Raw genomic sequence first — 41,324 nt, forward strand, 5'->3', positions numbered from 1 at the left:
GAAATTAAAAACCTAGAAAATGGCGCTGAATACATCAACCACAAAATCCGTGATCTGCGCCGCGAAATCAAACACAAAACCCCGACCAATGAAGAGTTTTTGGTGTTGGTTTGCTTGGAGCTGTACGATGAAGTCCAAAGCCTAAAAGCCCAAATCGCTGATGCTGACGATGAAAAAGCCAAAGTAGCCGCCATGATAGAAAAAATCAATCAACAAGCAGGCTCAATGCTTTGAATTCAACACATAAAAAACGGTAGCCTTTATGCTACCGTTTTTTATGCAAACTTAAAAGTTTTTATTCCGTGACACTTGGTAAATGTTCTTCTGGATGAGCATCGGCATAAGCGCTCAGATGTTCGTCATTACAAAAAAACCGTTCGTTATGCTGCTTTTCATTCAATAAAATACCGCGATAGGTCGCCAGCTCATGCCCACAGTGGTGGCAATGTCGCAGGCTTGTATCATCGCCTTCTTTGGGGAAGAATGCTTTGGGCGGCTTAGGATACATGAATTTAAAAAACAGCCACATCACCACGCCGATGATCACGATATTTAAAATAAAAGCAAACATAAACTCTCAATTCACCACAAATTTTTAGAAACCTAAGATTACTATACCACAAAGTTTGGGGGTTTATGCTATACTATTTGCAGGTTTGTCAGTATTTTGATAAGCCAGAATTTTTGGCGTATTTGCCACTTTTACAAAATTTGTTGATGAAATTTGCGACGACAGTGAAGTCATTGCATTTTTTATGACATCAATTTAAAAGCACTTGGCATGATGCACCAGTGCTCAAAAATTTAAGGATAGTACAAATGTCAAAAGCTAAAACCGATGCCGTCAACGGCACACAAACCAGTTTTCATACCGCAGATGCCACGACAGGTCAAATTACTTTTGCGATCATTCAGACCAATTTTTGGGTGGGGGATATCGCAGGTAATGTCAAAAAAATGCACGCCTTAACCCTAGATGCCAAAGCTCGCGGTGCGGATATCGTCATCTTTCCTGAGCTTGCTTTGGTGGGTTATCCGCCTGAAGATTTGCTTTTACGCCCAACCTTAGGTGAGCGCGTCCGTGAAGCGATGGCAAAACTTGCCGAAATCGAAGGCATTGTGGTGATTTTGGGTTATCCGCACATTGATCATCATGGCACATTCAATTCAGCCGCCATCTTGCAAGGTGGCAGCCAAAAAGGCTTTTATCATAAGCAGCGCCTACCAAACTACGGCATCTTTGATGAACGTCGCTATTTCCAGAAAGGTCGCAATCAAGTCTTGTTTGATTATAAAGGCGCGACGATTGGTCTTTTGATTTGTGAAGATATTTGGCATGATGAACCCATTCAAGCGCTGAAACAAGAAGGCGCTGATTTGGTGGTGGTGATCAATGCTTCGCCATTTGAAATCGGTAAGCAAACCGCCCGAAAAGCGCTTTTAACCAAACAGTCTTCCGCCCATAATCTGCCCATCATTTATGTAAACACCGTCGGCGCCCAAGATGACATCGTCTTTGATGGCGGTTCTTTGATCATGCAATCAGACGGCAGCGTCGCACATGAAGGCGTCAGATTCTTAAATCAGCTGATGATGGCGCAGTTTGATACCCAGACTAAGACTTTTGATACACAAACCAAAGCGCCGCTTGTGCTGTCTGAAGAATCTGAGATGTATCAAGCGCTTGTGGTGGGTCTGCGCGATTATGTCAATCGCTCAGGCTTTAAAGGGGTGATTGTTGGCTTATCAGGCGGTATTGATAGCGCGCTCACGCTTTGTATTGCTGTCGATGCTTTGGGTTCTGATCGGGTGTATGCAGTGATGATGCCCTATGAATACACCGCTCAAATCAGCCTAGAAGATGCCGAAGCCCAAGCCGCTCGCTTAAATGTTTCTTATACCGTTTGCCCGATCCATGATGCCGTGGCAGGCTTACGCTCAGCCTTAGCGCCACTGCTTGCCAATAGCGAGCCTGATGTGACCGAAGAAAACTTACAAGCGCGCGCCCGTGGCACCATCTTGATGGCGCTGTCTAATAAGTTTGGGCATATGGTCATCTCAACAGGCAATAAATCTGAAAATGCCGTCGGCTACTCAACGCTTTACGGCGATATGGTTGGCGGATTTGATGTCTTAAAAGATGTCTACAAAACCGATGTCTATCGCTTGGCAAATTATCGCAATCGCTTAGAAGACAATCCAGTGATCCCTGAGCGCGTCATCACCCGTGCCCCGAGTGCTGAGCTGCGTCCTGACCAAAAAGACCAAGACAGCTTGGGCGATTATGAGACGCTTGATAATATCCTAAGAATGTATATTGATGAAGATTTGGGCTATAAAGCCATTGTGGCGGCAGGTTTTGAGCCCCAAACGGTCGAAAAAATCTTAGGCATGGTGGATCGCTCTGAATATAAGCGCCGCCAAGGCGCCATCGGTACCAAGATCACCAAAAAATCATTTGGTCGCGAACGCCGATACCCACTGGTCAATGGTTGGTCAATCAAAGGCTAATCAGCACTTTTAAAACGCTCACACCAGTGGGCGTTTTTTAATGGCGCTACATTTACTGATACGCTCGCTCACCAAAAATCGCCGTCCCAACACGCACCATCGTCGATCCATGCGCCACAGCTTCTGCCATATCACCACTCATGCCCATGCTGATGCTATCCCAATGGGGCAGATCAAAGCGAGCCGCCATCGCATCGAATAATGCTTTTGTGCGAGCAAAAGCATCTACTCCTTGCTTACTTGGGATTACCATTAGCCCCCGTAAATTCAGATTTTCATAATGCATGACCTGCTCAATCAAGGCAGGTACTTCCTCAGGCTGACAGCCGGATTTGCTGTTTTCATCATCAATATTGACTTGAATCAAGACATTAAGCGGCTTCATGCCTGCGCGCTGCTCATTGAGACGCTTGGCGATGACCTCGCGCTCCAAGGTGTGCACCCAGTCAAAATACTTGGCAATGTCTCGCGTTTTATTTCTTTGGATGCTGCCAATATAGTGCCATGTGATCGGCAAATCAGACAGCGCCGTGATTTTGCCAAGCGCTTCTTGCAGATAATTTTCACCAAAATCTTCTTGACCTGCACGGTACAGCGCCTCAATCATCGAAGCAGGCTTTGTCTTTGACACCGCAAGCAGCGCTGCCAAGCGGTGTTCGTCGTTTGTTTCGGCAGCCTTGGCATTAGCCACAGCTAGCGCATCACTCACTGCTTGATAATTAGCTAATAATTGCGCTTCATCAAAATCGGTCACGGTCTGCATAATCTACCCTTTATCATATGGCTGTATTTCATCAAATTATTGTAACACTAAGAAGATCACTTGTGAAATCCGCCTGAATTTGATTTAATGTGGCAAATATTTGGAGTCAACATCCCCATGCTCAATCTTAAAGACCTGTTGGTTTTTGCACACAATCAAGGCGCATCAGATTTGCATTTGTCTGCGCATCAGCCCATCATGATGCGCATCGATGGCGAGCTGATGCCGATGAGCCTTGCGCCCATCGATGCAGACGGCGTCATACAGATGCTCAGATCTGTGATGGATGAGACAGATTACGATCACTGGCAACAACATCTTGAGCATGATTTTGTGATTGACCTTGATGGCGTCGCTCGCTTTCGGGTGAATGCGTTTTTTCAGACACATGGTGCTGGCGCCGTTTTTCGGGTGATCCAAGCCAAAGTGCCCACACTTAGGCAGTTAATTGACGATGATCGAATTTATGACAGCCTGCGACAAATCACGACACTGCGCGCAGGCTTAGTGCTTGTAACGGGTGCGACAGGCTCAGGCAAATCAACCACACTTGCCAGCTTGATCGATCACATCAATCAGCACAGCAAGGCGCACATTTTGACCATCGAAGATCCCATTGAGTATGAGCATCAGTCAAAATTATCATTGATCAATCAAAGGCAGATTGGTAAAGATACCATCAGTTTTCATCGCGCGCTGCGCTCGGCATTGCGTGAAGATCCTGATGTCATTTTGGTCGGTGAGCTGCGCGATCTTGAGACCATCAGACTGGCTCTGACTGCCGCTGAGACAGGGCATTTGGTATTTGCCACCTTACACACCCTAAGTGCACCAAAAAGCATTGATCGGATCATTGATGTGTTTGATGCTGCTGAAAAGCACATGATTCGCACGATGCTCGCTGACTCACTTCAAGCAGTGATCGCCCAAAGACTACTGCCAGCACAAGGTGGCGGTCGTGTGGCAGCGTTTGAGATTCTCACTCACACGCCTGCGGTCGCCAATCTTATTCGCGAAAATAAAATCTCGCAGCTGCCCTCTGTCATCCAGACCAGCTCAGCCCAGGGCATGATCAGTCTTGTTCATCATCTATCACGCCTGGTCACATCTGGCAAGATCAGCGCAGATACCGCCAATCATCACACCCAAGAGCGGCTATTTTAAGCCTTGATTTAAAAAATGCCCAATATCATCTATTGGGCATTTTGAATCGCACCGCATACGGAGCTTGGCTTATTTATTTTCGCTGTTTGATTTTAGGCACTCTGGACTGTCACAGACGCCATACAGCACCAAAGAATGACCTGACAGCTTAAAGTTGTGCGCCTGTGCCACTTTGAACTGCTCTTCTTCGATGATCGAATTATGAAATTCAACAATTTTGCCACACACATCACAAACCAAATGATCGTGATGCTCATCTTGGACAATTTCAAACACCGATAAATTATTTTCAAAATTATGGCGCTCAACAATGCCTGCTTGCTCAAACTGAGTCAGCACACGGTACACCGTCGCCAAGCCCACATCTTCGCCCTGCTCAGCCAAAGCGCGGTACACATCTTCGGCACTCATGTGGTGATGCTCTGCGCTCTCAAGCAGCTCCAAAATCTTAATGCGCGGCAGCGTGACTTTTAAGCCTGCTTTACGCAAATCTTTATTGGTAAAAGCCATAGTTTATTGATCCTAAAATTATTATAGATAGCTGATAATTTACCATAAAATTGAAAAGCTTGCACCCCAAAATCACAAATACGCGCCAAAAGTCAATGATTGAGTTATCCAATCATCAAAAGCAGTCATAACCACAAAAACTTAGCCAAACACCAAAAGATACTTGCATAATGCCAAGTCTTTGGTTTAATATGGTCACACTCCATCACTATATGGGAATAATAATGAAAAAGATGACGTTAAAAGCAGCAAGTTTAGGCTTGGTTGCGATGCTTGCTTTGACTGGCTGTAATGCCTTTCGGGTCTATACGATCGATCTACCCCAAGGCACGCCACTGTCTGCCGCTCAAGCAAGCCAAGTGCAAGTGGGCATGAATGCCAACCAAGTGCTGTATTTGCTTGGTTCACCCGCTCTGCGTGATACTTTGGCGCCCAATCGCTGGGATTATATTTACGACTACACCGCGGGCACCGATGGTAAGCGCAACAAAAAACCAGACATCAAAGATGCATCGCAGTATTTGAGCATCTACTTTAATAGCCAAGGCATCGTCACACGCATCGAGGGTCGTGACAGTCTGCCTGCCAATCGCCATTAGTCGCAATAGCCCAAGTCTAGGCGAATTGATAAAGCCGCTTAACAATGTATAAGCGGCTTTTTTGTATTTAAATAATCAATCAAAAATCAGACGGATTTATTGAGTTTTTGTTTAATAAAACTAAAAATAACTGGCAAGATACTAAAAATAATAATGCCAAAAATCACATAGGTAAAATTGTCTTTGACGACAGGCTGATTCCCAAAAAAATAGCCCAGCATCACAAATGAGGTAATCCACAAAAATCCGCCAATGATGTTATAGCTTAAAAAATAACGATAATCCATGCTGCCCGCCCCTGCCACAAATGGCGCAAATGTGCGAGCAAAAGGAATAAAGCGCGCAAAAATAATCGTCTTTCCACCATGAGTGGCAAAAAACTTTTGTGTATTAATCAGGTGCTGATGATTGATCCAGCGCGAATTTGTAACAAACACCTTAGGTCCGATATATTTACCAATATGGTAATTGAGCGTATCGCCCAGCACCGCCGCCAAAAATAGCAGCGCAATCAATAAAGCAGGATTGAGCGCACCTGTAAAAGCCGCCAAAGCACCTGCAGCGAACAGCAGACTGTCTCCAGGCAAAAACGGCATCACCACAAATCCAGTTTCAACAAAAATGATCAAAAACAAGATGCCATAAATCCACATCCCATAATCTTGTAAAAACACCGCCAAATGCTGATCGATATTCAAAATAAAATCCACCAGCTGCATGATCACATCCATAGCCACCCACTTTTTGCCAAATAAATAGCCCCTATGTTATCAGAAATTGATCCCAACCAGGGAGATTTTTGTGTCACTAAGACATTTTTCATTGAGATAGTGATCGTCATAGCCAAAATTGCACTCATCTTACAAGCCATAGGTGCAACATGAATATGATTTCATATTATGATAAAATAATGAAAAATTTTTAACCAATGGCTTTTGATATGCTAGAAATTCGCCACCTACAGATGATGAGCGCCCTTAAGCGCCACGGCTCACTTGCCACCACTGCCGATGAGATGAACCTCACTGCATCCGCCATCAGTCATCAGCTTAAAGAGCTTGAAAATTATTATGACATCACGCTCGTCAATCGGCGCACCCGCCCTGTCAGCTTCACACCTGCAGGGTTGATTGTTTTGGAATTGGCTGACAGTATTTTGCCCCAAGTGGCACGCACCAAATCAGATATTAAAAGGCTGGCGCATGGTCAAGCAGGTAGGCTGCGTCTAGCAAGTGAATGCCATAGCTGCTTTGATTGGCTGATGCCCATCTTGAATGTCTATCGCAGTAGATACAGCGATGTGGAGCTTGATTTTACGACAGGTTTCGATCCTGAGCCACATCATATGCTGGTGGAAGGCGAGATTGATTTATTGATCACCTCCAGTGACCTGCCCATTGATGGCATCAGCTATTTGCCACTGTTTACTTATGAAAGTCGGTTAGTGCTCGCCCCAGCGCATCGCTTGGCAAGCCAAGAGTTTATCAGCGCTTCTGACCTAAGTGATCAGACCCTGATCGCCTACCCTGTCGAAGAAAGTCGCTTGGATGTCATCGCCAAATTCCTTGCGCCCCAAGGTGTGGCACCTGCCAATATTCGCACCACAGAGCTTACCGCCATGTTGATTCAGCTGGTCGCCTCTGAGCGTGGCGTGGCGGCGCTGCCTGATTGGGTGGTAGCAGAATATGAGCGCAAAGGCTGGGTGGTGTCTCGTCCGCTTGGCACAGGTGTGCACTGTCAGCTGTATGCCGCCATTCGTGACAGCGACGCACGATTGGATTTTATGAAGGGATTTTTAGGCTTATTAAAAGACATCAAAAAGCCTTAATCTTAAGTTTTGGCTTGGTATCAGTCCAATCATACCAAACTTAGGATAAATACCAAGCCATCATTATAAGTGCAAATACTTCCGCAATCTCAACGCCTGCACCCAAGGTATCGCCAGTCACCCCGCCGATTCGGCGTACAAATACATAACGCAAGTAGCCAATAATACCGATCAGCCCTACCACCAAACCTGCTGCCAAACCTGCTGGCAGCAGCCCCAAAGTGATCATATAGCTCATAATTACGATCATCAAAATTGTTTTGTTATGATTAATCAAAGGCGAGCCCAAGCCTTGTGGTCGTATATAAGGCGTAGTCAATAACAGCATCAAAATACCAAGCCGCCCAAGCATGGGCACAAACATCAAGCCCATAGGCAGATTGAGCGACAAAAGACTATAAACGCCCGCCCATTTGAGCATGACGATACTAACAATCACCACCACACCCATCGCGCCTGTGTGCACATCTTTCATGATATCAAGCGTGCGCTGTCTGTCGCCCAAGCCCCCCACCCAAGCATCTGCAGTATCCGCCAAGCCGTCCAAATGCAGCCCACCTGTCAGATACACCCAAGCCGCCACGATCAGCGCACTTAAGAGCATGAGTGGCAAGCTTATCCACGTCATACCAAATAAAATCAGCCCAATCAGCAGCCCCACCAAAGGATAAAACAGCAGTGATGCTGCATTTTGCTGATGGCTTGGCATCACAGGCAGCGTGAGTGGCAAAGTTGTTAAAAACTGCAGCGCGATCAGCAGTGGTATCATTAGGCGGATCATATTTTGAGCCTGCCTTGATGGTAGCCAAAGTGGTGCAGCTCGCCCAAGTCAGCAGGCATGGTCAAGATGCTGTCTAATGACAAACCCTGAGCACGGCAATACAGATATTTGATCACGCCGCCATGACTGATCATACACACTTTTTGGTGATGATGCGTTTGGCAAATTTGTTCAATCTTAGCCAAACCTTCATCAATCCGCCGAGCAAACCGATATACCGATTCGCCATTGGGCGGTGTGAAGGCAGTTGGCGTCTGCCACCATATTGATAAGTCATTGGGATATTTTTGGTACAAATCCGCCGTACGCTGCCCTTCCCACTCCCCAAAATCCATCTCTTGGAGCTCATCAAGCACCACCAAACCCAACTTATATTGCAAGGCTTTTATTTTTGCAAAATCAAGGCAGCGAGATAGCGGCGAAGTGATGATCATCTGCCACTGATTGCTCAAAAAATTATCGTCAAAGCTGGCGTGCATCTGCGCCCAGCCTTTTTGGGTCAAGGCATCATCAGTGCGACCCCGCAATACCCCGCTTGTGAGTAGCCGAGTCTCGCCATGGCGTAAAACAGACAAGCTGATCATGAGCGGTCACTGACGCCTGCTTCATCGAAGGTCGACATATCACGATGCACCGTACACGCCAGCTGAATGATCCCAAATGCTGTCATCGCGCCCGTCCCTTCGCCAAGCCTTAGCCCCAGATCAATCAATGGTCGTGCTTCTAAGGCATCAAGCACCAGCTGATTACCGTATTCTGCCGATTTGTGCGAAAATAGCATATAGTCACGGACACCAGGATTAATACGCACAGCGCACAAGGCACAGACCGCAGAGATAAATCCGCCAATGATCACAGGCATTCCTAACTGAGCAGCGCGCAGATATGCCCCCACCATCGCTGCCATCTCAAAGCCTGCCACTGATTGTAGATAGGTCAGCGGCTCATTATGTTGATACAAGTCAATGGCTTGGTCAATGACAGCTCGTTTAAAGTTAAAAGTGGCTTCATCAATACCTGTACCAAGACCGGTTAATTGATCCGCGCGCTCACCCAAAAGCAGCCCCGCCAGAACCGATGATGACGTGGTATTACCAATACCCATCTCGCCTGCAATATAAATATCTGCGCCCAATGCGACCGCCTCTTCGACGCTGTTTTTGCCGATAACGAGTGCACGCTGACAATCATCATCACTCATGGCAGCGCGCTCCAAAAAATTATGCGTACTTGGCGCGATCGGCTGCTGATCGATGCCATGCGCCTCATACGCACCGCCCAAAGTGCCGCAGTCAATGACTCGGCTAATCGCCCCATAATGGCGTGCCATCACACTGATACACGCCCCGCCTTGAGCAAAATTATAAAGCATCTGACGGGTCACAGTCTGCGGATACGCTGACACGCCAAGACTTGCGATGCCATGATCGCCGGCAAACGTACACATATACGGCTTATCGGCAGTTGGGCACACCTTGCCTTGCATACCCGCAAGCTGAATCACCACAGTTTCCATCTCACCCAAAGAACCTGCCGGCTTGGTTAATTTGTCTTGGCGTTTTTGAGCCTGCGTGCGCATATGTTGGTTGATTGGCTTGGTTGGATCAAGATACCACATATTTCCTCGATAAATCAGTCGCTCAAATCAGTGAGCATAATATGTCAAAAAATTCAAATCATCTTAAGTTTCAAAAGCCAAATCAGCCTTTTAAGGTCATCGGTAAACCCGCCACACAAAAAATCACCTGATCTGCTTTTGCCGCTATGGCTTGATGTAAAAATCCAATCTCATCCACAAATCGACGCGTAAGCTTGCCCATTGGAACGACGCCTAAACCTGTTTCATTGCTCACCATGATCACATCGGCTTTTGTTGATGTTAAATGATCTAAAAAGTCATTTTTATATTTATCAAATAATTTATCATCAAGCATTAATAAATTAGACATCCATAGTGTCAAGCAGTCAATCAAAATCACAACCTGATCATCAAAATGCTGTAAGTAATGCGCCAAATCTACAGGTGTCTCGATGGTCTGCCAATGGCTTGGACGGTCGTTTTGATGGCGCAAGATTCTATGGTGCATCTCATCGTCATCAGCTTTGGCGGTCGCCACATATATCACGCGCTTACCAGTTTGTTCAAGCTGTTTGGCAAGCGCTTCAGCGTGGCGAGATTTACCTGATCGAGCACCGCCCAAGACAAGCGTTAGCATGAGTCATTCTCCAAAGTTGGCGACAAAGATATGCGATACAAGGCTGTTAATTGACCTTGCAGCTGATTGGGATCATAGTAGCCCACAGTCAGCGTCTTGACCCTAAAATCGATATCTCGGGTCTGAAGCGGTGTCAGCAGCGGTAATACATCACCGCTACTAAAGCTGCTGCGATAAAACCCCAAAGTAATGTGTGGATGATAGTCACTGGGAGCAATCTCGGGCTTAATGACACTGAGTGCTTGACGGATTTTTAGTAGCGTGTCGGTGGGGTGAATGGCGATGAATAAGCTGTTTAAAAATCCATCAATGCGATCTAGCGTCAATCCAAAAGGCGACAGGTTTAACGCTTGGACAGCTTGGATCTGCGCATCGATTTGTGATGCTGTGCAGTCATCATCATAGTATGGCTCATCCACCAAAAACCCATTAACAAATAGCGTGATATGCCACTGCCTGTGATAGCCTGGAGTTAAAATATCATCAAACAGCCGCTGATATTCTTGGCAACACTGTGACACCAGCTTGTCATCAATTTCGATATACCAAACAACATAACGGCGGCGACCTTTGTGCCATGCTTGATAATCAGCACAGACATCCAAGCCAACCAACTGGGTATCAGCAGGCAGTAGCATATATTCAGACGCTGAGCGTGGTCATATCCCAGCGCGGCACGCAGCGCACCGACAAATCATCGGCTTGACCTTGCTGAAGCCTACAAAAGCCAGCATACGCGATCATTGCGCCATTATCCGTGCACAGCTCAGTTGGAGCGTAGTACACCGATGCATTGATTTTTTGAAGTTCAGATTCTAGCGCCGAGCGTAGCGCCTGATTGGCAGATACACCCCCTGCGATGACCAACTGATCCAAGCCTGTCGTCTTTAATGCTTTAACGCATTTTTTGACCAAAGTATCCACTACCGCAAACTGAAAGCTGGCGGCGATGTCCGCACGGATGCTTGGGTCGCTGTCAGAGCCTGGAGTGTCTTTGATCAAATTATGCGCTGCGGTTTTCATGCCACTGAATGAAAAATCAAGCCCTTTATGCAGCATTGGTCTGGGTAGGTCGTAGGCATGTGGATTACCGCCTTTGGCTAATTTTTCAACATTTGGTCCGCCAGGATAGGGCAAGCTTAGCATTTTAGCGGTTTTATCAAAGCATTCGCCCACCGCATCATCAATGGATTCGCCCAAGATCTGATAATCGCCCACCCCATCAGCGCGCACAAGCATGGTGTGACCGCCTGAGACAAGCAGGCACACAAAAGGAAATCTCGGCGGATGATCACTAGCCAACAGCGGTGCAAGCAGATGCCCTTCCATATGGTGCACCCCGATCGCTGGCACATCAAGTCCATACGCCAGCGTCCGCCCAAACAGCGCTCCCGTCATCAAAGCCCCAATCAGACCAGGTCCTTTGGTATAAGCAACCGCATCAATCTGCGACTGATCAATCCCTGACTGCTCAAGCAGCTGCTGATATAGCGGCACCAGTTTGCGGATATGATCGCGACTCGCCAGCTCTGGCACCACGCCGCCGTAAGTTGCGTGTAGCTCAATTTGACTGTACAGCACTTGTGCAAGCACGCCGCCCTTACCGTCATTCAGCTCGCTGTCATAGATCGCAAGCCCCGTCTCATCACACGAGGTCTCAAGCCCCAATACCTTCATAATTCATTCTCAATTGTCATTATTTTGCTTGCTATTATAGCACAGATCCGCCCAAATATCGGCAGATGCCATCAAGGCAAAGCTTCGCCATCGTTGATAGGTGCCCCTTATTTTCTATCACGCCAAACCTTTGAAAAGCTGCCAAAAAGTGAAAGTATTATTAATGAGTTTATTTTAGGAATATCGTATGATTTTTGGCATTGCTGTCGCCAAATATTAGCTTTTGTGATTGATTTTTATGATTATTTTTTTAATTTATGGAAAATTGCATTTCATCATGATTTGATATTTGAGTTTGTGCCTATAAAGTAGTACATTTGTAGTCTATTAGAAGTGTTTATCAGACCAAATGGCGCGCAAATCGCATTTTAGATATCTGTCTTAAAATATGTGCCCGCCATGAACAACAAGGCTTTGAGCATTTTAACCAAAATATTCTTGTTATTATTTGGGATTGAGCGCTCAAACAAACTTTATGCACAAAACAGCATTTTTATTCAAAATATTAAAATTATCTGATGATCTAATAATTTTTTATGATGAATAGGCTGCTGCAGCCACTTTTGCAAGTAGGCAAAACAAGGAAAGTATGGCATAATACCGCCGATTTTAACCAAACCCGACATTGACAACCAGGAGTCTATATGAGCAAATCTACCATTGTCTATACTCATACCGATGAAGCCCCAGCATTAGCCACCTATTCTTTACTTCCTATCGTTCGTGCTTTTAGCAGTATCGCTGATGTTGATTTTGTGACCAGCGATATTTCTTTGGCGGGTCGTATTTTGGCAAGCTTTCCAGAGTATTTGACCGAAGAACAGCGAATTACTGACGCATTGGCTGAGCTGGCCGAGCTGGTGACCAAGCCTGAAGCCAACATTATCAAACTGCCTAACATTTCAGCCTCTGTGCCTCAGCTGTTAGCAGCCATCCAAGAGCTTCAAGACCAAGGCTATAAGCTACCAGACTACCCAACCAATCCACAGACCGACGAAGAAAAAGACATCCAAAAGCGCTACGACAAAATCAAAGGCAGTGCTGTCAATCCTGTGCTGCGCGAAGGCAACTCTGACCGCCGCGCACCCAAAGCCGTCAAAAACTTTGCCAAAAAATACCCACACAGCATGGGCGCATGGGGCAAGGATAGTAAATCACACGTCGCGACGATGGACGGCGGTGATTTCTTTGCAAATGAGCAATCCAAAACTGTGGCGGACGCCACGACAGTTTCTTTTGTGTTTACAGATGCTCAAGGCAACCAAACTGAGCTGCGCAAACCATTGGCACTAAAAGCAGGTGAAATCATCGACGCCACCATGATGAGTAAAAAAGCCTTGCTTGCATTCTTAGAAGAACAAATCAAAGATGCCAAAGAAAAAGATGTGCTCTTTTCGCTACACATGAAAGCCACCATGATGAAAGTCTCTGACCCCATCATCTTTGGTCATGCGGTGCGTGCATTCTTTGCGCCTGTGTTTGAACAATATGGCGAACAGCTGGCAGCTGCCGGCGTCGATGTCAATAACGGCTTTGGCAATCTGCTAGCCAATCTTGACAAGCTTGATGCCGAAACACGCGCAGGTGTCGAAGAAGCCATTTCACAAGCTTACGCCGCCAATCCAGACATCGCCATGGTAGACAGCGACAAAGGCATCACCAATTTACATGTGCCAAGTGATGTGATTGTCGATGCCTCTATGCCAGCGATGATTCGTAACTCAGGTCGCATGTGGGATAAAAATGGCGACGCCAAAGACACCAAAGCGGTCATTCCTGACAGCAGCTACGCGCATGTATACCAAGCGGTGATTGATTTTTGTCGTGAAAATGGCGCATTTGATCCAACCACGATGGGCAGCGTGCCGAATGTCGGATTGATGGCTCAAAAAGCTGAAGAATACGGCTCGCATGATAAGACTTTTGAAATCCAAAACGATGGTAAAGTGGAAATCATTGACGAAAATGGCAATGTACTTACCTCTCATGCTGTGGAAGCTGGCGATATTTGGCGCGCTTGCCAAACCAAAGACGCCCCTGTCAAAGACTGGGTGGGCTTAGCCGTCAATCGTGCTCGCTTGAGCAGCACGCCTGCGATTTTTTGGCTAGATGAAAAACGCGCACACGATGCTGAACTGATCAAAAAAGTCAATCAATACCTTGGCGATCTAGACACCGAAGGCTTGGACATCCAAATCCTTGCACCTGCCGATGCTTGCTTGGTCAGTCTTAAGCGCATGAAAGAAGGCTTGGATACCATTTCTGTGACAGGTAATGTGCTGCGTGACTATAACACAGACTTATTCCCAATCTTAGAGCTGGGTACTTCTGCCAAGATGCTATCGATTGTACCTTTGATGAATGGCGGCGGCATGTTTGAAACAGGTGCAGGCGGTTCAGCACCAAAACATGTGCAGCAGTTTAATGAAGAAAATCATTTGCGCTGGGACAGCTTGGGCGAGTTCTTGGCACTGGCAGTATCGTTTGAGCATTTGGCGCAGACCACCGACAATGCCAAAGCACAAGTGCTTGCCGAAACGCTTGATCGCGCGACCGAAAAGCTTTTATTAAACGACAAATCGCCAAAGCGCAAAGTCGGCGAGCTAGACAATCGCGGCAGTCATTTTTATCTAGCGATGTATTGGGCGCAAGAATTGGCATCACAAGACAGCGACGCCATGATCGCAGAGAAATTTGCACCTGTGGCAAAAGCCCTGACCGATAATGAAGCAAAAATCCTTGATGAACTGAATCAAGTTCAAGGTCAATCTACTGACATCGGTGGCTATTATGCCCCTGACTTTGATCAGGCTTCAGCGGCAATGCGTCCAAGCCAAACGCTCAATCAAGCACTTGAGCTACTTAAATAAAGACAAGCCTAAAAAAATATCCCAAACCTTTGGGATATTTTTTATTTAGTCTTCCTAAAATAAAAAACCACGCCTATCTTGATAGGCGTGGTTTTTTAGTCATTGATCTAATCAATGAATCCAATCAATTAGTAGCGAGTAATCAATGCGATTGGCTCTTTTTCGCTCATCTGATCACGCGGTACAAACACAACTTCACCACCATTATGATCAACCAATTCAATGATTTCTGCCACCGCATCATCATTCACGCCTTCATCTGAAGCATTCTCAGCGACCAACAAAGTTGCATTTTGTTCATCAATCGTCGCAGGCACGCTATGACCTTGGCGAACCAATAGCATCACGGCATTGCCTTCAACTGCAGAGCGATAGATTTGCTGAAGATCCGTGCGTACCATTTTTTCGTTTCGCGCTTTTTCAAGTTCGCCTTGAGCATTTTCGTAACGAGTTTTGCGCTTATCTTCAACCAATTCTTGAACACCGTCAATGATTTCTTGGGCGCTGCCATCTTTGAGATGTGGCAAGTTATCAACCTTACCCAAAATGATTGATGGATTATCACACACTTGCTCATAAAAACCCAATGTACGCGAATCACCGACCAAAATCACAGGCAGTGGCGATGCGTTATGAATACGCTGCAAGCTCTTATCGACGCGATTCATAAACTCTTTTAAATAGCTGTGATCGTCTGACGATCCTGTGCGATCCGATTTACTGCCTGTTGGTAGCGTAGTGTTTTTGATTGGGAAAGACAGCTCATCTTGATTTTCTTGGCGCGGACTGCTGCCAATGACTTCTTTAACCAACACATTATTGACACCGACAAGCAAGCGGGCGTTTTCGCTAGTCACAACCAGCACATAGTAATTTACCGCTTCTGACAGATCACGCATCAGATCGCGCGTCGCAAATTTATTACCGATGATCACGCGCTCTTTGGCGTCAAAAGGCAGGCGAAGCACTTCGGCGCTAGAATCTGTCGCAAAAATCGCCAACATATCCAAATTATAGTTATGATCAAGCTCATCAGTTTGGGCAGTGATGTTAGCTAAGATGGCATCAGCCGTGCGTTTGTCATATTCTTCCGTGATACGATCTTCAGCAATTTTTAACTGATTTTTTAAAGCGATGGCATCTTGCTCATTTTCAGGATGCGTGCGATGGGTCTTAACAAAGATACTGACCGCAGGATTGGCTTGGGTTTGTCTTAATTGCTTTAGTGTCGTTTTCATGTATTTCTCCTATAAATTTTTCCGTTCATCACTCATCGCTTTATTTGCTGATTAATTCTAAAAACTTAGTTATAAATTTCATAAATTGATATAAGTTCATGAATTAACAGATCAAATTGTGATGTGATGATTTGAGTATAACAACTCTCTCCCAGCCTGCGTAGGCGATTTTGTGCGCTTTTTGCCCTTGATGCGTTATTTTATGTTAGTTTCTTACCCCCATGAAACACTGTGTACCTTAGGGGTGATCAAGGTAAGATATTAGTTAAATTTTTTAAATGATCAAACCACTTAACCATGGCTAAATTTTACTCGTAAAAATCCCCAAAACCAACAGGCTTTGGGGAACTAGCAAGTTTTCGTAATTCATCTTTGAACTTATAAATATTTTTTAATCACATTTGCCATCATCTGAATGTGCAGCGGATCCGTATTTAATGCAGGAATATAGTCATAAGCTCGCCCCCCTGCCTCTAAGAAATTATCCCTATTTTCAACGGCAAGCTCTTCGAGCGTCTCAAGGCAGTCAGCAGAAAATGCTGGACTCATAACCTGCACAGAAAGCCCTGACGCACCCCACTCAGCAAGCAGCTCGTCAGTGTATGGCTTTAGCCATTCTTGGGCACCAAAACGCGACTGGAAACTGATCGCCCATGCATCCATCGGCAAACCTAAGCGATCTGCTAACAAAACTGCCGTGGTTCGACATTGTTCAGGATATGGATCGCCTTTATCTGCATAGGGCTTGGGGATACCATGAAAACTCATCAAAAGCTTATCAGCGCGCCCATGCTCCGCCCAGTAGCGCTCAACAGACTGCGCCAATGCTTCGATATAATCAGGATGATCGTGGTAATCCTTGATAAAGTTTAGGTCAGGTACATTTCTGGTGTTTAATAGTAGCTTGGCAATTTTATCAAAGGCGGCAGCCGTTGAAGTGGCTGAATACTGCGGAAAAAGCGGCAAAATAATGAAAGACTCCACGCCCTGCGACATCAAATCCGTCATCACCGATTTGACAGAAGGATTGCCATAAGTGGTTGCAGGATGGACAGGTATATCAATGCCCTGCTGGGCAAGAAGATCCTGTAGGTCTTTAGCTTGATTTTTGAGTATCACCAATAACGGTGAGCCGCCGTCCATCCACACACTTTGATAGGCGTGGGCGACACGCTTAGGTCTGGTCGTCAGCACAAAGCAATTTAAAATCACCTGCCAAATCACTTTGGGGATTTCGATCACGCGCGTATCGCTCAAAAATTCACGCAAATAACGACGCACCGCGTCAGGCGTTGGGGCATCTGGCGTACCCAAATTAACCAGGAGTATGGCTGTTTTTTTCATAAGGCAAAACAAATTAAGCAAAGTTTGATTTTATCATTTTTTTAATAAAAAATCTCAGCCAAACTTAGGATTTATCATTAACTTTATCAATCATAGCTTTTGGATGTTTTGGTTGGTGCGCTTGTCTGATCGAGTGATGCTGTCTTTGTGATTGAGGTTTTACCAGCTCTATGATGACGCACAAGCTGCCTAATCAGTTGGTTGTTTTGCTCAAATGTCCGACACTTTTTACAAATCATCAAATGTGTCTTAACCGCCAATTTTTCTGAGGCGCTCAATGATTCTTCATATGAGCGGCTAATCAGCTCTGTTGTTTTTTGGCAATTTGCCATAAATTTTATCATAAATTTAAGCACTTTATTAAAATCTTGGAGCAACTAACAGTCTAGCCATTTGATCGACAAACAGGTCTGTAGTCTCAATCTGGCACGATGCATGAGCACATAATAATTCTGACGACTGATGTTTAATTCTTGGCAGATAACCTCTGTGTCAAGCTCAATATACTCTTTCATCAAAAACGCGCGAGCCTGCTCTTTGGGTAAATTATCCAAACACAACTCAAGCACCGCCCAAAAATCATCTTGCTCGACACAATCAGCAGGGTTTTCCAAGGTTTGGCTTAGTGCTTGAATTTGGCTATCAGCGTACCAATGCCCATTGGCATCAAACAAATATTCAAGAAATGAAGCATCATCTTGCTCATCATTTGAAAAGTCGGATAAAGGTATGTATTTTTGGGTTTGGCGAATATGATCACTGATCTTATTTTTTAAGATGGCAAACAGCCAACTTTTTAATGCCGATCTGCCCTGAAAGCTGTCGGCGTATTTTAAAGCATTCATCAAAGCTTCTTGTACCACATCTCGTGCGCACTGCTCATCGCCCAATTGATTATAGGCAAACCGATACATGGGTATATAAAGCTCAGCAATGACATCGTCATCAATTATCGTATTGATATCAGCCATGATTTATCTTTTCTTAATAAAAATCAGACGATAAAACCAATCATCCACGCTCAAATAACGCCCTGCGCCAAACACCAATAACACCAGTAGCATGATCAAATAAGTAACACCAAATTCTACGCCATTATTAAGTATGACAAAATTCCCTGTTTGAGTCAGCCACTCAAAATCACCCTGAGATTGTAAAATTTCATTGGCTTTTGCCAGTCGCTCGCCAGCAGCAAGCGAATTTTGTAAACTTGATTGACCTTCAGGCAGGTAAGAAAACAGCTGAGAGATGTTCGTTGTAGGGTCTGTGGGCGTAATGGCGTACCATCCGTTTTTCAAATGCACCTTAACAATTGCAACCATCATGGTCATTGACAACATCAAGGCAAACCACCGAGTTAACACACCAAATAATAATGCTGCACCGCCGATCAATTCTGCAAAAATCACCAAAATAACCCAAAGGGGCGCAAATGGCAATCCAAGCCCCCATGACACATCCCCAAACCATGAGACCATACTATCAAACTGCGTCAATTTTTGCCAACCTGCCACAATAAAAATAGGTGCTAGATATAAACGCAGCGCCAATAAAACAAAAAAATCAAGCTTCGGCAGCAGCTGAGCGACAGCCAGATATAAATTCATTATCTTATTCATCGTTTAATCTCAATCATGACTTGAGCGTCAAATAAAGTTCGGAATAATTCCTCAGTCTGATCCATCAAATCAGCCTTAAGCCCAAAATAATTCACAATATCGACAATCAAATCAGCTGGGCTTGGATACACCTTATCAGTCTCTTGGATAAAAGTTAATACAATAAAGCTGACGATATTTATCTGCATAAAAGCCGTCTGATAACCCTCATCTAAGGAGCGATATACCAACACAAAGGTATCTTGTGGCTTTGTCGGCAAATACTCACTACCAATTTGATGAACCTCCCAAGAATACTTTAAGACTTGTAAGGTGCTGTTGATAAAAATCTGCCGATTATCCTCTTCCAAAAAAAGCTTCGGCGGGATGTTGGGCAAATTATCAACATATAGCTCTATCCATTCATAGTGAGCAAGCTCTGCAACGCACGGATGAAGATCAAACGCAGTGATAATATCCTCATCCAAATAATCCACAAACTGCTTATTAATTTCACTAAAATACGGGCTGGACATATCGCCTTGCTTTATAAAAGACAATAAAAGCCTATGCCAAACTGGCTCATCAATGATCTTGCGACAAACAGGAAAGCATTGATTGACAAAACCTGCCACTGCACGAAAAATCAAAGTTTGGTAAAGCTCTCCGACGCGCTTTGGGATAGTGTCACAGCTTTCATGGGCTTGCTTGCGAATATAGTCGCCAAAATCTTGTTGGAAATGTTTTAAATTTGGTGCTTTCATACCGATCAAATGGTCTTAGTTTTAGATAAATTTTCCACTTGGGCAGATTGTAGCCAGCGGATATGATTCACTTCGTCTATCAGTTGCTCGAGGCTTGGAAAGTTAAAATCTCGCTCCAGACAAGTTGGAATCATATCAGCAGTTTTTGCGGTACGCTGATAAATCTCATCATAAGTAGATTCAAGCAATGCCCATACTTGATTAACAACACTTTCACCATGCGTGTCAATAATCAATCCATCATGATCAGCATAATGACCAGCGACATGCAAATAACAGACTCTCTCCAAAGGCAGCTGGTGTAGATATTCCTGCGCATCAAAACCAAAATTTTGGCTATTAACAAAAATATTATTAACATCTAAGTGTAGCAAACAGTCAGCTTCTTCAATCACCGCTGTGATAAATTCACAATCGGACATTTCACTTTCTTTTGGGCGATAATAATAAGATGCGTTTTCTAAGCCAATTTGCCGACCAAGAATATCTTGCACTTGACTAATCCTGTCAGCTACCCATGTAACCGCCTCAGATGTGCAAGGCATAGGTAGTAAGTCATACAAATATCCCTTGGAATCGCCACACCACGCCAAATGCTCAGTAAATAACTCAATCTCATGACGCTGCATAAACTGCTTAATATTTTTGACATGCTGAACATCCAGCTGTCTTGTACCGCCTATGGATAACGACAACCCATGGCAGACAAAATCAAAACGCTCACTATAAGAGCGAAGCAAGGCATCAAATCTCCCGCCCATGACACCTTGTGAATTCATCCAATTTTCAGGTGAAACCTCAAAAAAATCAATCTCATGGGATAATGAGTAGCGCCCATCCATCTGCGCCATCATCTCACGTCGAAACCCCATGCCAGCGCCCATCGGCACGACTGACTGACTTTTGACCTGCTTGATCGTTGACATGATTTACACCCATCAATCTTATGTCATACCACTTTACGATGATAAAGCATTGCGTCTTTATCATCGTAAATCTCGGTTTATTTACTTAGAAGCACCACAATTGGCGTTGGCATTTTTATTTGCGCTGGCACCACAGTTGGCACTACCCATTTTCTCAGCGCTTGCGCCACAATTGGCATTGGCGTTTTTGCTTGCTGGGGTGGGAGTGGCGGCGCATTTACCTTCGCCGCATTTACCTTCGGCATCTTTGGTCATCATGCCGCCCATCGGTTTTGTGCTATTTTGATAGCCTTGCTCCATTGATTTTGCTTGCGGCTTGGGCATGGCTTCTGATTTGCAAGCCACCAATCCAGTTGCAAGTAATGTCGCAACAGCCAGCCCAGTAATTTGCTTTGAATTTGACATAACATTCTCCTTTTGAATAAAAACTCAATCATCATCACAGCATCACAAAACCATTTGTGACACCTATTAGACACATCTCAATCCCAAATTCTTACACAAATTTTTAAAAAATTGCGTTATCATTTTCATCCCCTATGAATGCTCATCTAAGCTATAATAAGTGCTTAAAATCATTGATGTGGTCATCTTATGAAATATTTATCAAAAAACGTATCAACCAAAACCCAGCAATCACTCATCGCCTTAATGATCGGGGCGGCGGTATTAACGGCTTGTTCTGAGCCTAATCGCACGGCGCAGCAAAACAGCTCCGAGCCCAGTCAAGCCATTAACACGGATAGCGCCAAAGGCTATCATGTCCATGAAGTGGCTTTGGGTGACATGGTTGTTGGTGAGATGACCGCTCCACAGCGCGGCTTGATTGTCCTGCCCAGCACAAAAGCCGATACCAAATATCCCTTGGTGATCATCAGTCATCTGCGTGCGCCGAATTGCAGTGGTGGTGAGTTTGCTTATCCTTGCCCCGAAGGTCAGACTGAGCTGCGCTTTGACCAAGGCATGCAGTATCTGGCAGAGCATCTGGCAGACTCAGGCTATGCGGTGATTGTGCCTGATTATAGCGTTGTGTTTAGTGGAGATATGGTGACAGAGCCTTATGACCAAGCCGCATTATGGCGTGAAACTATCCAAGCATTCATGACTCACATACAGCAGTCGCCACAAATGAGTAGCTTGGTGGATTTTGAGCGTGTGGGCTTGTTTGCGCATTCTCGCTCAGGCAATATGCTAGATGCTGCCCATGCGCTTTTTGGCGAAAAACTCAAAGGCGTGCTGACCTATGGTCCATCGCCAGATACCTATGATATCGCCGAGATCTCTGCTGCGCCTGTGGATGTGCCTTATCTGTCGATCTTAGGTGATCTTGACAAAGATGTCGATCAAGCCGTCAATCAGTGGATTGGGCACTGGATCAGCACACCACGCCAGACGCCAGCCACCGTTGCCACGGTGCCAGGGTTTGGTCATAACTATATCAACCGTGCGCTCAGCTCAGCAAAGATTGATGAGCGCATCGGCTGTGATGTGCTAGATTGTCCTGATGCCAATGCCCACGAACAGCTGGTGATGCAAACCGCCGCTCAGTGGTTTGATGCCACCTTAAAAGGCGCCAAGACCACTTTACCCATCAAGGCAGCAGACGCACTTCCCACCACATTAGCCGATCATGAAGTCAGCTGGCTTGCCGCCACACCAAAAGCGATCAGCACCGTCAATTTTGATGACTTCAAACCTTTTCAAGGCAGCGAAGTGACGCTCTGTCGCTACGAAGATCCGATGAATCCATTTCAGCCAAAAGATGCCTGCCCACGACCAGAGCTTGGTGTGATAACCACGATGACTTATATCGCACAATTTAGCCAAGCTGCTGCGGACACGGCGGTCAAAGGTGCACAAGGTTTGGCGGTTCATCTGTCGCCATGGGGCAGCCAGACCAAGCCCACCAATGTGACGATAACCCTACATGCTGACGACGGTCAGCAGCTGGCACTGCCCATCGCTGCAGATCATCCTGCCATCAAAAGCCGCTTAACCGAATTTGACAATGGCGTCTATCAGCTATCCACCGTACGCCTGCCCCTACCGGCTGAGTGGCAAAATCACACAATCACCCATCTCACCATCACGACCGACGGGAACAAGATCGAAGTTCGCAGTGTGGATTTTTATTGATACTAAAAATAGCCTGGCATTGAGTCAGGCTTTTATAGGATAAATGTGACAAACGGTGATTGGCATGTCGATGCGATTATCCTAATCCGCGGAATGTGGATGATTTAGAAAATTTATTTATCAAGCATACCTTTTCTGTGGTCAGGGCGTCGGTGAGCGTTTAGAGCGCGTTTATCGGTTTACTGGTTTAAATGCTAAAAAATCATCATCCCTTAGGCTGCTCGATGCCATAATGCTTGTATAGTAGCGACAAAGCTAGCGCCGTGAATGGTGTATCATCCGCATCAATGGCGGTCAGAATATCAGCATCTGCATCAACAGAGAAGGTGACAATTTTTTTAACCAACCTTTCTTCATATTTTTTGATGGCTCGTCTGGTGTATTCTGGGGTAATATTGCTCATGGTTTATTTTTCCTAATTTGACAATTAACTTCCATTATTCTTAAGATAAGAGGATTCTTCCTAACAGACGGTCACCGACCGCAAGAATATTTTTACTGCCATTAATACCTCTATCATGCGGTATGCCATGCTTTGTACAGATCCATTCTCTTATTGCCAAACCTGCTCTCCCTTTCGGATTACCATACCTATCGCCACAGCACGAACAAGTTTGGGCAGTGTATTTCTCAATAGATTTTTAGCAAGTCAAATTATGAATATTTTTGACTATCTGAAAGTTGATAATGCTCTCTGAGCAGTTGGCGCATCAATGCACTAAAAGCAACAGATTGATCATTTTGCACTGCTTGAATTAATGCTTGATCTTTCTCTTTATGAAAAACCACACTTTTTTGTTTGCGCGCTGGTTTCTTTGGTTGGCTCATGATAATATCCTCATTCAAAATTCAATACATTATATAATAAAGAATATGCTATCTACCGTTTACCGTTCTTAATCCAAATATTTTGAATCCATGCCACATGCCGCACAAGCAGCAAAGGCACCGCCACCCCTCCCAACAGAATTAAGCCATCTACGGTCGTTTGCATTGGCACCCTCTAAATCTATCCCATACAATCCAATATTAGCATAAGATTTTTCACAATAAAAGAATTCTTGCATTTTGTTATTTATGCCAATTTGGCGTATAATAAGATGATTTTTGCAGAATTTTTATGATATTTAGGATAAGCCATGACTGTCCAAACCTTTACCCCCGATACTCGTCCTGCACCCAAAAAAGCGGTGCAAGGCGAGAAACTGCGCGGCTATGATAAAGTCGCTCGCATTCCCATCAAAGTTATCCCAAGCGTCGACACTCTCAAAAAACCCGACTGGATTCGCGTGAAGCTCTCAAGTCCTGCCGAAGTTGAGCGCATCAAATCCACGCTACGCAAACAAAAGCTCTACACCGTTTGCGAAGAAGCCGCCTGCCCAAACCTGCCACAGTGCTTTGGTGATGGTACAGCGACTTTTATGATTATGGGTGATATCTGTACTCGTCGCTGCCCGTTTTGTGAAGTGGCGCACGGTCGCCCAAATCCTTTGGATAAAGACGAGCCGCGCCATACTGCCGAGACCATTTTAGGCTTGGGGCTAAAATATGCCGTCATCACTTCGGTGGACAGAGATGACCTCAAAGACGGCGGTGCAGGTCACTTTGTGGAAGTGATCAATGAATCCAAAGCACTAAGCCCCAATTGCTTGATTGAGATTTTGGTGCCTGACTTCCGCGGGCGCGAGCAGGTTGCGCTTGATTTATTGACCGAAACTGCGCCAGATGTATTTAATCATAATATCGAAACCGTGCTGCGTCTTTATAAAGCGTTTCGACCTGGCTCTGACTATCAGCACTCACTGAATCTACTCAAAGACTACAAAGCCCGCCGTCCTGATGTCGCGACCAAATGCGGCTTTATGGTGGGTCTTGGCGAAACCGAAGAAGAAGTGTACGCACTGCTTGACGACCTAAAAGCACATGATGTTGACATCGTCACCATCGGTCAATATCTTGCCCCAAGTAAAAACCATGCCCCCGTGGACAGATATGTGCATCCTGATGAGTTTGCGCGCTACACCGAATACGGTAAGAAATTGGGCTTTTTTAACATCTGGGCAAACCCAATGGTGCGCTCAAGCTACTTTGCCGATCGTCAATATTATGGCGAAGACTGCCCGCCGCCAGCTCGCAGCGCCAAAGCACTTGCCGAAGAAAAACTGGCCAAAGCTCAAAACGGTGAGAAAACTGGCTGTTTTTGATCGCGCTGAGATTATCCCTGTTAAAGTGGCGTATAACATAAAGCTTTACGCCACATATTTTAAGACATATGGCTTGTTGGCGGCTGATCAGTGATGCGCTCACTTGGCAGTTTGACCTTGGCCATGTTTAATTTTTTATCCAAAACCACTACCATGACTCAAACCATCCTTTCATCCAACGGCATCCACCGCCTACACCATACTTTTTTTGTACCAAAAGGTGAGATCAAATCCACCCTGCTTATCGTACATGGCATGACTGAGCATGGCGGCCGATATGCGAGATTTGCCCAATTTTTGGCAGATCATGGCGTACTGGTGGCGACATATGATCAGCTTGGGCATGGTCAGACGGTCAAAGATAAGTATGAGCTTGGGTATTTTGATGACAAGCATCCTGTGCAAGCGCTGTCAAAAGATGTCATCATCATGGCAGATAAGCTCAAAGAGCACGCGCCATCAGTGCCGCATTTTATCATGGGTCATTCGATGGGCTCGTTTATCGTGCGTTCGGTGCTCATTCATCACAGCACGCGATTTGATGGCGTGCTATTGATGGGTACAGCGGATAATTTTGGTCTTTTAAGCCGTACCACTTATGCAGCGCTTAGCCTACTCAACAAACTCTCCCCCAAGCAGGTCAATCAACACGCCGCTGAGCTGATGAATCATGTATTATTAAATCAGCTTCGCTCGCCCATCAGCGCTTCTGCATTTGCTTGGCTGTCTGAAAATCCTGAGGCGATTCAAGCGTTTGAAGCAGATCCCCTGACAGGGTTTGCTTTTACCAATAATGGGCTTATGACCTTATTTGCCTTGATGCAGCGCGCCATGCGCCCTGATTGGTATGTGAATATGACCAAAGATTATCCGATTTTATTGGTCAGTGGCAAAGATGATCCTGTCGGCAATATGGGGCAAGATATCATTCAGCTTCAAGACAAGCTTTTGCGTGCCAATCGTGATGTTAGCGTGCATCTTTACCCCAATATGCGCCACGAGCCACTACATGAAAAAGCAGCACAAAAAGTATTTGCCGACATCTTGGCTTGGATCGAACGCCACTGTAACGCTGATAAAATGTGATGATGTTGGATGACTGATTTTAATGAATAAATTGTTGGCTTGGGCGGTTTTTGCTCTTTAAATATGCTAAAATTATCAAACAATCTATGATGACTTTTTAAGGATTTATTATGTCAAATCTTGCAACGATTATTGAAGCGGCTTTTGAAGACCGTGCAAATTTCACCGCCGAAACTGTGTCGCCAGAAATTCGTGCGGCTGTTGATGAAGCGATTGAAGCTTTGGATAATGGCTCTTTGCGCGTTGCCGAAAAAATTGACGGCGAATGGGTGGTGCATCAATGGCTCAAAAAAGCAGTGCTGCTGTCATTCAAACTCAATGACAATAAGCCCATTGAATCATGCGATTTGCGCTTTTATGATAAGGTGGATACTAAGCATGCCAACTGGAGCGAGGCGCAATTCAAAGCAGCTGGCGTGCGTGTCGTACCGCCTGCGGTTGCGCGCCGTGGCAGCTTCTTGGCAAAAAATGTCGTGCTCATGCCGTCTTATGTCAATATTGGCGCCTTTGTCGATGAAGGAACCATGGTGGATACCTGGGCAACTGTCGGCAGCTGCGCTCAGATCGGCAAAAATGTACACTTGTCAGGCGGCGTTGGTATCGGCGGTGTGCTTGAGCCATTACAAGCCAACCCAACGATCATCGAAGATAACTGCTTTATCGGTGCTCGCTCTGAGATTGTTGAAGGTGTGATCGTTGAAGAAGGCTCGGTCATCTCAATGGGTGTCTATATCGGTCAGTCCACTCGCATCTATGATCGTGAGACAGGCGAGATTCATTATGGTCGCGTGCCAGCAGGCTCGGTGGTAGTACCAGGTAACCTGCCTAGCAAAGATGGCACTCACAGCTTATATGCTGCCATCATCGTCAAAAAAGTAGACGCCCAAACTCGCGCCAAAACCAGCCTAAACGATTTGCTACGCGCTGAATAATACCAGCTTTAGGCAAACCAAATAAAAACGACCGCTCATTGACTTGGCGGTCGTTTTTTATCTAGCATTTTTATGGTGATTGATGATTGACATTTGAGATAAAATTAAGGGTATGGATGATCCAGTGACTAGGTGCGGCTGATCATTTTTAGTGCTTCGCTGACCATCACCATGCCCATCGTCGCTGTCACCACCACAGTGGAGCCAAAGCCGCCACAGTTTAGACCAGTTTGACATGCCTTGGCTATCTTTGGCGGCTCGTCTGAATAGACACATTTTAGACCAAATTTTGCCTTACCGCCTTTTGCGATGCCTTTTTCACGCAATTTTGAGCGCAGCTTGGCAAGCAGCGGATCTTGAGTGGTGTCTTTTAGGTCAGCTACGCGGATCTTTGTCGGATCGATCTTCGCGCCTGCACCGCCAGCGACCACACATTTGATTTTGTTAAATCGGCAATGTAGCGCAATGGCAAGCTTAGCAGACATATCATCCACACAGTCAAGCACGATCACCGTTTTACCTTCAGCTTGCATCTGTGCGACATACTCACGAGTCGGCAGAAGCTCTTTGACATTTTGCGCCGTCAAAAAATCATCCACGCATACCACATCCGCCTTAGGATTGATGCTGCCAATGCGTGCTGCCATCACATCGATTTTAGTCTCGCCAAGCGTTTCGCTCAAAGCAGGCAACTGCCGATTGATGTTACTTTCGACAAGCACATCCATATCAATCAAAACAATACGCCCTATCGCTGTACGCGCCAAACTCTCCGCCGCCCATGATCCGACGCCGCCCACGCCAATCACATACACTTCAGCATCAGCAAATCTATCAAGGCTTTGCTCGCCATACAGCGCACTTACGCCCATAAAGCGGCGCTCATAATCCATCTGTGTCGTATCAGTCATATTTCCAATCCACACGCAGCGCATCACAGCTATTTTTCCAAAGCTGATTTGCTAATACTTGTTTATCATAATTAAATAATTTAGACAGCTCATCTAGCACAAAATGTAAGTGTGCAGGTTCATTTAGCTGTCCCAAATGCTGACAAGGCAGCGGCATCATGTCAGGGCAATCTGTCTCAATCACAAAAGCCCCAACACCATATTCATCAAAAACCGCCTTAACAGATCGGCGCAGTTTTTTGGCATTAGGATTGGTGATCTGCCCTGTAATGCCAAGCTTAAAGCCGCGTTTGACGAAGGCAAGCGCCTCTTGTTCCCCACCGCTAAAGCTGTGAGCGATGCCACCTCTGTCATCAGCAAGATAGTTTTGTTCAGCCAAAATCTTCAAAGCATCGCCATGATTTTTACGGATATGTAATAAAATGGGCAACTCATACGCTTTGGCAAGCTCAATTTGTTCCACAAAAAATCGCTTTTGTTTTTGAAAAATGGCGGGTTCTTTGAGTGTTTTTGGGTAAGTATCCAGCCCAATTTCACCGATCGCAATCGACGAATGAGTTTTAAGATATTCTTCTAAAATATCCAAATCTGTGTCAGACTGCTCATCAATGTATAATGGGTGCAGCCCAAACGCCAAATGCGATCTTGGTGAGTCTGCCAGTTGATTGGTGGCTGTATTTGCCAACACCATGCGCTCAAAATACTGAGCCAAATAGCCAATGATCAATATATGCCGCACGCCTTGCTCATACGCACGACTGGTAAATGCCGCGCGCTGATCATCATACTCAGGCAAATCAAAGTGGGTGTGTGTATCAATCAGAGTTATCATGATGCTTTGGCGAAACTGTCTTATTGGCGGCAGGTTTAGAACTGCGTCTTAGTAAGGCTGTCATCGCAGCGATGACAGTAAGCTTGATCAAAAAATGCTGATGCGACTTTCTCATGATGGTGTCTTGGATTTTTTGGGTTTAACAGGGATAAATGCCTGATCTTCCATATCAGGAATCGCTTGAGGCGCCAAGATATTCAGCTGAGATTCGGAGTGATAAGGCACGAGCGCCGATGGCACCACGGAGCGTGCAGCATCAATGTGCTTGATTGAGTCATCAAAAAAGATGTGCGGCGCAAAGGTTTTTAGGACATTTGTCTTATCAAGACCTCCCAAAAAGAACGCCACATCCACCGTCACACCCCACTCTCTTAGGGTTTTGATGGCGCGCATATCAGCAGGCGCATTACGCGCCGTCACCAGTGCGATGCGAATTGGATTGTGCGGCGCGTCGGTCGATTGGTTGGGTAATTTGGCTTGCAGTTTGGATAATTTGATCAAAAAATCGGCATAAGGACCTTTTTCAATCGGCAAATCTGCCATTTCGTTTTCACGCGCATGAAAAGCATACAGCCCTTCTTGCTTAAAAACCAACTCCCCTGAATCATCAAACAACACCGCATCGCCATCAAACGCTATGCGAAGCTGATCACTGTCAAGCTGATCGACACTGACTGGCGTGGCATCCAAAACCGCACAGGCACAAATTTGACCATCGGTGACCTGCTGAGCATCTTCATGATTTGTCGTCAAAAACAAATCGACATTAAAATCCTTAATATAATTTGCAACCGAATCCCCAGAAATAAACGCTGAGCGAGTAATTCCCAGACCATGCGCACGAATTGAGTTGAGCACTTGAATGCCGATATCTGGTGAGGATTTGGAGACGATCACCACTTCCACATAGGGCGATTCAATGTGATATTCCATCGGTGGCTGATGCTTGTTGAGATTGAGCAAGGCTTCTATCAAAGGATAGCCCGATCCTTTATTTAAGATCTCATTTTCGCGCGCCTGCTGATACGCTTGAAATTTGCGCGCGGCGGTGTCTTTATTTTTTGAGATCAGCTCAGATAATTTGGCTTCATTTTCTGCCAAATCAAATAAAGCCGTCGCCGAAATTGCGACAATCAACGTATTTGAAAAATCGACCGCCATAAATTGCCTTATTGGTTGCAGTTTCTTTGTCATTTTAGCACAGTTTTGCTCAGAATTTGGCGAATGATTACATGTCCTAAGCTAGCAGCTTATCTTGATGACATCGCCATGTTCGATTCTGCTCAAACCATGCATATTAATTGTCGTTTGATGGCTTAACGCAGCATCGCCATTAAGTGCGCAGTAACGCACATTGCCCATGTGCCCACGCGGCTTAGCGTTATCGCCCATGAACTTAATGTAATGACGATGCAGCGCCACGGTCATCGACAGCATGCCATAGTTTAGCTCAAATGATTCTTTGAGCACCAAAGGATCGCTGTCATCTTTGCGATTGTTTTTATTTTTGTCAATGAACACCATCAAGCCAGATTGCCCGAATCTGTCACACGCCTGTGAAGCATTGATAGGGCAGATGATGACATCTTTTTGGTGCAAAGCCGCCTCGATCTTGGCTCGTCGAAGCGCTTCTTGCACATGTCGCCCCACCATTTGAGACTCATATCGGCGCATGAGCGAATCATAGGCTGGCACAGCGATCATACCGATGAGCGCCAAGATACCAAGAACAACCAGCGTCTCAATCAGTGTAAAGCCTTGCTGAGTGTCAAGCCTTTGATTCATTAGCAGCTACAGTAGTATCGCTGTGATCAAACCAAATCTTGCCAGGATTCATGATTCCGCGCGGATCAATGGCTTGTTTAATCGCCTGCATGACACCGATGGCGCTGCCGTGCTCTTTTTGCATATATTTACGCTTACCTTGACCGATACCATGTTCGCCTGTGCAGGTGCCACCCATTTCAATCGCGCGCTCCGCCAAGCGCCCAAGGATTTCTTCAGCCTTTTGCAGCTCTTCTTCATTATTTGTATCAACAAGCAGTAGCACATGAAAATTGCCGTCACCCACATGACCTACAATTGGCGCCAGCATACCTGACTTTTGGATATCAGCTTGGGTTTGTGTCACACACTCCGCCAGTCGGGAAATCGGCACACAGGCATCGGTTGACAGTCCGCGCGCCTCGGGTCTAAGCGCACAGGCAGCATAATAAGCATTATGGCGCGCACGCCACAGTTTTTTGCGCACCGCTTCATCACTGCCCCACTCAAAATCACTGCCGCCAAAATATTCAATGATCTGCTCAAACAAAGCCGCCTGCTCTGCCACGCCCTGCTCGGTACCATGAAATTCTACAAATAAGGTGGCTTTTTCGGGCAAAGTCAATTGAGAATACTGATTGCATGCGCGAATCTGAATCGGATCAAGCATCTCAATACGCGCAATCGGCAAGCACATCTGAATGGTGGCAATGGTCGCCTGACACGCCTGATCAATGCTTGGAAAATGACAAATGCCACTGCCAACCACTTCAGGTTGTCCAAACAGCTTGACCGTCACCTCTGTGACAATGCCCAGCGTTCCTTCTGAACCAACAATCAGACGCGTCAAATCATACCCTGCTGACGACTTTTTGGCACGCGTCCCTGTTTTGATGATTTCACCAGTCGGCAGCACCACTTCCAGCGACAAAACCACATCTTTCATCGTCCCATAGCGAACGGCATTCGTACCCGACGCTCGAGTGGCAACCATACCGCCAATGGTCGCATTCGCCCCTGGATCAAGTGGGAAAAACAATCCCGTCGCACGCAAGTAGTGATTGAGCGCTTCTCGGGTGACCCCTGCTTGCACAGTCGCCGTCAGATCCTCTTCATTGACCGCCACCACTTCATTCATCTGCGACATATCAATACAAAGCCCGCCATACGGTGCGTTTAGCTGACCCTCCAGTGATGAGCCAATACCAAACGCGATGACAGGCATATGATGCTCATAACAAATCTTGACCGCCTCTGCCACATCATACTTATTTTTGGCGGTCAAGACCGCATCAGCAGGCTGATTGATCAGCCAAGTCGTCGTATGCGCGTGCTGCTCACGCGTAGTCATATTGGTTGAAAGCTGATCGCCAAATCGTGCTTTAAGCGCACTCATCGCTTCTGCAAATCTTGTCTGTGTCATTAAATTTATCCCATATTATAAGCGCTTTGTTATCAAACGCTTTTACTGCCATCAAAATTTCAAAACGATTGTACCACATTTCTGATTTTGAGTGAGACTCACGCATTTGGCAGCAGCGAAATTCAAATCACATCAGCTCCCTAAAATAACTTTAACAATTATGACAAACTTGTGAAACTTATATATTTATTAAAATAATATCCTAAAAATTTTCTTAACAAATTTGACGATGAAAATTGTTTATCAAAGTCCCAAAAGTTTTTTTGATTTTGCCAAGCCTTGCCACCAAAAGGCTCAAAAACTTTTCCACACAAGCTGTGGATAACTTTTAAAAATACTCAACATATCGTCCCTAAAAGCGTGTATTTATCACGCCTGCATAAGAATTGATTAAAATTTGAACAATAATAAATCTATATATTTTTATAATAAAAATCAATAACTTATAAATATAAGAGCTTGAATAACAGTTAAATAACTTAAAGTTATATAGATAATTTTTATATTCACTGAGTGGGTTTGGTGTTCCACAATGATCTGACATATTTTGTGGATAAGATTGTGGATAAGTTTTTATCAGGTCAAATTTTGGCTCAAAAACTCTCTTTTTTATCATTGCTTTTTGATTGAAATTTGAGATTAAAAAAGCGATTGGTTCAAACATTGAGTTTTAAAAAATTCATTTAAAATGACACAAATTACTGACAAAATATTTCAGGATAACCCCCTATCAAAAAGGCAGTTATGCTATAATTAACGGTAAATTTAGTGACATGATTGTCAAGTTTGTGAGCATAATCGCAGTGGGCAATCGTATTAATTTTAGGAAATTTCTATGGACGAAAATAAAGAAAAAGCACTCAAGGCCGCCCTGGCTCAGATTGAAAAACAGTTTGGTAAAAACACCATCATGCATTTGGGTGATGAGACCGCTAAGCTTGATGTGGATGTGGTCTCTACTGGCTCGCTTGGGCTTGACATTGCGCTAGGTATCGGTGGCTTGCCAAAAGGTCGAATTATTGAGATTTTTGGACCTGAAAGTTCGGGTAAAACGACGCTGACCTTACAAACCATCGCCGAATGCCAAAAACAAGGCGGCACTTGCGCCTTTATTGACGCTGAGCATGCGCTTGACCCAATTTATGCCAAAAAGCTTGGCGTAAATATTGATGATTTGCTTGTCTCGCAGCCTGACAATGGTGAGCAGGCGCTTGAAATTGCTGACATGCTCGTGCGCTCAGGTGCGATTGATCTGATTGTGGTGGACTCTGTGGCTGCTTTGACGCCAAAAGCTGAAATTGAAGGCGAGATGGGTGACAGTCACATGGGTTTGCAGGCTCGCTTGATGAGTCAAGCACTTCGCAAAATTACCGGCAACGCCAAACGCTCAAATTGTATGGTGATTTTCATCAACCAAATCCGTATGAAAATTGGCGTCATGTTCGGTAGTCCAGAGACGACGACAGGTGGTAACGCCCTGAAATTCTATGCTTCTGTGCGTCTTGATATTCGACGCATTGGCTCTGTCAAAGATGGCGATGAAATTGTCGGCTCAGAAACGCGCGTCAAAGTCATCAAAAACAAGATGGCGCCGCCATTTCGTCAAACCGAGTTCCAAATCATGTACGGCGAGGGCATTAACCGCCTAGGCGAAGTGATTGATTTGGGTGTGGATGTTGGTGCGGTTGGCAAATCAGGCGCTTGGTATAGCTATGGCGACGGTAAAATTGGTCAAGGCAAAGCCAATACTGTCAAATACCTGCAAGAAAATCCTGCCATCGCCAGTGAAATCGAAGCCAAAGTCCGCGAGGTCAAATTAGTCACAGTGGCGCCCATTGAGGGGGCAGATGAGCCTGAAGAACATTTAGAAGACGATAACTTCTAATCCTTCATCATGAAAATCAAGACGTTATCTGAAGTCCTAGCAGAAATGGGCGAATCGCCTGTTTCTGCTGATTCTTATCAAGTTCAAGTGCTTGATGAAACCAACTTTGAGGAACTGACGACCACGCAGCCACCGCGGTTTAACCAATTACCCAAATCCAAAACATTTAAAAAATCTGTTAATTCTCCCAAAAAAACCTCCAAAACCCAGAATGCTTCACCAGATCAAGTCAAGCATTCGCCCATCTCCAAGCGGCAGCACTCTATACCCACGAAGACAGTTAAGAGCGGTTCTGTAGCGCAGTCAAGCTCTCAGTCAAAAAATCCTGCGGTAATTTCTGAAGTGTCGGTATTATTAAACCAAGTTAATGATGGCAAAGACAGCGCCGCAGTGCCGCCAGAGCTTGCCAAGCGACTACAAAATGTCGCCATTGAACCTCTGGCGCAGACTGACAAAGCCACCAATTATCTGCGCTGGCTTGCGTTTTACTACTTATCACGGCGAGAGATGTCACAGCATGAATTACAAAAAAAACTTCTTGCCAAAGGCTGCGAGCCCCAAGCTGTTGAGGATTTGTTGCAGGAATTCGCTCAAAAAGGCTATCAATCAGACGAACGCTTCGCCATGATGCTCGTTCGCGAAAGCATTCGAAAAGGTCGCGGGAAAAACCATATCTTACAAGCTTTAAAATCCGCCAAAGTCACACTGCCCGAGGGCTTTAGCAGCATTGACCAGTTGATACAGCAAGCTGGGGTGGACTCACTGACTGATGATACCATCCTTGCTGATGACGAGTCAGACGCAGTCGATTGGCTGAAGCTGGCTGTCGAGGCGCGAACACGCAAATATGGAGACACCATCCCAACAACGCCCAAAGACAAAGCCAAGCAGCTAAGATTCTTGCAGTACCGAGGGTTTGAGATGTCAGTTAGTTTGGAGGCTTTAAAATACACCTTAGCCGACTTAGATGAGCTGATTGACTAATCATGTCAAGCTTTAAGCCCTAACCTTTATTACATTGGTAATTGATATGATACACCGCTTGGACTGTGTGGGTATTCAGTATATCTGATCAAAACGCTCCCATATCCCAACCTGATTCTTGTGCATGGCTGCCGTTGAGCCAAGCTTTCGCCATGGCATGTTACTACCATGAAAATCACTACCAAGCGATACCGCCAACTCATGTTTGGCGATCGCGCGGCTGACCATCTCAATGCAGCTTAACGGCTCATGATTGGGCAGCTCACAGCCGTCGCCGCCACATTGAGCAAAGTCACTGATGAGTCTTTGAGTGCGTGTCGCAGACAGTTTATATCGCGTTGGATGAGCAAGCACAGCCAGTCCGCCACACTCATGAATGAGCGCCACCGTATCTGCCATATTGATGGTCTGTATGGGCACATAAGCTGGTTTATTATCTGCCAAATATTTATCAAAGGCAGCCTGCACACTGGGCACATACCCCAATTCATACAAAACTTGACCAATGTGTGCACGCCCAACAGCGCGAGCATTACCACCCACCTTGGTCAGCACCTGTTGCCACAAATTCTCAAATAGCGCAGCAGCTTCATCAGGATGATCCATCAAAGAATCAGCAAGTTTTTGGATCATTTGTCGTCCGCGTAGATGTCGGCTGTCTTGTAGTGATTGCAGTGCTTCGTTCATCTTCAGTGAATCTGAAAAATTGAGCGCAACAACATGGATAATTTTATCGATCTCTTGGTGCTTGCCATAGCCACCGGATAAGGTGTGGGTGCAGCTGATTTCCACTCCTCGGATTAGCTCAACTCCGACCATTTTGGCAGCTTCTTTGGCTTCATCAAGCCCCTTGATTGTATCATGATCGGTCAATGCCGCCATCTCAATACCTGCCAAAGCGACTTTTTTAATCAATTCTGTGGGCGTATTAGTACCATCAGAGCAAGTGCTGTGCATGTGCAGGTCTATTTTTTTCATGATCTAAATTTCCGATTCATCACTGACTGGCATTATCAACATTAAAAAAGCCCCACCGCATGGGTAGGACTTTAGTTTTGTGGTGAATTAACTGTTTTTTTGCTGCTCTCTTTGCAAGAAAGTCCCAACACTGATCGGCTTTGGTGCACCTTGACGTGGCGCAGGCGCTTGTTGGCTTTCTTCTGCCAATGCGCTGGTATGCGTTTTTAACGTTTCTTGCTTATTTTCTGGCAGCTTGACTGGTGCTGGCTGATCATTAACCGTCAGACCTGTTGCCACCACGGTCACATGAATCTCATCTTCCATGTCAGGATCTTCAACTAAGCCGTAAAACACATGGGCGTCTTCATCCATCATACCTTCGCCAATAGCAACGATAGACATCACCTCATCCATGCTAACGCCAGAACCAATGATATTAATGATCAAGCCTTGGGCATTGCGTAGATTTAGATCATCGAGTAACGGAGAGCGAATGGCTTTTTCCATCGCTTCAGAAGCACGATTGGTGCCACTAGCACGACCGATACCCATCATCGCATGACCCTTAGCACTCATTGCAGTACGCACGTCTTCAAAGTCGATGTTAATCATGCCAGGGTTTACGATAGTTTCAGTCAAACCGTTTACCGCATGCAATAAGACATCATCTGCTTTTTTAAAGGCATCTACCATGGTCAAATTGCGATATGCTTGAGTCAGCTTATCGTTAGGAATGGTGATAATTGAGTCTACGTGCTGGGTCAATGCATCGATACCATTACGCGCAGCGGCAGCGCGGCGCTTACCCTCAAAGCTAAATGGCGTCGTGACCACTGCAACCGTCAAAATACCCATTTCTTTAGCGATACGAGCAACCACAGGGGCTGCGCCCGTTCCTGTGCCGCCGCCCATACCTGCAGTGATGAACGCCATATTATAGCCCTCAAGCATTGCACGAATTTCATCTTCGTTACTTTCGGCAGCATTACGACCAACTTCAGGATTGGCACCAGCGCCTAGCCCACGAGTCGCATCCGCGCCGATTTGAATTTTATTTGGAGCCGATAATTTATTCAGTGCTTGTAAGTCAGTGTTGGCACAAACAAAAGTAATGCCTGAGACATTTTGACGAACCATATGTTCAACGGCATTGCCGCCGCCGCCGCCAACACCAAAGACAATGATGCGTGCTTGACCATTAGTTTCTGGTTGAAATTCATCAGCCATTCCGTATTTCATAACCTAACTCCAAAAAAAATTGTTTAAATAAAAGTATAGCACCATTGTACGCACAAACAGCACTTTTGGCAAGCTGCGCAAGGCTTGTATCAGTTAATTTCACTAAAAAAGCTAGACATTTTTTGTCTTAAATCTAGATCAATATTTTAGTAAATTGGCTTGCTCTCGTCAGCCCAAAAACTTAAAAAACCCGCTTAATCCAAGCAGTAAATTGTCCAAAAAGCTGACTGACCATACTCACGCGCTCAGTCACCCAAGAATTATCAAGCTCATCGATTTCTTGGGTTTGCTGATCACGGGTGTATTGGGCACTACCCACGAATAAAAGCGCACCGATCGCGGTATGCAGCGTATTATCGGACAGATGTTTATTAAGCAGCTTAATATTATCATCAGATAAGCGCGCAGGATCCAGTTTGACTCTAGGATTATTGGTAATTAACCGCGCTTTCATACCAATATGGTTGCGCGCAAAATCAAGCAGCCCATCCATAGACGAACCACCGCCCGCCAAGACGATGCCGGCATCCAAACTAACCAATAAAGAGGCATCAATCGCATCAATGACTTTGTCAAGCAACTTGCGATAGCGCGCCTCAATCACTTGATTAAGTTCACGTCTGAGCATGGTTTTTTCATGCTTGGTGTGTCGCTTATAAGTCACCACAGCGCCTGGCGAATATTTATTACGATTCAGCGTGCCTTCTTGTCGCTTAAAGCTGTCCGTGTCTGCAAGCGCAATGCCACACTCTTTGGCAATGTCCATGTCGACAGTCACGCCGCCCATATCCAAGCAATGACTATAAATCAACACACCATCTTTATAGATACACACCTTAGTCATGCCCGCACCGATATCAATAAAACAAACTCCTGCTTGTTTTTCATCTTCAGACAAGGCATACTCAGCACCAGCAATCCCATCAAATAGACAAGATTCGACATGCAAATCGTCTTGTTCGACCAAACTGATCATCTGGTTGAGCTGAGTGGTTGGCATATCAATCACATGACTTGCAACACAAATTTTATCCGTCATCAGCCCTTTGGCGTCTTGGACATGATAGTCTTCCAAGAAAATTAATTGGCGATTCATTTGAAATGGCGCGCGGTCTTGACTTGCGATTTGACTAGACATCGCTTGGGTCGCTTGACAAATATGCTCTGGCATCACCATACGGTCAGCCGTATCGATAACGACCTCATGACTCATATTCTGCATACTCATCATAGGAGATGCCATACACAATATAGGTGAAATGATCTGTAAGCCCGCCATATCACTGGCTTCGCGAACAGATTTATGAATTGCTGACAAAAGATGCTCGCGATTATCAACACGACCGCCAAAGAAAGCATCCGTGTGCGCCAAGCCGACAGCCGAAACCTTAAGGTGCTTTTCCAAACCTTTGGTTTCAAAATGCCCGACTGCTGTACAGACAGCTGTAGAGCTAATATGTATTACCGCTTGAAGAGTCACACGATTTCCTTAAACTACCTCGACGCCCAAAGTGAGTATGGGCATAAATCTATCAAAAATATCAAGCTTGATTACGCCAAGCAATTGCAAAGCCGTTTTTATACCTAAGATCCACAGAATCAATGCGTCCAAAATCATTAGCCAACGCACTTTGTAGCTGTATCGCCAAATTGTATAGCTTTTGCTCTGTGTCTTCATGGTCAACCATGATGCGCATGCCATTATTAAATCGAATGATCCAAGTTTGGCGAGGTGTCAAAATCAAGTCCTGAACCCGAACATCCAAAGGCGCATACCAAGTATTGACCCGCTTAAGCTTTTGCATGATCTGCTGAGATTCGGTGTCGCGCCCATGTAGATTAACTAAATTAGGGTTCATAAGCTGACTGTTTTCGGCAGGCTCATACACCACACCGTTGGCATCAAGCAATCTGTCGCTACCAAAGTTGGCAATGGGTCTGCGCGCAGTGACCGACACAACCACACCGTTATTCCAATCGCGCTGCACATTCGCCGATTCCACCCAGGTCAGCTGGGTGATATGTTGGTGAATTTTTACCAAATCTGCACCAAAAAATTGCACTTCACCAATAGGTTCGACAGCCTGCTGAATCGCATTTAACTGCGCTTGGGTCAGCTGATTTGATTCTATGACAATCGGTTTGGCTGTTTCATTATTTAATAAATAGTTGGTCAACAGCCCAAAAATCGCAATCAATACAATGATCATCAATGCAGAATGCCATGGCTTGACAGTGATTTTCTTCATAGAGATTTTAGTCATGAATTACGCCATTGATTATTAAATTTTTATCATCAATAAATTTTTGAATATTCTCTCAAACTGCCTTATATAAGATCAATAACACCAAAATTCGAGGGGCAAAATATTCGCCGATGTGCATGCAGTCAATTTTAGAATAACATTGAGATAAATTAGCATATGTTAGCGCATTTTATCGATAAGTGAAAGTAATAAATTCACAAAATCCCCCAAAAATTTAAGAGTGTTACATATGATTACAGTTTTTTTATAAACAAGTAAATTTAAAAATGATGTACATAAATCAGCAACTCTTCATTGCACATGCCAACAACATCATTATAAGAAAAAATGTTAAAATTCAAACATTTTAATAGTTATGAATGAGTACTATGGAAAACTTGAGTGAGTGGATTTTGGCTGTGATGGACAAACTGGGTCTGATTGGCGTCGGTTTAATGATGTTTTTGGAAAATGTCTTTCCACCCATTCCATCAGAGCTGATTATGCCCGCAGCTGGATTTGCTGCAGCAATGGGTCAGGTGAACCTATTTGCCGTTATTATTGCTGGCACAATTGGTTCAATGATTGGCGCCCTACCTTTGTATTATATTGGCACAAAATTAGACGAAAAGCGCTTGCGACATTTGGCGGATCATTATGGTCAGTATTTTTTGATCACTGCCAATGATGTAAGCAATGCCCAAAAATGGTTCGATCGGCATGGTAAATCTGTCATATTTTTTGGGCGAATGATCCCTGCGATACGTTCACTGATATCCATTCCAGCAGGCATGGCACACATGCCCTTAGTGCCTTTTTTGATATTGACTGGGTTAGGATCTTTGATTTGGAGTGCAATGTTGGCTTATGCTGGCTTTGTATTAGGTGCTAATTATCATAAAGTAGCCAACTATGTTGGTGCCATCAGTCATTATATCGTCATAGGTGCCGGGCTTGTGATTTTATTTATCATTTATAAACGCATCAAAAAAGTTTGGGGCACTCATGCTAAATAAACCTTATCCCTTGCCCAAAATTATTTTCTTTGATATCGATGATACTTTGTATATCAAAGATGAAGGACGTATTCCTCAAAGTATTAAACCTGCTTTGCTCGCCCTAAAAAATCAAGGTGTATTGCTCGCTATTGCCACAGGTCGCAGTCTTGGAATCATGCCGGTAGCAGTACGAGAGCTGATTGATGAAATTGGTATTGACTACTTATTAACTATGAATGGTCAATACAACGAATACGCTGGTCAAAAATTATTCGATTTTCCCTTGAAAAATCAACAAGTCAAAGAGATCTTGGCAGTATTTGAACGTCGTAATATTACTACTGCAATTATGACAAAAACTGACATCTTTTGCTTTAATCAGAGTGAACATTTAAAAACTGCATTAGGCTCATTAGGAATCACACCGATACTAGCCAATAAAGAAGGGTTTGATTTTGATCAGCCCATTTATCAAATCTTAGCATTTTATGAAGAACATGAAGCTCAAAACATCGCGCTGCCACCTAATATTAAAACAACTCGCTGGCATCAGTGCGCTGTAGATGTATTGGATCATCAAAGCTCAAAAGCGCGCTCAATAGCAAAATTATTAAATGAGTTAAATATCTCCAAATCAGAGGCAGCAGCTTTTGGAGACGGTTTAAATGACATAGAGATGTTTAAGTGGGTGGGTACCGCTATTGCTATGGATAATGGACATCCCGATTTAAAACAGCATGCTGATATTATTTGTCCACGCCACGATCAAGACGGCATTGAAAAAATTTTAAAAGCGCTAAAATGGAATTGATCTTCAATGATCTTCAACATCCCCCAAAACCAAAACACTTGCCCAATCAGCAAGTGTTTTAGTTTCCCACTGGTCATTGATACAATTCTTATTCTGCTTTAAACCCCCCCCAAACAAAACCCCC

At 45.0% G+C, this 41,324-nt stretch carries 45 protein-coding genes (1 of these 45 running past the window's edge); 14 read left to right on the top strand and 31 right to left on the bottom strand.

The features are described from left to right. Window positions 1-234, top strand: partial view of a cell division protein ZapA gene (locus B0180_RS01805; RefSeq protein ID WP_078255394.1) — the 3' portion only. Its footprint begins 114 nt before the window's first position; only the last 234 of its 348 coding nucleotides appear in the window; its start codon lies off the left edge, out of view; its stop codon occupies window positions 232-234. Between the two features lie 61 nt (window positions 235-295). On the opposite strand, the gene B0180_RS01810 is transcribed toward B0180_RS01805, so the two are convergent. Continuing rightward, window positions 296-571: a hypothetical protein gene (locus B0180_RS01810; protein ID WP_078255395.1), complete on the bottom strand. Its 276-nt coding sequence runs from the start codon at window positions 569-571 to the stop codon at window positions 296-298. Window positions 572-819: 248 nt separating this feature from the next. Here B0180_RS01810 and B0180_RS01815 point away from each other — a divergent pair, with 248 nt between their 5' ends. Next, the gene (locus B0180_RS01815; RefSeq protein WP_078255396.1) at window positions 820-2,511 is read left to right on the top strand and encodes an NAD+ synthase; all 1,692 of its coding nucleotides are present in this window, start codon (window positions 820-822) and stop codon (window positions 2,509-2,511) included. Window positions 2,512-2,563: 52 nt separating this feature from the next. Here B0180_RS01815 and B0180_RS01820 read toward each other — a convergent pair whose 3' ends face one another. Continuing rightward, window positions 2,564-3,274, bottom strand: coding sequence for a YggS family pyridoxal phosphate-dependent enzyme (locus B0180_RS01820; protein ID WP_078255397.1), 711 nt, complete (start codon window positions 3,272-3,274; stop codon window positions 2,564-2,566). 117 nt (window positions 3,275-3,391) lie between these two features. Here B0180_RS01820 and B0180_RS01825 point away from each other — a divergent pair, with 117 nt between their 5' ends. Continuing rightward, a complete protein-coding gene (locus B0180_RS01825) occupies window positions 3,392-4,438 on the top strand; it encodes a type IV pilus twitching motility protein PilT (protein WP_208609375.1) in 1,047 nt (348 codons plus the stop codon). A gap of 69 nt (window positions 4,439-4,507) precedes the next feature. Here the strand turns inward: B0180_RS01825 and fur are convergent, their stop codons facing one another. Next, window positions 4,508-4,948 (bottom strand): ferric iron uptake transcriptional regulator, encoded by a 441-nt coding sequence (gene fur / locus B0180_RS01830; protein WP_049236655.1) that lies wholly within the window; start codon window positions 4,946-4,948, stop codon window positions 4,508-4,510. 224 nt (window positions 4,949-5,172) lie between these two features. Between fur and B0180_RS01835 the strand changes: the two genes are divergently transcribed. Then, a complete protein-coding gene (locus B0180_RS01835; RefSeq protein WP_078255399.1) occupies window positions 5,173-5,547 on the top strand; it encodes an outer membrane protein assembly factor BamE in 375 nt (124 codons plus the stop codon). Between the two features lie 86 nt (window positions 5,548-5,633). Here the strand turns inward: B0180_RS01835 and B0180_RS01840 are convergent, their stop codons facing one another. Next, the gene (locus B0180_RS01840; protein WP_078255400.1) at window positions 5,634-6,266 is read right to left on the bottom strand and encodes a DedA family protein; all 633 of its coding nucleotides are present in this window, start codon (window positions 6,264-6,266) and stop codon (window positions 5,634-5,636) included. Window positions 6,267-6,487: 221 nt separating this feature from the next. Here B0180_RS01840 and B0180_RS01845 point away from each other — a divergent pair, with 221 nt between their 5' ends. Next, the gene (locus tag B0180_RS01845) at window positions 6,488-7,375 is read left to right on the top strand and encodes a LysR family transcriptional regulator (RefSeq protein WP_078255453.1); all 888 of its coding nucleotides are present in this window, start codon (window positions 6,488-6,490) and stop codon (window positions 7,373-7,375) included. A gap of 40 nt (window positions 7,376-7,415) precedes the next feature. On the opposite strand, the gene cobS is transcribed toward B0180_RS01845, so the two are convergent. From cobS to tsaD, 6 genes are all read right to left on the bottom strand, one after another. Next, window positions 7,416-8,144 (bottom strand): adenosylcobinamide-GDP ribazoletransferase, encoded by a 729-nt coding sequence (cobS, locus tag B0180_RS01850; protein ID WP_078255454.1) that lies wholly within the window; start codon window positions 8,142-8,144, stop codon window positions 7,416-7,418. Window positions 8,145-8,152: 8 nt separating this feature from the next. Beyond that, window positions 8,153-8,740, bottom strand: a complete 588-nt coding sequence (locus B0180_RS01855; RefSeq protein ID WP_078255401.1) for a histidine phosphatase family protein — start codon at window positions 8,738-8,740, stop codon at window positions 8,153-8,155. Next, window positions 8,737-9,774, bottom strand: coding sequence for a nicotinate-nucleotide--dimethylbenzimidazole phosphoribosyltransferase (cobT, locus tag B0180_RS01860; protein WP_078255402.1), 1,038 nt, complete (start codon window positions 9,772-9,774; stop codon window positions 8,737-8,739). Before cobT ends, B0180_RS01855 begins: the two co-directional genes overlap by 4 nt. An 82-nt stretch (window positions 9,775-9,856) precedes the next feature. Then, the gene (cobU, locus tag B0180_RS01865) at window positions 9,857-10,372 is read right to left on the bottom strand and encodes a bifunctional adenosylcobinamide kinase/adenosylcobinamide-phosphate guanylyltransferase (protein WP_078255403.1); all 516 of its coding nucleotides are present in this window, start codon (window positions 10,370-10,372) and stop codon (window positions 9,857-9,859) included. After that, on the bottom strand, window positions 10,366-11,010 hold the full coding sequence (locus B0180_RS01870) for a 2'-5' RNA ligase family protein (RefSeq protein ID WP_078255404.1): 645 nt from the start codon (window positions 11,008-11,010) through the stop codon (window positions 10,366-10,368). The genes cobU and B0180_RS01870 overlap by 7 nt, the downstream gene beginning before the upstream one ends. A 4-nt stretch (window positions 11,011-11,014) precedes the next feature. Continuing rightward, entirely contained in the window at window positions 11,015-12,049 is a 1,035-nt protein-coding gene (gene tsaD, locus B0180_RS01875; RefSeq protein WP_078255405.1) for a tRNA (adenosine(37)-N6)-threonylcarbamoyltransferase complex transferase subunit TsaD, read from the bottom strand. Window positions 12,050-12,693: 644 nt separating this feature from the next. Here tsaD and B0180_RS01885 point away from each other — a divergent pair. Beyond that, the gene (locus tag B0180_RS01885; RefSeq protein ID WP_078255407.1) at window positions 12,694-14,919 is read left to right on the top strand and encodes an NADP-dependent isocitrate dehydrogenase; all 2,226 of its coding nucleotides are present in this window, start codon (window positions 12,694-12,696) and stop codon (window positions 14,917-14,919) included. Between the two features lie 128 nt (window positions 14,920-15,047). Here B0180_RS01885 and B0180_RS01890 read toward each other — a convergent pair whose 3' ends face one another. From B0180_RS01890 to B0180_RS01925, 8 genes are all read right to left on the bottom strand, one after another. Next, window positions 15,048-16,157 (bottom strand): AOC03_06830 family ribosome hibernation factor, encoded by a 1,110-nt coding sequence (locus B0180_RS01890; protein WP_078255408.1) that lies wholly within the window; start codon window positions 16,155-16,157, stop codon window positions 15,048-15,050. A gap of 378 nt (window positions 16,158-16,535) precedes the next feature. Further along, complete coding sequence (gene hemH, locus B0180_RS01895) at window positions 16,536-17,501, bottom strand: ferrochelatase (protein ID WP_078255409.1); 966 nt, start codon at window positions 17,499-17,501, stop codon at window positions 16,536-16,538. Window positions 17,502-17,587: 86 nt separating this feature from the next. After that, complete coding sequence (locus tag B0180_RS10370; protein WP_143821250.1) at window positions 17,588-17,845, bottom strand: zf-HC2 domain-containing protein; 258 nt, start codon at window positions 17,843-17,845, stop codon at window positions 17,588-17,590. 33 nt (window positions 17,846-17,878) lie between these two features. Further along, window positions 17,879-18,472 (bottom strand): sigma-70 family RNA polymerase sigma factor, encoded by a 594-nt coding sequence (locus B0180_RS01905; protein ID WP_078255411.1) that lies wholly within the window; start codon window positions 18,470-18,472, stop codon window positions 17,879-17,881. A 3-nt stretch (window positions 18,473-18,475) separates the two neighbouring features. After that, window positions 18,476-19,120, bottom strand: coding sequence for an HvfX family Cu-binding RiPP maturation protein (locus B0180_RS01910; RefSeq protein ID WP_078255412.1), 645 nt, complete (start codon window positions 19,118-19,120; stop codon window positions 18,476-18,478). Next, a complete protein-coding gene (locus tag B0180_RS01915) occupies window positions 19,117-19,863 on the bottom strand; it encodes an HvfC family RiPP maturation protein (protein ID WP_078255413.1) in 747 nt (248 codons plus the stop codon). The genes B0180_RS01910 and B0180_RS01915 overlap by 4 nt, the downstream gene beginning before the upstream one ends. 5 nt (window positions 19,864-19,868) lie before the next feature. Then, on the bottom strand, window positions 19,869-20,789 hold the full coding sequence (locus B0180_RS01920; protein WP_078255414.1) for an HvfB family MNIO-type RiPP peptide maturase: 921 nt from the start codon (window positions 20,787-20,789) through the stop codon (window positions 19,869-19,871). Between the two features lie 81 nt (window positions 20,790-20,870). Beyond that, window positions 20,871-21,194: an HvfA family oxazolone/thioamide-modified RiPP metallophore gene (locus B0180_RS01925; protein ID WP_078255415.1), complete on the bottom strand. Its 324-nt coding sequence runs from the start codon at window positions 21,192-21,194 to the stop codon at window positions 20,871-20,873. 189 nt (window positions 21,195-21,383) lie between these two features. On the opposite strand from B0180_RS01925, the gene B0180_RS01930 reads away from it, so the two are divergent. Further along, window positions 21,384-22,925: an alpha/beta hydrolase gene (locus B0180_RS01930; RefSeq protein WP_078255416.1), complete on the top strand. Its 1,542-nt coding sequence runs from the start codon at window positions 21,384-21,386 to the stop codon at window positions 22,923-22,925. Window positions 22,926-23,130: 205 nt separating this feature from the next. On the opposite strand, the gene B0180_RS01935 is transcribed toward B0180_RS01930, so the two are convergent. The 3 genes from B0180_RS01935 to B0180_RS10115 are packed head-to-tail and all read right to left on the bottom strand — an operon-like array spanning window position 23,131 to window position 23,753. Beyond that, window positions 23,131-23,328 (bottom strand): hypothetical protein, encoded by a 198-nt coding sequence (locus B0180_RS01935; RefSeq protein ID WP_078255417.1) that lies wholly within the window; start codon window positions 23,326-23,328, stop codon window positions 23,131-23,133. Window positions 23,329-23,368: 40 nt separating this feature from the next. Next, window positions 23,369-23,560 carry a zinc ribbon domain-containing protein gene (locus tag B0180_RS01940; RefSeq protein WP_078255418.1) on the bottom strand — a complete coding sequence of 64 codons (192 nt, stop codon included), beginning with the start codon at window positions 23,558-23,560 and terminating at the stop codon, window positions 23,369-23,371. A 19-nt stretch (window positions 23,561-23,579) separates the two neighbouring features. After that, a complete protein-coding gene (locus B0180_RS10115) occupies window positions 23,580-23,753 on the bottom strand; it encodes a hypothetical protein (protein WP_167366904.1) in 174 nt (57 codons plus the stop codon). A gap of 311 nt (window positions 23,754-24,064) precedes the next feature. Between B0180_RS10115 and lipA the strand changes: the two genes are divergently transcribed. The 3 genes from lipA (at window position 24,065) to dapD (ending at window position 27,147) form a co-directional block, all read left to right on the top strand. After that, on the top strand, window positions 24,065-25,129 hold the full coding sequence (lipA, locus tag B0180_RS01945) for a lipoyl synthase (protein ID WP_078255419.1): 1,065 nt from the start codon (window positions 24,065-24,067) through the stop codon (window positions 25,127-25,129). Window positions 25,130-25,282: 153 nt separating this feature from the next. Next, window positions 25,283-26,215, top strand: coding sequence for an alpha/beta fold hydrolase (locus B0180_RS01950; RefSeq protein ID WP_078255455.1), 933 nt, complete (start codon window positions 25,283-25,285; stop codon window positions 26,213-26,215). A gap of 110 nt (window positions 26,216-26,325) precedes the next feature. Beyond that, on the top strand, window positions 26,326-27,147 hold the full coding sequence (gene dapD, locus B0180_RS01955) for a 2,3,4,5-tetrahydropyridine-2,6-dicarboxylate N-succinyltransferase (protein WP_049236679.1): 822 nt from the start codon (window positions 26,326-26,328) through the stop codon (window positions 27,145-27,147). A gap of 128 nt (window positions 27,148-27,275) precedes the next feature. On the opposite strand, the gene B0180_RS01960 is transcribed toward dapD, so the two are convergent. From B0180_RS01960 to B0180_RS01980, 6 genes are all read right to left on the bottom strand, one after another. Then, entirely contained in the window at window positions 27,276-28,058 is a 783-nt protein-coding gene (locus tag B0180_RS01960; protein WP_078255420.1) for a tRNA threonylcarbamoyladenosine dehydratase, read from the bottom strand. Beyond that, the gene (locus B0180_RS01965) at window positions 28,051-28,890 is read right to left on the bottom strand and encodes a TatD family hydrolase (protein WP_078255421.1); all 840 of its coding nucleotides are present in this window, start codon (window positions 28,888-28,890) and stop codon (window positions 28,051-28,053) included. The genes B0180_RS01960 and B0180_RS01965 overlap by 8 nt, the downstream gene beginning before the upstream one ends. Further along, the gene (locus tag B0180_RS10290) at window positions 28,874-29,005 is read right to left on the bottom strand and encodes a hypothetical protein (protein WP_267888870.1); all 132 of its coding nucleotides are present in this window, start codon (window positions 29,003-29,005) and stop codon (window positions 28,874-28,876) included. Before B0180_RS10290 ends, B0180_RS01965 begins: the two co-directional genes overlap by 17 nt. Further along, window positions 29,002-30,051, bottom strand: a complete 1,050-nt coding sequence (locus B0180_RS01970) for a 5'-nucleotidase (RefSeq protein ID WP_049236685.1) — start codon at window positions 30,049-30,051, stop codon at window positions 29,002-29,004. The genes B0180_RS10290 and B0180_RS01970 overlap by 4 nt, the downstream gene beginning before the upstream one ends. Window positions 30,052-30,132: 81 nt before the next feature. Beyond that, window positions 30,133-30,675, bottom strand: a complete 543-nt coding sequence (locus B0180_RS01975; protein WP_078255422.1) for a GspH/FimT family pseudopilin — start codon at window positions 30,673-30,675, stop codon at window positions 30,133-30,135. Further along, complete coding sequence (locus B0180_RS01980; RefSeq protein WP_078255423.1) at window positions 30,659-32,077, bottom strand: FAD-binding oxidoreductase; 1,419 nt, start codon at window positions 32,075-32,077, stop codon at window positions 30,659-30,661. Before B0180_RS01980 ends, B0180_RS01975 begins: the two co-directional genes overlap by 17 nt. Before the next feature lie 835 nt (window positions 32,078-32,912). Here B0180_RS01980 and recA point away from each other — a divergent pair. Continuing rightward, window positions 32,913-33,962 carry a recombinase RecA gene (gene recA / locus B0180_RS01995; RefSeq protein WP_078255425.1) on the top strand — a complete coding sequence of 350 codons (1,050 nt, stop codon included), beginning with the start codon at window positions 32,913-32,915 and terminating at the stop codon, window positions 33,960-33,962. A gap of 45 nt (window positions 33,963-34,007) precedes the next feature. Then, window positions 34,008-34,946 carry a regulatory protein RecX gene (locus B0180_RS02000; protein WP_078255456.1) on the top strand — a complete coding sequence of 313 codons (939 nt, stop codon included), beginning with the start codon at window positions 34,008-34,010 and terminating at the stop codon, window positions 34,944-34,946. A 75-nt stretch (window positions 34,947-35,021) separates the two neighbouring features. Here the strand turns inward: B0180_RS02000 and B0180_RS02005 are convergent, their stop codons facing one another. The 4 genes from B0180_RS02005 to B0180_RS02020 all read right to left on the bottom strand — a co-directional run bounded on the left by B0180_RS02005 (window position 35,022) and on the right by B0180_RS02020 (window position 39,409). Next, window positions 35,022-35,924, bottom strand: a complete 903-nt coding sequence (locus B0180_RS02005) for a PHP domain-containing protein (protein WP_078255426.1) — start codon at window positions 35,922-35,924, stop codon at window positions 35,022-35,024. A gap of 87 nt (window positions 35,925-36,011) precedes the next feature. Beyond that, the gene (ftsZ, locus tag B0180_RS02010) at window positions 36,012-37,133 is read right to left on the bottom strand and encodes a cell division protein FtsZ (protein ID WP_049236694.1); all 1,122 of its coding nucleotides are present in this window, start codon (window positions 37,131-37,133) and stop codon (window positions 36,012-36,014) included. Window positions 37,134-37,326: 193 nt separating this feature from the next. Further along, the gene (gene ftsA, locus B0180_RS02015; RefSeq protein ID WP_078255427.1) at window positions 37,327-38,625 is read right to left on the bottom strand and encodes a cell division protein FtsA; all 1,299 of its coding nucleotides are present in this window, start codon (window positions 38,623-38,625) and stop codon (window positions 37,327-37,329) included. A gap of 61 nt (window positions 38,626-38,686) precedes the next feature. Beyond that, the gene (locus B0180_RS02020) at window positions 38,687-39,409 is read right to left on the bottom strand and encodes a cell division protein FtsQ/DivIB (RefSeq protein ID WP_233424890.1); all 723 of its coding nucleotides are present in this window, start codon (window positions 39,407-39,409) and stop codon (window positions 38,687-38,689) included. A gap of 371 nt (window positions 39,410-39,780) precedes the next feature. Here B0180_RS02020 and B0180_RS02025 point away from each other — a divergent pair, with 371 nt between their 5' ends. Both B0180_RS02025 and B0180_RS02030 read left to right on the top strand, forming a co-directional pair. Continuing rightward, window positions 39,781-40,407 carry a DedA family protein gene (locus B0180_RS02025; RefSeq protein ID WP_078255428.1) on the top strand — a complete coding sequence of 209 codons (627 nt, stop codon included), beginning with the start codon at window positions 39,781-39,783 and terminating at the stop codon, window positions 40,405-40,407. Then, a complete protein-coding gene (locus B0180_RS02030) occupies window positions 40,397-41,200 on the top strand; it encodes a Cof-type HAD-IIB family hydrolase (RefSeq protein WP_078255429.1) in 804 nt (267 codons plus the stop codon). Before B0180_RS02025 ends, B0180_RS02030 begins: the two co-directional genes overlap by 11 nt. Window positions 41,201-41,324 lie beyond the last annotated feature (124 nt).

Source organism: Moraxella canis, from assembly GCF_002014965.1.
In the GTDB taxonomy this organism is placed as follows: Bacteria; Pseudomonadota; Gammaproteobacteria; order Pseudomonadales; family Moraxellaceae; genus Moraxella; species Moraxella canis.

Coding starts and splice junctions, on each gene's coding strand:
- B0180_RS01810 (WP_078255395.1), bottom strand. CDS start 571: ATGTTTGCTTTTATTTTAAATATCGTGATCATCGGCGTGGTGATGTGG.
- B0180_RS01815 (WP_078255396.1), top strand. CDS start 820: ATGTCAAAAGCTAAAACCGATGCCGTCAACGGCACACAAACCAGTTTT.
- B0180_RS01820 (WP_078255397.1), bottom strand. CDS start 3,274: ATGCAGACCGTGACCGATTTTGATGAAGCGCAATTATTAGCTAATTAT.
- B0180_RS01825 (WP_208609375.1), top strand. CDS start 3,392: ATGCTCAATCTTAAAGACCTGTTGGTTTTTGCACACAATCAAGGCGCA.
- fur (WP_049236655.1), bottom strand. CDS start 4,948: ATGGCTTTTACCAATAAAGATTTGCGTAAAGCAGGCTTAAAAGTCACG.
- B0180_RS01835 (WP_078255399.1), top strand. CDS start 5,173: ATGAAAAAGATGACGTTAAAAGCAGCAAGTTTAGGCTTGGTTGCGATG.
- B0180_RS01840 (WP_078255400.1), bottom strand. CDS start 6,266: ATGCAGCTGGTGGATTTTATTTTGAATATCGATCAGCATTTGGCGGTG.
- B0180_RS01845 (WP_078255453.1), top strand. CDS start 6,488: ATGCTAGAAATTCGCCACCTACAGATGATGAGCGCCCTTAAGCGCCAC.
- cobS (WP_078255454.1), bottom strand. CDS start 8,144: ATGATACCACTGCTGATCGCGCTGCAGTTTTTAACAACTTTGCCACTC.
- B0180_RS01855 (WP_078255401.1), bottom strand. CDS start 8,740: ATGATCAGCTTGTCTGTTTTACGCCATGGCGAGACTCGGCTACTCACA.
- cobT (WP_078255402.1), bottom strand. CDS start 9,774: ATGTGGTATCTTGATCCAACCAAGCCAATCAACCAACATATGCGCACG.
- cobU (WP_078255403.1), bottom strand. CDS start 10,372: ATGCTAACGCTTGTCTTGGGCGGTGCTCGATCAGGTAAATCTCGCCAC.
- B0180_RS01870 (WP_078255404.1), bottom strand. CDS start 11,010: ATGCTACTGCCTGCTGATACCCAGTTGGTTGGCTTGGATGTCTGTGCT.
- tsaD (WP_078255405.1), bottom strand. CDS start 12,049: ATGAAGGTATTGGGGCTTGAGACCTCGTGTGATGAGACGGGGCTTGCG.
- B0180_RS01885 (WP_078255407.1), top strand. CDS start 12,694: ATGAGCAAATCTACCATTGTCTATACTCATACCGATGAAGCCCCAGCA.
- B0180_RS01890 (WP_078255408.1), bottom strand. CDS start 16,157: ATGAAAACGACACTAAAGCAATTAAGACAAACCCAAGCCAATCCTGCG.
- hemH (WP_078255409.1), bottom strand. CDS start 17,501: ATGAAAAAAACAGCCATACTCCTGGTTAATTTGGGTACGCCAGATGCC.
- B0180_RS10370 (WP_143821250.1), bottom strand. CDS start 17,845: ATGATAAAATTTATGGCAAATTGCCAAAAAACAACAGAGCTGATTAGC.
- B0180_RS01905 (WP_078255411.1), bottom strand. CDS start 18,472: ATGGCTGATATCAATACGATAATTGATGACGATGTCATTGCTGAGCTT.
- B0180_RS01910 (WP_078255412.1), bottom strand. CDS start 19,120: ATGAATAAGATAATGAATTTATATCTGGCTGTCGCTCAGCTGCTGCCG.
- B0180_RS01915 (WP_078255413.1), bottom strand. CDS start 19,863: ATGAAAGCACCAAATTTAAAACATTTCCAACAAGATTTTGGCGACTAT.
- B0180_RS01920 (WP_078255414.1), bottom strand. CDS start 20,789: ATGTCAACGATCAAGCAGGTCAAAAGTCAGTCAGTCGTGCCGATGGGC.
- B0180_RS01925 (WP_078255415.1), bottom strand. CDS start 21,194: ATGTCAAATTCAAAGCAAATTACTGGGCTGGCTGTTGCGACATTACTT.
- B0180_RS01930 (WP_078255416.1), top strand. CDS start 21,384: ATGAAATATTTATCAAAAAACGTATCAACCAAAACCCAGCAATCACTC.
- B0180_RS01935 (WP_078255417.1), bottom strand. CDS start 23,328: ATGAGCAATATTACCCCAGAATACACCAGACGAGCCATCAAAAAATAT.
- B0180_RS10115 (WP_167366904.1), bottom strand. CDS start 23,753: ATGAGCCAACCAAAGAAACCAGCGCGCAAACAAAAAAGTGTGGTTTTT.
- lipA (WP_078255419.1), top strand. CDS start 24,065: ATGACTGTCCAAACCTTTACCCCCGATACTCGTCCTGCACCCAAAAAA.
- B0180_RS01950 (WP_078255455.1), top strand. CDS start 25,283: ATGACTCAAACCATCCTTTCATCCAACGGCATCCACCGCCTACACCAT.
- dapD (WP_049236679.1), top strand. CDS start 26,326: ATGTCAAATCTTGCAACGATTATTGAAGCGGCTTTTGAAGACCGTGCA.
- B0180_RS01960 (WP_078255420.1), bottom strand. CDS start 28,058: ATGACTGATACGACACAGATGGATTATGAGCGCCGCTTTATGGGCGTA.
- B0180_RS01965 (WP_078255421.1), bottom strand. CDS start 28,890: ATGATAACTCTGATTGATACACACACCCACTTTGATTTGCCTGAGTAT.
- B0180_RS10290 (WP_267888870.1), bottom strand. CDS start 29,005: ATGAGAAAGTCGCATCAGCATTTTTTGATCAAGCTTACTGTCATCGCT.
- B0180_RS01970 (WP_049236685.1), bottom strand. CDS start 30,051: ATGGCGGTCGATTTTTCAAATACGTTGATTGTCGCAATTTCGGCGACG.
- B0180_RS01975 (WP_078255422.1), bottom strand. CDS start 30,675: ATGAATCAAAGGCTTGACACTCAGCAAGGCTTTACACTGATTGAGACG.
- B0180_RS01980 (WP_078255423.1), bottom strand. CDS start 32,077: ATGACACAGACAAGATTTGCAGAAGCGATGAGTGCGCTTAAAGCACGA.
- recA (WP_078255425.1), top strand. CDS start 32,913: ATGGACGAAAATAAAGAAAAAGCACTCAAGGCCGCCCTGGCTCAGATT.
- B0180_RS02000 (WP_078255456.1), top strand. CDS start 34,008: ATGGGCGAATCGCCTGTTTCTGCTGATTCTTATCAAGTTCAAGTGCTT.
- B0180_RS02005 (WP_078255426.1), bottom strand. CDS start 35,924: ATGAAAAAAATAGACCTGCACATGCACAGCACTTGCTCTGATGGTACT.
- ftsZ (WP_049236694.1), bottom strand. CDS start 37,133: ATGGCTGATGAATTTCAACCAGAAACTAATGGTCAAGCACGCATCATT.
- B0180_RS02020 (WP_233424890.1), bottom strand. CDS start 39,409: ATGACTAAAATCTCTATGAAGAAAATCACTGTCAAGCCATGGCATTCT.
- B0180_RS02025 (WP_078255428.1), top strand. CDS start 39,781: ATGGAAAACTTGAGTGAGTGGATTTTGGCTGTGATGGACAAACTGGGT.
- B0180_RS02030 (WP_078255429.1), top strand. CDS start 40,397: ATGCTAAATAAACCTTATCCCTTGCCCAAAATTATTTTCTTTGATATC.